Origin of the sequence: Microcoleus sp. AR_TQ3_B6, from assembly GCF_036702785.1 — a bacterium.
In the GTDB taxonomy this organism is placed as follows: Bacteria; Cyanobacteriota; Cyanobacteriia; order Cyanobacteriales; family Microcoleaceae; genus Microcoleus.
Genome location: NZ_JAUBVJ010000048.1, coordinates 10,330 through 60,681 on the forward strand (window position 1 = coordinate 10,330; position 50,352 = coordinate 60,681).

Annotated in this window: 39 protein-coding genes; 19 read left to right on the forward strand and 20 right to left on the reverse strand. The window is 46.9% G+C overall.

Features of this window, described 5'->3' with window-relative positions:
• The coding region (locus tag QUB56_RS21665) for a hypothetical protein (RefSeq protein WP_332958000.1) at window positions 1–244 on the forward strand (244 nt) is incomplete at its 5' end.
• A 103-nt stretch (window positions 245–347) separates the two neighbouring features.
• Window positions 348–893: an NADPH-dependent FMN reductase gene (locus QUB56_RS21670; RefSeq protein WP_332958002.1), complete on the forward strand. Its 546-nt coding sequence runs from the start codon at window positions 348–350 to the stop codon at window positions 891–893.
• A gap of 201 nt (window positions 894–1,094) precedes the next feature.
• Here the strand turns inward: QUB56_RS21670 and QUB56_RS21675 are convergent, their stop codons facing one another.
• Window positions 1,095–1,325, reverse strand: coding sequence for a hypothetical protein (locus QUB56_RS21675; RefSeq protein WP_332958004.1), 231 nt, complete (start codon window positions 1,323–1,325; stop codon window positions 1,095–1,097).
• 132 nt (window positions 1,326–1,457) lie between these two features.
• Here QUB56_RS21675 and psb32 point away from each other — a divergent pair, with 132 nt between their 5' ends.
• Complete coding sequence (gene psb32 / locus QUB56_RS21680) at window positions 1,458–2,180, forward strand: photosystem II repair protein Psb32 (RefSeq protein ID WP_332958005.1); 723 nt, start codon at window positions 1,458–1,460, stop codon at window positions 2,178–2,180.
• A gap of 59 nt (window positions 2,181–2,239) precedes the next feature.
• Here psb32 and QUB56_RS21685 read toward each other — a convergent pair whose 3' ends face one another.
• A complete protein-coding gene (locus tag QUB56_RS21685; protein ID WP_332958060.1) occupies window positions 2,240–2,623 on the reverse strand; it encodes a DUF4346 domain-containing protein in 384 nt (127 codons plus the stop codon).
• A gap of 334 nt (window positions 2,624–2,957) precedes the next feature.
• Here QUB56_RS21685 and QUB56_RS21690 point away from each other — a divergent pair, with 334 nt between their 5' ends.
• Window positions 2,958–3,929: a DNA (cytosine-5-)-methyltransferase gene (locus tag QUB56_RS21690; protein ID WP_332958008.1), complete on the forward strand. Its 972-nt coding sequence runs from the start codon at window positions 2,958–2,960 to the stop codon at window positions 3,927–3,929.
• Between the two features lie 148 nt (window positions 3,930–4,077).
• On the opposite strand, the gene QUB56_RS21695 is transcribed toward QUB56_RS21690, so the two are convergent.
• The 3 genes from QUB56_RS21695 to QUB56_RS21705 all read right to left on the reverse strand — a co-directional run bounded on the left by QUB56_RS21695 (window position 4,078) and on the right by QUB56_RS21705 (window position 8,614).
• A complete protein-coding gene (locus QUB56_RS21695; protein ID WP_332958009.1) occupies window positions 4,078–4,704 on the reverse strand; it encodes a hypothetical protein in 627 nt (208 codons plus the stop codon).
• Between the two features lie 873 nt (window positions 4,705–5,577).
• On the reverse strand, window positions 5,578–7,386 hold the full coding sequence (locus QUB56_RS21700; protein ID WP_332958010.1) for an aspartate kinase: 1,809 nt from the start codon (window positions 7,384–7,386) through the stop codon (window positions 5,578–5,580).
• A 442-nt stretch (window positions 7,387–7,828) separates the two neighbouring features.
• A complete protein-coding gene (locus QUB56_RS21705; RefSeq protein WP_332958011.1) occupies window positions 7,829–8,614 on the reverse strand; it encodes a Uma2 family endonuclease in 786 nt (261 codons plus the stop codon).
• Between the two features lie 111 nt (window positions 8,615–8,725).
• Between QUB56_RS21705 and QUB56_RS21710 the strand changes: the two genes are divergently transcribed.
• Together QUB56_RS21710 and QUB56_RS21715 are read left to right on the forward strand one after the other, a co-directional pair.
• The gene (locus tag QUB56_RS21710; RefSeq protein ID WP_332958013.1) at window positions 8,726–9,385 is read left to right on the forward strand and encodes an HAD family hydrolase; all 660 of its coding nucleotides are present in this window, start codon (window positions 8,726–8,728) and stop codon (window positions 9,383–9,385) included.
• A gap of 409 nt (window positions 9,386–9,794) precedes the next feature.
• Window positions 9,795–13,139 carry a PAS domain S-box protein gene (locus tag QUB56_RS21715; protein WP_332958015.1) on the forward strand — a complete coding sequence of 1,115 codons (3,345 nt, stop codon included), beginning with the start codon at window positions 9,795–9,797 and terminating at the stop codon, window positions 13,137–13,139.
• A gap of 777 nt (window positions 13,140–13,916) precedes the next feature.
• Here QUB56_RS21715 and QUB56_RS21720 read toward each other — a convergent pair.
• The gene (locus QUB56_RS21720) at window positions 13,917–16,094 is read right to left on the reverse strand and encodes an iron uptake porin (protein ID WP_445243384.1); all 2,178 of its coding nucleotides are present in this window, start codon (window positions 16,092–16,094) and stop codon (window positions 13,917–13,919) included.
• A gap of 171 nt (window positions 16,095–16,265) precedes the next feature.
• Between QUB56_RS21720 and QUB56_RS21725 the strand changes: the two genes are divergently transcribed.
• Together QUB56_RS21725 and QUB56_RS21730 are read left to right on the forward strand one after the other, a co-directional pair.
• Window positions 16,266–16,997: a sucrose-phosphate phosphatase gene (locus tag QUB56_RS21725; RefSeq protein WP_332958018.1), complete on the forward strand. Its 732-nt coding sequence runs from the start codon at window positions 16,266–16,268 to the stop codon at window positions 16,995–16,997.
• Between the two features lie 1,011 nt (window positions 16,998–18,008).
• Complete coding sequence (locus tag QUB56_RS21730; protein ID WP_332958020.1) at window positions 18,009–18,362, forward strand: DUF6464 family protein; 354 nt, start codon at window positions 18,009–18,011, stop codon at window positions 18,360–18,362.
• A gap of 86 nt (window positions 18,363–18,448) precedes the next feature.
• On the opposite strand, the gene QUB56_RS21735 is transcribed toward QUB56_RS21730, so the two are convergent.
• Window positions 18,449–18,844, reverse strand: coding sequence for a late competence development ComFB family protein (locus tag QUB56_RS21735; RefSeq protein WP_332958023.1), 396 nt, complete (start codon window positions 18,842–18,844; stop codon window positions 18,449–18,451).
• A 28-nt stretch (window positions 18,845–18,872) separates the two neighbouring features.
• Window positions 18,873–19,181, reverse strand: coding sequence for a DUF1830 domain-containing protein (locus QUB56_RS21740; RefSeq protein ID WP_332958026.1), 309 nt, complete (start codon window positions 19,179–19,181; stop codon window positions 18,873–18,875).
• A 911-nt stretch (window positions 19,182–20,092) separates the two neighbouring features.
• Between QUB56_RS21740 and QUB56_RS21745 the strand changes: the two genes are divergently transcribed.
• Complete coding sequence (locus QUB56_RS21745) at window positions 20,093–20,320, forward strand: hypothetical protein (RefSeq protein WP_332958027.1); 228 nt, start codon at window positions 20,093–20,095, stop codon at window positions 20,318–20,320.
• Here QUB56_RS21745 and QUB56_RS21750 read toward each other — a convergent pair.
• From QUB56_RS21750 to QUB56_RS21765, 4 genes are all read right to left on the reverse strand, one after another.
• Entirely contained in the window at window positions 20,317–20,703 is a 387-nt protein-coding gene (locus tag QUB56_RS21750; protein ID WP_332958029.1) for a response regulator, read from the reverse strand. The genes QUB56_RS21745 and QUB56_RS21750 overlap by 4 nt on opposite strands.
• Window positions 20,704–21,005: 302 nt before the next feature.
• Window positions 21,006–24,443, reverse strand: coding sequence for a PAS domain S-box protein (locus QUB56_RS21755; protein WP_332958031.1), 3,438 nt, complete (start codon window positions 24,441–24,443; stop codon window positions 21,006–21,008).
• 276 nt (window positions 24,444–24,719) lie between these two features.
• On the reverse strand, window positions 24,720–26,642 hold the full coding sequence (locus tag QUB56_RS21760) for a response regulator (RefSeq protein WP_332958033.1): 1,923 nt from the start codon (window positions 26,640–26,642) through the stop codon (window positions 24,720–24,722).
• A 197-nt stretch (window positions 26,643–26,839) separates the two neighbouring features.
• Window positions 26,840–28,129 carry a chemotaxis protein gene (locus tag QUB56_RS21765; protein ID WP_332958035.1) on the reverse strand — a complete coding sequence of 430 codons (1,290 nt, stop codon included), beginning with the start codon at window positions 28,127–28,129 and terminating at the stop codon, window positions 26,840–26,842.
• Window positions 28,130–28,756: 627 nt separating this feature from the next.
• Here QUB56_RS21765 and QUB56_RS21770 point away from each other — a divergent pair.
• Window positions 28,757–31,306, forward strand: coding sequence for an ATP-binding protein (locus tag QUB56_RS21770; RefSeq protein ID WP_332958036.1), 2,550 nt, complete (start codon window positions 28,757–28,759; stop codon window positions 31,304–31,306).
• Between the two features lie 131 nt (window positions 31,307–31,437).
• The gene (locus QUB56_RS21775; RefSeq protein ID WP_332958037.1) at window positions 31,438–32,115 is read left to right on the forward strand and encodes an N-acetylmannosamine-6-phosphate 2-epimerase; all 678 of its coding nucleotides are present in this window, start codon (window positions 31,438–31,440) and stop codon (window positions 32,113–32,115) included.
• Between the two features lie 253 nt (window positions 32,116–32,368).
• Here the strand turns inward: QUB56_RS21775 and QUB56_RS21780 are convergent, their stop codons facing one another.
• Window positions 32,369–32,728, reverse strand: coding sequence for a phage holin family protein (locus QUB56_RS21780; protein WP_332958039.1), 360 nt, complete (start codon window positions 32,726–32,728; stop codon window positions 32,369–32,371).
• A 214-nt stretch (window positions 32,729–32,942) separates the two neighbouring features.
• Here QUB56_RS21780 and mrdA point away from each other — a divergent pair, with 214 nt between their 5' ends.
• Window positions 32,943–34,757, forward strand: coding sequence for a penicillin-binding protein 2 (gene mrdA / locus QUB56_RS21785; RefSeq protein ID WP_332958040.1), 1,815 nt, complete (start codon window positions 32,943–32,945; stop codon window positions 34,755–34,757).
• Window positions 34,758–34,867: 110 nt separating this feature from the next.
• Here the strand turns inward: mrdA and QUB56_RS21790 are convergent, their stop codons facing one another.
• From QUB56_RS21790 to QUB56_RS21800, 3 genes are all read right to left on the reverse strand, one after another.
• Window positions 34,868–35,308: a hypothetical protein gene (locus tag QUB56_RS21790; protein WP_332958043.1), complete on the reverse strand. Its 441-nt coding sequence runs from the start codon at window positions 35,306–35,308 to the stop codon at window positions 34,868–34,870.
• A 60-nt stretch (window positions 35,309–35,368) separates the two neighbouring features.
• Window positions 35,369–35,671, reverse strand: a complete 303-nt coding sequence (locus QUB56_RS21795; protein ID WP_332958045.1) for a hypothetical protein — start codon at window positions 35,669–35,671, stop codon at window positions 35,369–35,371.
• A 304-nt stretch (window positions 35,672–35,975) separates the two neighbouring features.
• Window positions 35,976–37,004, reverse strand: coding sequence for a hypothetical protein (locus tag QUB56_RS21800; RefSeq protein WP_332958046.1), 1,029 nt, complete (start codon window positions 37,002–37,004; stop codon window positions 35,976–35,978).
• Between the two features lie 103 nt (window positions 37,005–37,107).
• Between QUB56_RS21800 and QUB56_RS21805 the strand changes: the two genes are divergently transcribed.
• Both QUB56_RS21805 and QUB56_RS21810 read left to right on the forward strand, forming a co-directional pair.
• Window positions 37,108–38,043: a metallophosphoesterase gene (locus tag QUB56_RS21805; RefSeq protein WP_332958047.1), complete on the forward strand. Its 936-nt coding sequence runs from the start codon at window positions 37,108–37,110 to the stop codon at window positions 38,041–38,043.
• Window positions 38,044–38,070: 27 nt separating this feature from the next.
• The gene (locus QUB56_RS21810) at window positions 38,071–38,553 is read left to right on the forward strand and encodes a PD-(D/E)XK nuclease superfamily protein (RefSeq protein ID WP_332958048.1); all 483 of its coding nucleotides are present in this window, start codon (window positions 38,071–38,073) and stop codon (window positions 38,551–38,553) included.
• 704 nt (window positions 38,554–39,257) lie between these two features.
• On the opposite strand, the gene QUB56_RS21815 is transcribed toward QUB56_RS21810, so the two are convergent.
• Window positions 39,258–40,145 carry a DNA adenine methylase gene (locus QUB56_RS21815; RefSeq protein WP_332958050.1) on the reverse strand — a complete coding sequence of 296 codons (888 nt, stop codon included), beginning with the start codon at window positions 40,143–40,145 and terminating at the stop codon, window positions 39,258–39,260.
• Between the two features lie 274 nt (window positions 40,146–40,419).
• Here QUB56_RS21815 and QUB56_RS21820 point away from each other — a divergent pair, with 274 nt between their 5' ends.
• On the forward strand, window positions 40,420–40,623 hold the full coding sequence (locus QUB56_RS21820) for a DUF751 family protein (protein ID WP_332958051.1): 204 nt from the start codon (window positions 40,420–40,422) through the stop codon (window positions 40,621–40,623).
• 91 nt (window positions 40,624–40,714) lie between these two features.
• Here the strand turns inward: QUB56_RS21820 and QUB56_RS21825 are convergent, their stop codons facing one another.
• Complete coding sequence (locus tag QUB56_RS21825; RefSeq protein WP_332958053.1) at window positions 40,715–40,906, reverse strand: hypothetical protein; 192 nt, start codon at window positions 40,904–40,906, stop codon at window positions 40,715–40,717.
• A gap of 125 nt (window positions 40,907–41,031) precedes the next feature.
• Here QUB56_RS21825 and QUB56_RS21830 point away from each other — a divergent pair, with 125 nt between their 5' ends.
• On the forward strand, window positions 41,032–41,424 hold the full coding sequence (locus QUB56_RS21830; RefSeq protein ID WP_190745100.1) for a PadR family transcriptional regulator: 393 nt from the start codon (window positions 41,032–41,034) through the stop codon (window positions 41,422–41,424).
• Window positions 41,425–41,741: 317 nt separating this feature from the next.
• Window positions 41,742–42,275 (forward strand): cofactor assembly of complex C subunit B, encoded by a 534-nt coding sequence (locus QUB56_RS21835; protein ID WP_332958055.1) that lies wholly within the window; start codon window positions 41,742–41,744, stop codon window positions 42,273–42,275.
• Window positions 42,276–42,602: 327 nt separating this feature from the next.
• On the opposite strand, the gene QUB56_RS21840 is transcribed toward QUB56_RS21835, so the two are convergent.
• Window positions 42,603–42,926 (reverse strand): DUF3155 domain-containing protein, encoded by a 324-nt coding sequence (locus QUB56_RS21840; RefSeq protein WP_006635576.1) that lies wholly within the window; start codon window positions 42,924–42,926, stop codon window positions 42,603–42,605.
• 407 nt (window positions 42,927–43,333) lie between these two features.
• On the opposite strand from QUB56_RS21840, the gene QUB56_RS21845 reads away from it, so the two are divergent.
• Both QUB56_RS21845 and QUB56_RS21850 read left to right on the forward strand, forming a co-directional pair.
• Window positions 43,334–44,719, forward strand: a complete 1,386-nt coding sequence (locus QUB56_RS21845) for an ATP-binding protein (RefSeq protein WP_332958056.1) — start codon at window positions 43,334–43,336, stop codon at window positions 44,717–44,719.
• A gap of 66 nt (window positions 44,720–44,785) precedes the next feature.
• Window positions 44,786–44,920: a hypothetical protein gene (locus tag QUB56_RS21850; RefSeq protein WP_332958057.1), complete on the forward strand. Its 135-nt coding sequence runs from the start codon at window positions 44,786–44,788 to the stop codon at window positions 44,918–44,920.
• A 491-nt stretch (window positions 44,921–45,411) separates the two neighbouring features.
• Here QUB56_RS21850 and QUB56_RS21855 read toward each other — a convergent pair whose 3' ends face one another.
• Window positions 45,412–50,268 carry a CHAT domain-containing protein gene (locus tag QUB56_RS21855; protein ID WP_445243385.1) on the reverse strand — a complete coding sequence of 1,619 codons (4,857 nt, stop codon included), beginning with the start codon at window positions 50,266–50,268 and terminating at the stop codon, window positions 45,412–45,414.
• Window positions 50,269–50,352 lie beyond the last annotated feature (84 nt).

Genomic DNA, 50,352 nt, shown 5'->3' on the forward strand with positions numbered 1-50,352 from the left:
CTGCAGGCTGCAACCTCTGTATTTTGCTCAAAAACCCCGGTTGCTTAACCCCATCCGTAAATCTCAAATCTCAAATCTCAAATCGATATCTGCAGGCTGCAACCTCTGTATTTTGCTCAAAAACCCCGGTTGCTTAACCCCATCCGTAAATCTCAAATCTCAAATCGATATTTGCAGGCTGCAACCTCTGTATTTTGCTCAAAAACCCCGGTTGCTTAACCCCCTCCGTAAATCTCAAATCTAAAATCTAAAATCTAAAATCGATTGACAGTTGCCGATCGAACTTGCTATCTTAGTCATAGTCGTAATGAGTACGTTTTAGTCGTCGGTTATTGTTTGTAAGTTTTATGGTAAAAATTGTCGGCATTGGTGGAAGTTTGCGGGCTGGCTCTTACAGCCAGTTAGCGTTGAAGGTGGCAGCACAGCGGGCCCAGGCCCTAGGCGCGGAAGTTGAAATATGGGATTTGCGATCGCTCAAGCTGCCCTTCTGCAACGGCGAGAATGATTATATCGATTACCCGGATGTGGACAAGCTGCTGAATGCGGTTAAGCAAGCCGATGGGTTGATTTTGGCAACGCCGGAGTATCACGGTAGCGTCAGCGGTGCTCTCAAGAATGCCCTGGATTTGATGAGTTTTGAGCATTTGGACGGGAAGGTTGCGGGTGCGATTAGTGTTTTGGGAGGGCAAGTTAACAGCAACGCACTCAACGATTTGCGCGTGATTTTGAGATGGGTACACGCTTGGGTAATTCCCGAACAAATTGCGATCGGACAAGCTTGGAAAGCTTTTAGTCCTGATGGTAAATTGTTGGATGAAAAACTGTCTGAAAGGTTCGACGAATTTGCTCGGAGTTTGGTAGAAAATACGCGGAAATTGCGCGGAATTTCGTAATTGTATCTCATGACAAATATAGTCCGGGACGCAACTGGCATAATCTTTGGGTGCGTCCCTTTCCCTAATTTCTCGATTTGAATAGGTTTTGTCTCTAGCAGAGCACCCTACAAGCTGTAATCTTAACAGTCAACAGTCAACAGCCAACAGCCAACAGTCAACAGCCAACAGCCAACAGCCAACAGCCAACAGTCAAAAGAGTTAAAATGGCATATCGATCATGTCTCCGAAAGGATGGGGTACGTCGATCGACATTCTTCCGGGTTTTGACTCATATTTCTCAATCCACTTTTTGGCTAATTCCAAAGCTTCCTCCTCTGTCTTGGCATTTTGGACTGCGACGTGGCGGTTGCCGCGGCTATCCCAAACCTCGACGTAGAAAACTTTCTGGGATTGAATAATCCAACCTTTATAAGTGTCTGCTGGTTCCATAGTTAGAATCCTAAAATAATCGGGCGGGGAGTTCCACTGACGAGCTAATTGTAAATATTGCCCTGCATAAAATGAATTTTACGGGGGTTTCTATAGTATTTTTGGAAAAAAGTCAGTTTTACGGTTAACCTCATGACTAGACTCCGAAAGCAATTATTTAGCTGGAGAAAATATCTCCAACCTTTGGCGGCGGCGATCGCGATCGCCCTAATCGCATCCCAGATCGCGGTATTGCCGGCCTTGGCGACTGGCGTGTACGAAATACCGGTGTTGTCGGCGGGCGATCGAACTTGGGTGTTCGACAAAGGCGACGTGCTCAGCCGCAGCAGCGAAAGCAATATCAGCAGCGTGCTCGACAACCTGGAAAACAAAACAGGGAAACAAGTCAGGTTTGTCACCATCCACCGCTTAGACTACGGCGAAACGACTGCTACTTTCACCGACCAACTGTTTGAACAGTGGTTTCCGACAAAAGAAGACCAGACTAACCAAATTTTACTCGTTCTCGACACTGTTACCAATAGTGCTGCAATTCGGACGGGGGAAGGGGTGAAATCCCTGCTAACCGATGAAATTGCCCAGAGTGTGGCTGGGGAAACTGTGCAAGTGCCGCTGCGGGAAGGCAATAAATACAACGAAGCATTTTCGGCTGCAAGTACGCGCATTGCAACTGTTTTGTCGGGCGAACCGGATCCGGGTGCTCCTCAAGTTGTTGACAACATTCAAGTTGAAGGCACGTTTAAAAAAGCTGAAGAAACAGACCAAGGCAATGCCACAGTTGTTGTGGTTGTGCTGTTGGTATTGGCGACAGTGATTCCGATGGTGACTTATTTCTGGTATCAAGGTTTTTCGTAATCGGTGCTGCAGGCATCCGATCGGTTGCCGTTTTGTCAAGAAAATATGGCAGGGCTGCACTAATCTTGAACGTATTCTCGATCGCTCAACAATGCAATCTCTGCCCGTACAAATTCCCGTCCCAGATAAGCCGCGTGATCTAACAGTGTCACCGGGCTGGGGCGGGTTTCTTCTAGAATTTTGACACAAAGTTCTTTGGCGGTTCGACCGGTAAAAAGTGTGGATTGGGTGCGTTCTACTTTGCCACGGGCGGGGATGGGTTTACCAGTTTCGGGATCGACGGCGAGGCCTCGATCGTCGATGATGTTGGTGAAATGTTTGGCACAGATTAAGCTGGTTTCGCGATCGAGATAGATAATGAAGTAGCCGCCCGGATCGAGGTCGAGGTGGCGTTTGGATAGCTTGTCATCGATTGCGGTGAGGTTTTCCAAGGTTTGACTCATGGTTGGTGAAAGAAAGTAGACAATAGCTGTGATTTGTTCTGCTATTTCTAGTTTAGTCGGCTGCGGCACAAGTTTGGCTGGTTGGGAAAGTTGAATGCAGGGAAAGTTTCGGGCGATCGACATTCTACGCGAGATCTGTGGTGACACGGCTGAGCCTCAGTCCGGCCCGGGCTTCTGCGACTTTTAATGATTTGTATAAGATTGAGAAGTTTAGCAAGACTTATTGAAATTAGTATAATTAACCGCAGAGAGCGCAGAGAATGCAGAGTGAAATAAGAGAGAGAAACCAAATATGTTATCCTGGGCTGGAGGAAGATTTTGCATTAAGTTATAAATGAAATTTATAGATTTGTTTTCGGGAATAGGAGGTTTCAGACAAGGTTTTGAAAAACTTGGCTTTGAGTGCAGTTTTTCCTGCGAAATTAACAGCAAGTGCCGAGAAGTTTACACAGAAAATTTCGGTGAGGTTCCTTTTGCCGACATCAGTAACATCAATCCCGCCGATTTAGCCGACTTTGATATTTTAGTCGCCGGGTTTCCTTGCCAACCTTTTAGTATCTGCGGCAAAAAGCTCGGTTTTGAAGATACTAGAGGCACGCTATTTTTTGATATTTGTAAAATTATTAAAGTCAAACAACCTCAAGTAATTGTCCTAGAAAATGTCAAGCACTTAATCCATCACGACAAGGGAAACACCTTAAAAGTAATTATTGCCAGCCTAGAAGAATTGGGCTACAGCGTGAATTACAAAATGCTGAATGCTAAAAATTTTGGAATTCCTCAACATCGTGAAAGAATATTCATTATGGCAACTAAAGGTAAACCCTTCAATTTTTCTCGGGTTAAAACCCAGTTAACTCCAAAACTCTGGGATTTTCTAGACAAGACAGGGGATTTTGAAATATTGGATAAATCCGAGTATACTTTAATAGAGTCTCCGAAAAAGCAAGATTCGGGACTTTTGTTTGTAGGTTACAGAAATAAAGGTACTTGGAAAACTGGCGTGAGGCCGAATACAGAACATTTATCGAGAGTTCACAGACAGCCTAATCGCATTTATTCGGTAGATGGAGTGCATCCGACTATTCCTTCGCAAGAAACATCGGGCAGGTTTTTTATCTACATTCCTGAGCAAGATATGGTGAGAAAGTTGACGCTGAAGGAATGTTACCGTCTTATGGGTTTTCCTGAAGATTTTAAAAGTTATCCTAGTACGGGGGAAAGTTACAAGCAAATTGGGAATTCGGTTTGTGTACCGGTGGTGGAGGCGATCGCGCAAGAAATATTAAGTCAAAATTTATTGTGAAATGAGCCAAATGAACCACAAAGAAAAACTGAAGAATATATACAGCTTGTCGTTTTAAACGGAACTTCTCCCCGCTTAGCCCTCCAACCTTTTTGAAAAAGTCGGAGAGCTAAGCCAGAAAAGCTTTAACCTAGAACGCGACCCCACCTTACAAACTACCTTCGTTCACCTCAGTGTATTGATAGTTGTAGAACTCTGTTCCAGTTGCCTCGTTGATGATTACCACCCGTCCAGCACCCCGATCGTACATGACCCGAACCCGTCCATCGGAACCACTAAATTTATTGCCCGATGTGCGCGTCAAAACACCGGAGAAGTTGAACTCTCCTTCTGTAATCCGCACCCCAATCTGGTTGGCATTGCGGGTAGTCATTTCCGTGACTGGAGTCCCCGATGGTTGGCTGGGTGAAGGTTGACTGGATCCATTAGAGGAAGCGGTATCCCAGTAGATGTAGATCGATTCCTTGGCGAGGCGATAAATTTGCCCCTTGTCGCCGAGCCCAGACTGCCGATAGGCGACACGACCAGTTTGGTCGCGATAATTGCCTGGTTCATTGGCCACAGGGGTTAGGTAATAGTGGCTACCATTTTCCAGTTCGATGGTAACGGCACCCTGCCGTTGCGAAAAGGTACAGGAAGCGGAAGACGTGGCGCGATCTTCTCCTTTTGGATACACATCGCAGCGGGCCTTCACCGTGTCTGCTTTGGCGCTAATGGTAATACCGAAAGAGGCGATGGCCACTGCCACTGCTAAAAGCGAATTTGCAAGCTTCATCTCAAGAAAATCTCCTAATTATTAAGGGGGAACCACGAATCAGGATAGGCGAATCGATCGCACTTACCTTCCATCGTTTCTTTCACAACATCAAGCATAGGTTCAGGGCCACCGATAGCCAGAGAAGCTTGACAAAATAGAAGTTTACCGACACGGAGTTGGCTTAATGCCATGAAATGCGATCGGGAGTAAGCGGATTAAATAAGAGGTATCACAATCCAAGGAATGATACCAAATCCGGGTTAGCTATATCTCTGACCCACACCTCAACAGCCTTCTGCCGCACTGATACCGCCTGCATTAAGGCTCAAACTCTGATTCACTTTGAGAATATTTATCGGTCATATCTTCTTAAACCACTCTCGCCAATAAACTAAGGTTGCTGCTAAAGTAATATCTTTCGATCCTTCCCACTCACAGGATAAATGTAAGATTTTTTACCGGCATTAATCGGGCAGACCAAGCGTACTGCCCCATCGCCATTTATATTTTGCCAAGCAAGCCGAATACTACCTTTCTTACTTGGAAGTATCTTTGAGATTTTCGGAAAACTGTTGCCCATGCTATCCTAGACCTCAACAACCAATTTCATCGCTGTCCTAAAAGCATACTCAGTTGGTCTTAAAATTCCCTACTCATCCTCTTCTTCTAAATATAAAAGTTGGATCGGATCTTCGACCCTGATTCGGAAATTCAATAAACCGCTATTGCTACTGCTATCAGTAATCTGTTCCTTTGCGACAGTCATAAGATTAAATTCCTTAAGTCGATCGCACATTTTAGGCTAACACAGCCTAATGCTCTGCAATTCGGTAAGGTGCGCAGTGCGCACCCTACATTATTAGGACTCTTCATCCTTACTAAAAACAAGTATTAGGCGGGAACTTGGATTTTTTCAGTGCCGGCAAGCTCAAAGGCTGCGTGAATAGCCTTCAAAGCAGTTACGCCTTGTTCCTCATCCACAACGCAGCTAATTTTTATCTCGGAAGTGGCAATCATTTGAATGTTGATTTGCTGCCTAGAAAGCGCTTCAAACATCCTTGCCGCTACTCCCGGATGCGCTACCATCCCGGAACCGACTACGCTAACTTTGGCAATTTCTGTATCGACTGCTACTTCGCCCCATCCGAATTCTGGGGCGGCTTGTTCGAGGGTGTTTTTAGCAGCTTGGGCGTCAATTTGTGCTACGGTAAATGCAATGTCGCGAGTTAATATGCCGTCTATATTGTGGCAGCGCTGCGACTGAATGATCGTGTCTACGCTGATATTTTCTTCGGCTAAAAGTCCGAACAGTTTTGCTGCAACTCCGGGTCGATCGGGCAATTGGCGAATTGCTAGACGCGCTTGATTGAGATCCAAGGCAACGGCGCGGACTGCGGGCGGTTTGTGGGATGATGAATGCAGCCCAATAGGGGAGTTGGCGACATCAAATGCTTTGCAGAGTTCGGCAACGGCCCGATCGCAATCTTCAGCATCGATCGCACAACTAACTTTCACCTCGGATGTAGAAATCATTTGAATGTTAATTCCCGCATCCGCTAAAGTCTTAAACATCTGCGCCGCTACCCTCGGACGACCGATCATTCCCGCACCCGCAATGCTAACTTTAGCTATGGGCCGCTCTTCTGCTTTCACTTCTGGTTCTCCCAATTCTGGGCGAGAATTTTTGCCGAGGGCGGGGATAATTGCATCTGCAACGGCGGTGGCTTGTTGGAGAGATTTTCGCGTCACGGTGAAGGCGATATCGTTAGTATTTCCTTCGTGAATTGACTGGATAATTAAGTCTACATCGAGGTTTTGTTGGGCGATCGCACCAAACAACCGCGCTGCTACTCCCGGGCGATCGGGCAAACGCAGCAGCGACACCCCCGCCTGATCTAAATCAAATTCCACCGCATCCACCGCTTTTGCGAGTTCCAAGCCCTCCAAAGGCCGAGGTTGCGGGGGTGGGGACATTACCCGCGTACCCGGGGCGTCACTCCAGCTAGACAGCACTACCAGCGGCACGCCGTAATTCTTAGCAATTTCTACCGCGCGCGGGTGCAGGACTTTTGCGCCCAAACTCGCCAATTCCAGCATTTCGTCGCAAGTGATTTCGTCCATCAATTGGGCGTCGGCAACCAAGCGCGGATCTGCAGTCAAAATTCCGGGCACGTCGGTATAAATTTCGCACCTGTCGGCCTGCAGCGCTGCGGCGAGGGCAACTGCTGTTGTGTCGGAACCGCCGCGCCCCAAGGTGGTAATTTCCAATTCTCCGGCATCGGCGATACCTTGGAAGCCCGCAACCACAACGACTTTACCGCTTTTTAACTGGGTTTCGAGGCGATTCGGGTCGATTCGCAAAATCCGGGCGCGGGTGTGGGCGGCTTCGGTGACAATGCCAACTTGGGCGCCGGTGAGGGAAATTGCGGGCTGTCCCATTTCCTGCAATGCCATGCTCAAAAGTGCGATGGAGACTTGTTCTCCGGTGGAAAGCAACATATCCATTTCCCGCTTGTTGGGATTTGGGGAAATTTCCTTGGCGAGTTTAACTAAACCGTCGGTGGTTTTGCCCATTGCCGAAAGTACGACAACGAGAGAGTTGCCGAGCTGTGCTGTTTTTACTACTCGTCGGGCTACTTCCAGAATGCGATCGACCGTGCCAACCGAGGTTCCGCCATATTTCTGAACAATTAGTGCCATAGGACTTACACAAAAAGTGATGCAATACTTAAGCTAATATACGCAAATTTTCGCTCTCGACCGATGAATGTTTATATCGTTTCTGAGGAGGCTGCTAGGCGATCGGGTTTTTACAGCACACGATCTTCCTAGGCACACTGAATTGCCGTGTCCCTACCGGAACCTGCGACTGATGGGAATTTAGATTTTTGATTGAAGAATTCAAGCATTGCCAATGACTTATGAATAACCCAATCCCGATAATCATCAGTCAATCGATTTTAGATTTTAGATTTTAGATTTTAGATTGAAGCCTTGACCCCACGGATAAATACGTTAGGCAAGTTTCTCGGATACACGTTTTTTATTTCTGGACGGATGAATCCGGGGGCTTGTATCCTGGATGCTTTCGGTCATCCCCAATCTCAAATCTCAAATCTCAAATCTCAAATCTCAAATTGAATTACTCGCCTTCTAACTCTCGCAAACGCGCTTCTAAAGCTTGAATTCGCAATTCAGCTTCTATGCGCCTTTGTCGTTCTCGTTCTGCTTCTGACTGCGCTTGTTCTGCAGCCAATTCGGCTTGTTGGGCCCGTTCCTCGGCCGCCAGCAGCAAATTCCCGGAAGCATCCCACCAGCGCAGCCAAGGCAGTTCTACGCCCTGATAAACCCCTTGCCAAATGCCTAATTCCACTCCTATTTGTGCGATCGGGTAATGTCCGCGCTGATTGGGTGGGACTAACTCGAAGCGATCCTCTACCAAATGATACACTTCAACTTGTGCCTTTTTGACTTCATAAATGCCGTAAAAAGCAGGTCTAATTATGCGCTCGTAAATCCAGAATTTGCCCTGGCGAGGAGTTCTATCTCTTTCTTCACTGCCATCGCCCGACACAAATTCAAGTACAATTAGAGGCGGCCTTAATTCCTGCCACATTACATAGGAGCGGCGAAGATTTCCGTCAAGAGTTGGCGGCACGTCGGGCACGTAAAACCAATCAGGTGCTTCGGCTCCTCTTTCTGGGGGTTCCGGGGGCCGGGCCACTCGCCAATAAATACCGGAATCTTGACCGATGCAGTATTGCCCGTCGGGATGAACTTGCTCTAAAACCGGTCGAATTGATGTTGTTAACAGGATGCTTTGAGGGTGCTCTTGAAAATTTTTCACAAAAGTACCGTCGGAGTCTGGTAATTGAGTGTGGTCTGGGAAATCTGTTGCTAGAATTTCTGGTTTTTCGGTGACACTCATGTTGACCTCTTGAATTTTGAAAAATTAGACTTATAATTGGTGGCTGAGAAATTAATAATGCTATCCCGCCATAGGAAACCTCCGGTTGCTATCTAGAAAACTTTTAGGAATATGAGTCAGTACAAGTTAATTATTTTTGACTTCGACGGCACTTTGGCAATTACTCACAAAGCTATTATATATTGCTTTACCAAAACCTTTGAAAATTTCAACATTATCCCGCCTGCTGCTGATACTATTATAGGTACGATCGGCATCAATTTACCAAATAGTTTTAAAATCCTGCATCCGGCGATCGAGGAAAGCGCAATTCCCGAATGGGTTGAAACTTACCGCTCTTATTATCGGACTGAAGGTGAAAAGCAGGTAGATTTATTTCCCGGGACAAAGCAAATATTGCAGTTGGTGAGCAAGTCGGGATTGAGCCTGGGAGTTTTCAGCAATAAACACGTGAGTTTTGTTAATTTATTACTAACAAAATTGAAAATTCACAGTTTTTTTGATTTAATTTTAGGTGATAACGGACAAATAATCCTCAAACCCAATCCGGCTGTTTTTCACTCGATGATTAAACCGCTGTTCCCGGAATTGGATAACAGTCAAGTTTTAATGGTTGGCGATACAGCGGTTGATTTGCTGTTTGCTAAAAATGCTGGGATAGATGTTTGTTGGGCGGCTTACGGATATGGCGATCGCGCTCAGTGTCTCGCCCTAAAACCGACTTTCGCGATCGACGATATTTCAGAACTTGCTGCGCTCGTTAAAAATTAATTTTTTCTCGCTTTTTTCCAGAAGAGTTTGAATCATTTAAATCACAAGTATTTAATTAAAAATATTTCAATAGAGCCGGATGCTATATAATTTTGATTGAAGTGAAAAAATAAATGCGCGAACCTGTAAGCAGCCTAAACGCGGTCAAGTAAACCATACTAAAGATAGAGTTATTGCGACAACAGCTCTTATAAATTAACAATTAGGATTCATTTGAAGGCACAAGGCGCAAGGCACAAGGCAGAAGGAAAAAAAATGATGGAGGTCAGATTTTTTTTAGGTAGAATTTACAGCAAAAATTCTGCATGATAGCCTTCTAACTTCTGCCTTGGCAAAACAGGGCAATTCTGTTAAAATCTAGGGTCTGCTGCCAGTCTGGATCGAAAATAAACTCAATCTATAGAAACTCATGCAGATCGATATAAGCATTCCTTCTGAAACGCTATCGCCGACCCGCACTGGTGGCAATGCACCGAATTTAATAGAAGAAGTATTCCGGCTGTACGATCGCGCGCTGGCAGCAATCAGCAACGGCATCGCGATCGCGGACGCTACCCAGCCGGACAAGCCCATAGTCTACTGCAACCAGGCTTTCGAGAGGATTACAGGCTACGATCGCAGCGAAATAATCGGGCAGAACTGCCGCTTCCTGCAAGGCCCGGATACCGATGGCGCTGCCGTCGCTAAAATCCGCGTCGCCATGAAAGAACAGCAGGACTGCAAAGTAGTTCTGAAAAACTACCGCAAAGACGGCACCTCCTTCTGGAACGAACTCGCCATCTCGCCGGTGCGCGACAGCAGCGGGATCGTCACCCACTTCATCGGCGTCCAATCTGATATCACGGATCGCTTCCAAGCAGAAGAAGCCCTCAAACAAGCCGAGGCAAAATACCGCAGCATCTTTGAAAACGCCACCGAAGGCATATTTCAAACCACCCCAGACGGGCGCTACCTCAGCGCCAACCAGGCACTCGCCCGAATCTACGGCTACGATTCCCCGTCAGAACTGAAGGCAAAATGTTCGGCACAAAACCTTTACGCCGATGGCGCCCGCCGCGCTTCCTTCATAGCAGAAATCAGCCAAAGTGGCTCCCTGAAAGAGTTTGAGTCCTGCGTCCGCCGCAAAGACGGCAGCACTACCTGGATCTCGGAAAACGTGCGGGAAGTCCGCGGCGAAGGCGGCGAACTCCTTTACTACGAAGGAACCGTCGCCGAAATCGCCGCCCGCAAAGAAGCTGAAGCAGCCCTGCGAAATCAAGAATACTGGCTGAAAACCGCGATTAACGCCGTGCCCGACGCGATCAACCTCACAGACAGCGAGGGGCGCTGGCTGATTGCCAACGACTACGCCCTCAAACTTTTGGGCTGGGAAACTGCAGACTACCAGGGCAAAACTACTGCCGAACTCGCAGCCGCAGCCGATCCGAGAGTCAGAAAAATCTTGCTAACTTGGCAGGAAACCGATGAAAAAACCTGGCAAGCAGGTACTCTCACCTCCAGCCGCCAAAGTGTCCCCTTGCCCACAGGCGGCAGCAATTTGTTTGAAGTGCGGAAAGTGCCGCTGTTCAACCCCGACGGTTCGCGCAAAGGTTTGGCAGTCGCGGGGCGGGACATCACCCAGGAAGTGGAAGCGGATGCAGCTTTGCGAGACAGCGAACAGCGGTTTCGGGCAATTTTTGAACGCGCTGCCATCGGCATGGTAGTCGCTACCCTCGAAGGTATGGCGCTGGCGACTAATCCGGCATTTCAAGCAATGCTGGGGCTTGAGGAAGCTCAACTGCGGGGTATGGACCTCGAGGAATGCGCGCACCCGGAAGACGTACAAGCCGATCGCGAGTTGCGCCAACAGTTGGCCGCGGGCTCGTGCGAAGCTTACCAAATCGAGAAGCGCTACCTCCGCCAAGACGGCAGCATCAGGTGGGCACGCCTCAGCGCCTCTGTCATCGACAGCAGTCAGGGAACGCCACAGTTTATTTTGGAAATGGTAGAGGATATTACCGATCGCAAACAAGCCCAGTTAGCTTTATTGCAAAATGAGGCTAAGTGGCGATCGCTGATTTTCAACAGTTCCGACATCATTACTATTCTCGACAAAAGCGCTCGCATTGTTTACGAAAGCCCTTCTGTAAAAAGAGTTTTGGGGTACGACGCCGAGGAACTCGCTAGTCAAATGGTTCTCGATTTCATCCACCCTGATGACCTTGCCTCGGTGATATCCTACCTCGAAAAACTCCTGGCAAATCCAGGCACTCCGATCGCCGTAGAAGGTCGGTTCCGGCGCGCTGACGGTTCTTGGTCTTTTCTCGAAGGCGTCGGCATTAACTTGCTAGCAGACCCCGCTGTGAACGGAATAGTGCTCAACTCCCGCGACATGACGGCGCGCAAGCAAGCAGAGTACCGCCTCAGCAAAATCAACGAGTGCTTTTTGGGATTCACCACCGAGGCCGCTGACAACATCCAGCGCCTGACATCCTTAGCCGGCGAGCTTTTGGAGGGAAGCTGCGCCATCTACAGCCGCGTCGATGACGGTCTGCTGCGGGCGATCGGGACTTGGCAAGTGCCGCCGGACTACCCGCTGGTCGATCGCGCCGAGGGCCACATCTGCACTGACGTATGCAGGAAAGGAAGCGATCGGGCTGTCGCCCTTCCTGACTTGCAGAACACGATCTACGGCCAAATCGATCCCGCTGTCATCCGCTACCAACTGCGAAGCTATCTGGGACAAGCAGTGCGCCAGGGCGACAATTACGTGGGTGCGATGTGCGTTGTCTACACCGACCCGATCGCGCCCACAGAAGCCGACTGCAAGCTGATCGGAATTATTGCTGGGGCGATCGGAGTCGAAGAAGAACGGGCCGCCGCCGCCGATCGCGACCACCAAAAATCCCAAGAACTGCAAACAGCTTTGCACGATTTGCAGCAAACTCAAATGCAGTTAGTACAAACCGAAAAAATGTCTTCCCTCGGACAGGTGCTAGCAGGAATTGCCCACGAAATTAACAACCCAGTTGGCTTTGTCGCTGGCAACCTCTGCCACGTCCGGGGCTACGTTCTCGACTTGTTAGAAATCGTGCAAGCCTATCGAGAAGAGTACCCAAATTCCCCAGCCCAAATTCAGCAACAAGCCGATGATATAGACTTAGAATTTCTAGCCGAAGACCTGCCAAAATTGCTCAATTCGATGCATACAGGATGCGAGCGAATTGTAGAAATTATTCAAACACTGCGCAATTTCTCGCGGGCTGACGAAGCGAAAATCAAGACTGCCGACATTCACGAAGGTTTAGAAAGTACCTTGTTAATGTTGAACAGCAGGCTGAAAGCCAAGGCCAACTGGCAGGGCATTAAAGTGATTAAAGAATACGGAGAACTGCCGGAAATAAACTGTCATCCCGGACTGTTAAACCAGGTATTTATGAATGTATTGGCAAATGCGATCGACGCCTTGGAAGAAAGCAGCAGCCAAGCACAAGACACCGAAAATTCTACCTGTCCTACTATTACGATTCACACAGAAACGATTGATGACAAGTCCATCTGCATTCGGATTAAAGACAACGGTTCGGGCATTTCCCAAGATCAGATCGTGCGTTTGTTTGACCCGTTTTTTACCACAAAACCCGTAGGCAAAGGCACAGGTTTAGGTTTATCAATTTCGCACCAAATTGTCGTTGAAAAACACAACGGCAAATTGCAGTGCCTCTCAGAACCCGGTCAAGGCACTGAATTTATCATCGAAATTCCAATTCGTTGACATCAGGACGACGCTAATCAGGATATCATGCTCGATCTGATGGGTATTTATCGAAATTCCCTTTAAAAACCCCTTGATAAGACTGGTTGAAACCGCTCCTACCCAATCCAAGTCAGAGCCCAGACTGACTAAGAAATAAACGGGGTATTTAAGCCGGATTTGGTATGAGACGGATCTGATAGGCAACAAGTAGTTTGATATCAAATCTGTTAGCAGGGGAATTATTCCTATCTCTCTTCTACTCATCTGCGTAAATCTGCGTTAATTCCTGGTCATCTGCGGTTAACAAATTATCTTTTTTTTAACCGCAGATGAGGGCAGATAAACACAAATTAACGCAGATGAATTAGAGCAATTTCGGTGGCACTAATTCATCTGTTAGCCTGGTAATTATTCCTATGTCTCTTCTATTCATCTGCGTGAATCTGCGTCAATCTCTTGTCATCTGCGGTTAACAAACTATCTTTTTTAAACCGCAGATACAGGCAGATTAACACAGATTAACGCAGATGAATTAGAGCAATTTCGGTGGCCCTATCCCTCGGGAATTGTTGACTGTTGGCTGGATTTGACGCCCGACGATGCCACCGGAGTTGATATGAGATCCTACCCTAACGCGGTAAGGTTTTTCAGGCGTACTTTACATATAGCAATCCTAAATCATTTGTGAATTTTTTACTTCCTCTCCGCGGGTTCGGGGAGGGTTGGGTTGGGGTAAAAAATTTATGACTCATTGAGGATTGCTATATAATTATGTTCAAGTCTGCCCTAATTTAGTTAAAAACTAAACTGCGTCCGCAAATTGCCCACAAAAATTGTCGGGTTGTTATCGAAATTATTGGCATTGCCGATCGCATAAAATGCCGGCACGATCGAAATATGGTCGGTGAGAGGCAAATAATAAGTTGCCTCAATGTCGTACTGCGTGCCGCCATTCCCTCCGCCAGAAACCAGAAACCTCCGACCGCTAGTAAAGTCAAAAGGTACTAAAAATGATACCGTAAGCAAAGCTCCTTCTTTGAACAAATCGGGAAATGCAAGTCCTAACTGATAAGATTGATTTTTGATCGTGCCGTCGGGTCGGTTAGTCTTGGGAAATATATTGGTTTCGGCGTAGCCGTAGCGGCCGAAAAGACCAAAGCGGCGAGTGACTAACCAATCGAAGTTGAAACTATAAGTATTCGCAGTCGCATTGCCCAGGCGACCGCCGAAACCGTCATCTGCCACACCGTTTAACGGCTTGCTGTTAGGAGATCCAATTAAGCCGCCGATTTGCTGGATGTTGGAACGGCTGTACAGAAAGCGCAAATTAGCCCGATCGCTCGGACTGAATGTTAATTCTGCTGTAGCCGTATTCGTGCCGCCAAACAAGCCTTGAGACGGATTGGAAGCGGAATTAAACACGGAAGTCGGTAAAAATTCTGTACTCTCGCCCAAATAGCCAAAACGCAGTTTCAATGGGCGGCCGATATCCCACAAAACCAAAGCACCGGCACCGCGTTTGGTAGCGCTTAACAAGGGGCTGTTGTTAGAATTAAAGCTGCTGGCACCGTTCACGAAAAAGTTAAAGTTATTGTTGTCAAAGTAGCGGTAGAAATTAATCCTCGGCCCGACTACTACTTGCAAGCTTTTGCTAAGCGGGAACCGATAGGAAAGTTCCCTCAGGATAACTTCATTGGGATTTACTCCCGCAGTTTGATCGAGAAAAGGAGTGCCAAAGGTATTGAACAGACCTGTGGAAGTATACTGATTTGCTGGGGAATTCCCGTTACCTACAGCTAGCTGTGTAATCAATTCGTCTTTCCCTGTAAAGGAAGTAGTGAGAGTTAACCAAACTAACTGGCTGAAAGTGATTTCTGGGTCGTCAACTTTCTGGACTATGGGTCTGTTGGTGACAGGATCGCGTCCGGCTACTCGATCGAGCCCAGCAGCTTTTCCATTTGTTGCTTCAACTCGGACTCGCTCGCCGGCAAAAGCTCCAGTCAGGTTAAACCAAGCAAATCCGTTTAGTTTAGTAGTAGTTGAAAATTGGTTGGCTTCCAATTCGGCTGTTCGAGCTTCTAAAGCATCTACTCTACCGCGCAATGTAGCTAATTCTGCCGCAAATTCTTCTTGCAGTTTTTGCAGAGATGCTAAATCTTCTCGGCTGACTAAATTACCAGTAGAACCGCTCATTTGTTTGGTAATTTGATCCAAGCAAGCATTTAATCCGGCGGCAAATTCGTAGCGAGTCATGGCCCGATTGCCTCGGAATGTGCCGTCTGGATATCCCGCAATGCAGCCGTATCTTTCTACTAGGGATTGCAAGGCGCCAAAAGCCCAATCTGTTGGCCGCACGTCGGACAGTTGGGAAACCGAGGTGACTTGTGCTGCGTCTTCTTGTATGCTCAGGTCATCAGCGGTGCCCGTCTCGCTGCTGATATCGGCAACTTTGCTGGCTTCAGCAACGTTTTGATACTGAGGGGAGTTGGCAATTTCTAACTCCTGTGGGGGCGATTCTCCCATAGCCCCCGTTATTTCTGGGGGTGTTGCTGCTTTATCCTCTGCTGCTTTATCTTGTTTGGGTAAAGTTCGATCGACTGTTACTGTATCTGTTTCGGGTTCGGGGCGATCGACTGTTACTGTATCTGTTTCGGGTTCGGGGCGATCGACTTTTGCTGTATCTGTTTCGGGTTCGGGGCGATCGACTTTTGCTGTATCTGTTTCGGGTTCGGGGCGATCGACTGCTGAGTTAGTCTCTGCGGTTATCGTCGCTAACGGAGGTATCTCAATCTTAACTGCTGCCTGCGCGGAGTCTGGGTTAGCCACAGGGACGGCACTACCTTCTAGCGCAACTTCGGGAGTTGAGGTATCCTGAATTTGAGCTGTTGCGGCGATCGGCCCTAAAGGCACCGCCACACCAGAAATCAAGAAAGACAGCCAAAAAGCTTTAACGGAGGTTGAATTCTTCACCACAACTCTCACACCACTTGTTAAAAATTAAATCTGGCCAATCTTAAACGATCAGCTTGCTTATAAATGTATATTGTTTAACAAATTCTTATAAATAGTTAAAGCTATTTTAGGAAGCGATTGATTCCCAATCATTAATGACTGATGACTACTGACTACTGACTAATTCTCAAAATGAAGTTTTTATTAGTTACAGATTTAGACAACACGCTAGTTGGAGATGACGAAGCAACTCAAGTTTTAAACCAGTTCTTGCAATCAAAGCGAGCGCAAATTTGTTTGGTTTACGCTACCGGGCGTTCTCATGCTTCAACTAGGGAATTAATTGCCCAAAAGCAACTGCTAGCACCAGACTATTTGATCGCAGGTGTAGGCAGCGGAATTTACCAAGACGGAACCCTCGATTTAGATTCGGCGGAATATCTTTCTCAAGCCAGGGATAAAATAGCGATTGCCTCTTTAGCTGAGCAGTTTTCTCAGGTTAAATCCCCATCCCCAAAAGAACAAAATCCTTGGAAAATCAGTTATAGTCTGGAACCAGCAGCAGAGAACAGCTCGACGGTCCAGGCTTTCCAGCAAAAGTCAACTGAATCGGGACTGCCAGCTCAAACCATTTTTAGCAGCAATAGCGATGTGGAGCTTTTACCGCAAACTAGCAATAAAGGCAATGCCCTTACTTATTTACAAAAGCGCCTGCAAATTCCATCTGAGGCAACATTAGTTTGCGGTGATTCTGCCAATGATATCAGTATGTTTGAACAAGATGTCCGGGGAGTAATCGTCGGTAATGCTCTGTCAGAACTCTTAGAATGGCATCGCGAATGCGGCACAGAAAATCATTATTTAGCCCGTTCTGCTTGCGCTTGGGGAATCATGGAAGGAATCGCATATTTTTGGGAATTTTGATTGCCGAAAATCCGGTTTGGTTTGTAGTGAGGACTAAAGTCCTCATAAAAATCAGAGGGCTGAAGTGCTCACTACCAACACACCCCAAGCACCCCAAGTCCCGCAAACCCTTAAAATCTGTTCAGAATTTCAACCGCGTATCCATCAAACCTGCGAGTTGCGATACCATTCGCCTGTACTGCTTTATCTGGAAATTGGGTTGAAAACCCCGTCCTTCTAGGACGGGTTTAATTTCTTAAATGCCTTCCTAAAAATTAGGGGATTGCGGGTATTTTTGGTTGACTAAAATAGTCAAGGTTAAATTCCTTTGCCCGAAGTGAAACACTTAAGACACACTTTCAGGCATAAATTGTTGGACCCTGAGCAGCGAATACTCTTAAAATAGCTAGAGAATCAACGTATTCTCATTACCAGAAAACAAATAATTTGGTTCATTTGTTAAGTAGGGTAGGGCATACCCGAACTCGCTTGTTCATATCCTAATACGCTTTTGGAGATAGACCCTAGGCGGGTTGTTGTGAGTTGAGCTCGTCAATTAGTAGTATTTTCTACGGTTGAAAGGTTTAAGAATTGCCTTCATGACATAACGCTTAAAGGTCAGTCGATGAATTAAGAATCCCCACGCCTTTAGGCTGGGGAGTGTCAAAAAACGTAATCGAACTTAACTTTAGTTACCTAAAGCGAGTTGAAGTTTATTTCCTACCCTGTGGGCTGTCGGCTATCCCAAGATAAGTCGGCTAAGTTGTTCTGCATTTAAATTGCATATTTCGATCCCATATCAAAACTCGTCAAATCCTCGGATCCTCTCGGACTCTCCCCGAATCCCCCTCTAATACCATAAACAATCTAGGTGCATAACAGCTTATCCCCCGATCGCCAAAGGTTCTATAGTTAAGCTTAGCGCCTCAACCTAAATTACTTTCTCTAGAAGAAGTTATCTTTCTAGATGAAGAAGATGTAGGTTTAGTCTACTATTTGCCCCATTAGTTCAGCTCGCCAACGCACCGCCACATGGAACAAAATACTTTACCCGTAGAGGTGATTCTCTCTCACCCCCGCCAATCCTTAGGCAACATTCGGCTGGATTGGACGCCACAACCTGGGAACTATCTAGATTTAGAGGGACAAACCTATGCTGTTTTGGAACGCCACCACCGCTATCAACTCAAATCCGGCCGCTACCGACTGCAAAAAATTGCCCTGTACGTGCAGTCGGCCACACCGCTGACGGAAAGAACTTGTGTAAGCGGCGTCTGGGTTATCGGAGATGCTAGCTGTCGCTTTAATGCTCGATCGGAAATTCTGCGCTGTGCTGTCAATCCCAATGGCCCGTGCTCGCGCTGCTGCGATTACGAAAAGTCTTGAACCATCGAGCCTGTACACAATTCCACCTTGCTCGCCCAACCGAGAGTGCCGAGGATATGGGCGTCTCCCTCATTTACGACAAACTATCAAAACCAGCTAGCAACTCTCGAAGCGGATTTAACTGGTTCCCGAAAGCGGTAATCGATCTTCTGATAGCTGTGCAGCACGTCGCGAATGCCAGCATGAATCAAATTTTCTATGTGTAGCAACTGCTCTGAAGAACAGCGAACCTGGACTTTTTGGTTTGACACAGACTCGCCGGAGTCGATCGCAGTATATCTATTAGGAACTCGGCTGAGCACGTAAGCAATTAAATCCTGTCGCAAGCCAGAAGGCGAAAAAGCTTGTTGGTACGGATGCGTCGGATAAGACTCCAAGATAATTTCTACTTCTTCTGTAACTACTGCCAAGGTAATATTGACAAGATTTTTCTGCATTTTCCCCATCCCCAAACACTCGCTAATTAATATTTTTGTGTCCATCTCGATCTCGTGTGATTTCTGCTGAATCTTAGCCGGCTAATACCGCACATCGTTCTTCGGGAATCACCCGCTCGATCTCGGAACTTACCTCTTCTATAACCCGCAGCACGTAGCAGGGAATCTTGTCCGATAAAATAGCACTTGCCACCATACCCGTGTGAATTTCTAAGACTGCTTCTGCTGGTGCTTCAAACATCAGTCGCTGTCCCGGAAATATCACTTTTTCCATGTACCAATTAGGAATGTTCGCAATCCGAACCACCTGAACTAGGTGGGTAGCATTTGCGTAATAGCACAGAATCTGGTTCTTACCTTTAGAAGATAGCTGATATGACATTTGAAAAATCTCCCCACTCTTTCAACAACTTACTGAGACTTGGCTTTGCCTGTTAGTGGCAATTGCGAGTTTGGCTCTTGACAAAACGACCGACTTATTTTTGGGGTTTTATTCGAGAGGGCGAATCACATCCTCAGTTATTAATTTTTTTACCATTGAGTTCTCATGCCAACACTTAGAGGACTGGCGCAGAAACCCCGTTCTTCCCGGTTAAAAAACCCGGTTTTTGTGGTATGCAGGGTCTCACTCCTGACTTATTCAGGCTGGTTCTGCTGTGGCACCATTTAATCGAAAGTACCGTCACTGAACCCAACTCCCCTGACAACAGGTTCGTTCTTTGGCAGCGGAATGGTGTTGAGATTACGATCGGGCTTCTGATCCAGAGCCTAGAGTAAAATTTATCTAAAAAATATGAGGAAATTATGAAGACCATTATTTTTTTTCATAAATATACTTTTGCCGAAGCAGGGATGACAGCACTTAGGCAAAAACCGGGTTTTTTACCAAAAAACTTGGCTTGATCTGCGATCCTGGGTTAAAAAAACCCAGTTTCTGAGGGAAGTCTTCGTAACTCTTGGATTAGCAGCCCCAAACGGGGTTTTTTACCAAAAAACTTCGCTGCATCTGCGATCCCGGATTAAAAAAACCGTTCTTGAGGCAAGTGTTTGTAACTTCTGGAGGAGTTATTCTGCCGGCAAATACGGTAGTAGCCGATCGGCTTTGCGCGCAGCAAAAAACCCCGACTCCCTGAGATCGTCTCTCGAACTTCTAGGGAATCAGAGTTTAAATTAACCAATCACCGATCCATCTCAAAGCTAAATCAAAAAAATGAGGAAATTCTGAAAACAGCAGGAAAAACTAGGACTTTCCTGGACGCAGAAACCCGGTTTAAAAACATAATTGCGTGATTTTTGCAAGAGATTGGGAACGAGAAAGCGGGTTTTCGATCGTCATCCGGCTTTAATGCCCGCTGGATTCTTCAGTCGGGTCCTTGCCGACTTTGTCTGTCTAGTAGCGGTTTCAACCGCCGAGTTCGAGCTGCTATTTGCCCTCGCCGACTTTGTTTGTATATTAGCGGTTTCAACCGCCGAGTTCGATCGGCTATTTGCTACGTGCGATCGCATTTTCCCCCAGTTTAAGACAACGGTTCCCAACCCAGAATTTCCGCAACTTGCTGTGCCAAACTCAAAGGATCAAAAGGCTTGGCAATCACCCCCGCTACCCCCAAATCAGCAAATTCGCTCAAATCCATCGCCTGCACCTTAGCAGTCAGGAAAATCACCGGAATCTCCCGAGTAGGCGCATTGTTTTGCAGCAAACTAAACAAAGCAACTCCGTCCATATCGGGCATCATCACATCTAGCAGAATAGCGTCAGGGAGTTGAGTTTCAGCTAAAAGCCTTCCTTCGCTGCTGCTGAGCGCGCTCAGTACCGTCCAGCCGCCTAAATGTTCCAGACAGGCCTGAATCACGCTGCAGAGGTTTTTTTCATCATCGATTACCAGAATGCGCTTTGCTGACATAATTAAAACTCAAATTTTAGATTAATCATGATAAACCCAAAAAAACTTACGCACGCTGCCTCATCAACCCGGTTTTTTCGCAGATATCGCAGAAGGAAGAAGCAAGACGGCAGAAGCAACCAGCAATAAAATTAACTGTTTCAGCAATTAAGAACGTCCTAATACTCTTGGCGGTTGCTATATTTGGGCGCTCACTTACTTAAACCGAGAACAGAAAAATCGACAGATAGCCCTCGCAAACTCATTCTTCCCGCGTGCGTTGCGAGGAAAGTTAGCTTTCGCGATGTCTTATGAAAGCAATCTCAAAAATCCAAACTTTTTCCCCCTTCGCCTTCCAACGGTGCGGGCACTGTGAAATAGAAACTGCTTCCTTCTGAGACAACACTTTCGGCCCAAATTCTGCCGCCGTGCTGCTGCACGATGCTGCGACAGATAGCCAAACCCAAACCCGTACCTCCTTTTTGGCGGGAGTCAGAAGCATCCACCTGTTGAAACCGTCCAAAGATAGTTTCTAGTTTATCCGCAGGAATCCCCCGCCCTCGATCTTTGACTGCAAATAAAACCCGATCGCCCAAATCTTCAACCCTGACAGTTACTGTACTCTCCGGAGCTGAGAATTTTATCGCATTGCTCAACAAATTTACCAGCAGTTGAACGATCCTGTCCGGGTCAGCCCAAATTTTTGCCCTTTCGGGCAAAATCGACAAATTAATGTTATTTTCAGCAGCCACAGACAGCACAGCTTCCGCAGACTTCCGGATCAAAACAGCCGCATCGCACCACTGCTTGACGAGGATAACTTGGCTCGATTCGAGCCGCTCTAAGTCTAGAATATCGTTGACCAAACGCACTAACCGTTCGGTATCGCTAGACGCGATTTTTAACATCTGTTTGGCAGTTTCCGGTCGATCTTTGAGTACCCCAGCCGCCAGCAAACCTAAAGAACCGCGAATTGAGGCAAGCGGCGTTCGCAGTTCGTGGCTGACAATGGAAATAAACTCATTTTTCATTTTTTCAATTGCCCGACTTTCTGTGATATCTGTGATTGTGCCGACGTGACCGACTAGTTGATCTCTGTCGGAAAAAATCGGAGCTGTTTTAAGCCGACAAAACCGGATTGTTCCGTCTCGCTGGATGTGGCGGAATTCGCAGGAAAATTCCCCATCTAGCGATTGCGATTCCGACCATTTAGACAGAATTAGTTTGATGTCTTCGCGGTGAACAAACCGCATCCAGCGGTTTCCTAAAGCTGCTGCCGGCGCGAAACCGCCAATTGCTTGACAGCGGGGATTTGTATAGGTACATTTCCCCTCAGTATCGATTTTGAAAATGCCGACGGGCGAACTTTCGCTCAGAGAGCGAAATAAAGCTTCGCTTTCCCGGAGTTCTGCTTGAGAGCTTTCTAGTTCTCGGGTTCGCTGCAAAACTCGCATTTCTAACTGTTCGTTGAGCTGTTGGAGGGCGGCTTCAGCAAGTTTGCGGTCACTAATATCGCGGTGTACTGATACCCAATGGGTAAACCCACCTGTTTGATCGGCGATCGGCACAATGCTCATTTCTACCCAAAATTGGGTCCCGTCTTTGCGATAATTGATCGAGTCAACCCGCACCGGCTGCCAGGTTTCCAAAGCTGTCCGAATTCGATCGATACTGGCGCGGCCTGTTTTTTCTCCTTGCAAGATGCGCGGCGTTTTGCCCAAAACTTCTTCTAGCGTATAGCCGGTCATCCGGGTGAAAGCTGGGTTGACATAAAGAATTCGCGGGCCCGGTTCGTCAATCGGTTCAGCTTCGGTAATTAACACGGCGTCGTTAGTGGTGGTGACTGCTGATTCCAACAGGCGCAACTGCAATTCTCTAGCTTTGCGATCGGTAATTTCTGTAACTGTCCCCACCATCCGCACTGCATCACCTGCTTCGTTGTAAAAAAACTTACCTTTCCCCTCAATCCAGTGAATGCTGCCGTCGGGCCAAACCACGCGGTTTTCGCTACAGAAATCCGATCGCTGGGCGATCGCCTGATTTATAGCATTCTGAATACTGTTTAAATCTTCTGGGTGAACGCAAGCTGCAAAACTTTCAAAAGTTCCGCCAAAAGTTCCCGGCGTCAACCCATACAACTCTTCGTGTTCCCTCGACCAAACAATGCGATTTTTCTGCACGTCCCAGTCCCAAAATCCGATTTTGGTAGCCGACAAAGCTAAGCTAAGCTGCTGATTGGTTTTCCGCAACTCCATGCTAGTAATAGCAACTCGAAGTTCTCGGGCTATTTCGATTTCGCACCGCTGCCAAGGCAAAGATTTTAACCTCACAGTTTCTTGCCACAACTCAAAGGAATTGCGAGGAGACATCGACCGGCTACCATCCGGTTGAAGTTCAATTTGCCCGTGTGGTTGACCGGCCCAGTTGACAGTTTGAATTGCTTCGGGACGGAACCACAAAATGTAATAATTTTGCATTTCGGACATGGCAAGTACCAGCAAACCGCTAGCAATTTCTTTAAAGTTCTCGGAGGGCGGATACAGTTTTGAGAGAGAATCTGTATGAAAAATATCATTATTTATTTGAGTTTTTACCCAAGCAATCAATTTTTCGATTTCTACCAATTCCGGGGTTTTGCCGATGGCTGTTAAATTTTCATTGGCACACACAACTCCACCGGTAGCGCCCACTAATGCCAGCAATTCATCTGGGGATTTAAGTAAACCTTCTACAAAGCAGTGTTCTTGAGAAATTTTAGTGACAAATTTATGGCAAATTTCTTTTAAATAACTTGCATATTCCCGGTCTTCGCTATCTTGTTTGTAGCTAAGTTCTAGATTCACAAACTTGGCTAGCAGTTCGCAAGCCGTTCTTATTTCGTAGTTGACATACTTTCGTGTTGGGTGGTGACAGGCGAGCAATCCCCAGAGTTTTTTATCTTTGATTAATGTCACTGTCATGCTAGCGCCAACGTTCATATTTTTGAGATATTGAACGTGGCAAGGGGAAACAGTTCTCAACAAAGAGCCGCCCAGCTCCAGGGGCCGACCGGTCAGCGGATTGCAGTCAGGAATTAGTTCTACAGGCTGACAGTTAATATCGGGAATAAACCGAATTAAATTCATGTTGAACAGGTTTCTTGCCTGGGCGGGAATATCGCCAGCGGGATAGTGCAGTCCCAATAAAGGAGCCAAACTTTCTACTTTGTCTTCGGCGACAACTTCCCCCGCACCTGTGGCATCAAATTGATAGACGATCGCTCGATCGAAACCGATCATCCTCCGCACTTCTTCAACTGCTGTCTGACACAGCATTTGCAGGTTTGGTGTTCTGTGGATTTTGTCGATCGGCTCTTGGACTAAATGATAAAAATTGATACAATCGCTAGCTTTTGGGGAAAGAACCGACTCGATTTCAACAATTAATGCTGAACTAGAGTGATGCAGCGTCCCCTCAAAAAAAGACTGGCGGTTTTGAGTTTTAAATGATAATCTGATACCCTTAGTATGCTGATTTTTTTCAAATAAAGCTTTTTCTATAGCCTCAATTTCTTCAGTCTCAACAAATTCATGTAAAAATTTGCCCAAAAGTTCTTCGGGGTAAATGCCGAGATCCTCAAAAGTATTGTTGCTAACTTGCAAAATTTTCAACACAGGGGATTCAAGCACCAAAAGGATGCCATGAGGTTGAATCGAAGCCGGGGCGTAAATTAGTTCGCAGTCGCTGTTATTGAGAGTGCCTGTGTCTGAGGGCAATATCATTGCTTTCCTATGATTAATACTTCTCTAAATTAGTCTATGTTCTTGATAAGCGGGCCAACATCTATCAACGCCACCGCGGCCGAACCACACAATCAAAAAATCCCAAGTCTTGGCTAAGGCTTCCTGATTCGTTTCGGACACGCACGGCATATTTCCTCCTAGTTATACCAGTTTAAAAAAAAATCAAACTGTAGGCAAGCTCGTGGTTTCGAGCTTCATCATTCATTCCCCATTCTTCAGTTATATAATTATTTAAATTTTTAATTTAAAATGGTATTAGTGTTGTGCCTGAGCCAGTCTGTGCCTCAGTTGAGTCCGCTCCAAACGATTCAGGAGGCGAGCAATCAATTCCGGTTGGACGATCGGCTTGTTCACGTAGTCGTCAGCACCTGCAACAAACATTTGGCGCACTGTTTCCGACTCGGAATGAGCCGTCAAAAATAGCACGGGGAGCTTGCTCCAGCGCAAATCGTTGCGCACTGCCAAACACAGCTCAATACCACTGTAACCGGGCATCTCCACATCTAAAATTAGCAAATCCGGACAAGTGGTTTCGAGTACCTCCCAGAACTTTTCGGGCTCATCCAATGTTGTTACTTGAAATCCCCAAGGTTGTAGGATCACTTGCAGTGCAGCCAATAGATGCACGTCATCGTCTACCACCATAACTTTAGCTTCAGCAGGGCCGGCCTGGTCGAGAACTTGGGCGACTGCTTTGAGTATATCTGCTGGGGGGATAGATTTGTGTAAAAAGCCGGAAGCTCCCAAACGAGCAACTTCTATTCGATCGCTCAATTGATTGTGCCCGCTAAAAATCATCACGGGAATTTCGGGTTTTTCACGGAGGAGTTCGGCTAGGAGAGAAAGTCCGTTTTCCTGAGTTCTGGAAAATGTCAAATCCAGCAAAATCGCGTCTGGAGGCTGTTGAGAAATCGCATTTCTTGCCGCTTGCGGAGAGTTGGCGACTTCTATCTGGAAGCCGTTCGCGGATGCTACTATTTTCAGTTGCTCGCTCTCAAAAGTATCATCATCAACAATCAGCATTCGGCGCTTCTGGGACACCGCAGGAACGAGCTCGCCTTCTGGTTCGGGCGACGGGCGATCGAATATCTGTGTGAGCTTCTGCAGGAATCCCTCAATCTGCTGAGCCGTCTCCGGTTTCAAGATGTTTTCCGCCTTGAACAAATGTTCTATCTTGCGCGCAACTTCCGAACCTTTTGGCAGCCCTAAAGTTCCCAAAGAACCGACTAATTTGTGAGCTTGAGCCTGGGCTTCCTGGCGCAGTTCGCTCTCTAAGTTTCCGCTTTTCAGTTGAGCGATTGCGCGCTCGAATATCGCCACCTTTTCTATAAAATTGGCTTTTAAATTTTCCCGCATTTGGGCAACCATATTTAGGACTTTGAGGCGGCGGTCGTCATTGTTTAATTCCTGGCTAGACCCGCTGGATTCAGCTGATAAAGTCTCTTGACTTTTAGCAGTTTCTGCCGTTTCCCGCGGAAGTTTTTGGCTCTCAATATCCTCTTGCAGACTTTTGAGCCGATAGCCCAGTCCGTACACGGTTTCAACTAAATCTACAGTCATCCCGGCTGCTTTCAGCTTCTGCCGCAGCCCCTTAATGTGAGCGGTAACGGCTTCTTCCTGAGGAAATTCGCCGGCCGACCAAATGCGATCGAGGATGGCGCTGCGACTGAAAATGCGCCGGGGATTTCTTAGGAAAAGTTCTAGCAAATTGTACTCTTTGGGAGTCAAGTGCAGCACTTTTTCGGCATAAGTTACTTCCGTAGTGTCCGGGTTGACTTGCAGTTTTTCCCAGGTCAAATTTTTACTCGACAAAGTAGCCTTACCCCGGCGCAGCAAAGCCCGAATTCGAGCGATTAATTCTTCGAGATTAAAGGGTTTGACCACATAATCGTCTGCACCCGCTTCTAAACCTTGGACTCGATCGTTGCTGCTATCTAGCGCTGTCAGCAGTAAAATCGGCATTTGGCAGCCGGACGATCGCAATTTCCGACACAAACTAATGCCGTCGAGTTTAGGAATCAGCACATCCAAAACAATCAGGTCGTAATCGTATGCCTGCACAAAGTGCAAGGCTGTTTCACCGTCTGCTGCCGCATTCACATTGTAATTGTGAGAGTTCAGTGCTTCGGTCAGCAAACTGACTGTAAGTGCGTCATCTTCTACCAGAAGAATTTTCATAAGCGTAACCTGTTATTTAAGATTTTTTTGTAACTTATTGTCGAATTATTGGGATATTTAAATCACCTTTATCCGAGTTTATTTTCAATATTCCCACCCTAAGTCTAACAAATACTCTTCTTAAAATAGTGAAATGGTAAATTATTATTTTTATTTTTTTCCTTCTCCCAATGTTTCAGCGGATTTTACGTGGGTTTTTAGGGCTTTTTGGCCTTCAGCGCCTGCTGAATTTTTTGAATTAGATATTGCGATGAATCTTGTTGCTGAACTCTCTGTTCCAACTCGTAAACCGCGACTTCGGCGTGTTCTATATCTTTAACTAAAGAATCAGCGGTAACACTTTTTATGACTGGCAAAGGTTCTGTGATAGCGGTCGGTGAAGGTAAATCTTTTTCCGCTATTAATTCCTCCAACTCTAACAGCGCCATTTCCGCGCGATCGATCTTAATGGTCACAGATTTAGCCACATTAGCACCCGCTCTTGCTGCCTGCGTGAGTTCGTGAACGCGAAGTTTAAATCGGCTGGCAATTTGCTCCATTTGATTCCCCAATTCAAAAGTTTTACTCGCCAGTCTGCCAATTTCCAGACTCACTTGGCTGAGACCACTGGGCTGACTTCCCATTTGATTGGTAACTACAGCCACCTGTACTGCTAAGTGCCTGACTTGCTCGATCGCCTCCCGGATGGTTCGGGAAGTGCGGTTAACCGTTTCTAAATCATTAGCTATTGCTTTGCCAACGCCCAAAATTTTATCTGTATTATTGCAAATAGAATTAGCACCTTGAAAAGTAGCTTGAAATGCTTGGCGACCTTCGGAAGAAATCAGTTTCGCAATCCTCACAAATCGCTGATTCATTTGAGCAAGTTCTTCAGCTTGTTTTACCATTGCCGCTTGCTGGTGGAAATTGGGAAGGTTTTGCGATTTTTCTGTTTGACGTTGTTGGGATTTTAAAAGCTCATTACATTCTTGAAACTTCGCCTGTTCTTCTTTAATTATCGCCCTATATTTTTGTCTTTCTACTCGGTGTTTTTGAATAACTTTGTTAGCTTGCGCTAAAAGTCTCGACTGGGCAATCACCAGAGTCTGAACGTCCAAAAGGAGGTGGCTCTCGTTTTCCATTACCACAACAATGGGTTCATAAATCAAGTCTTTGTGCCTGTTGAGAGACGCTTGCACCGCATCGTCAACTTTCCAGTTTTCCGAAAGCATCAATGGCGGAATTCTAATAAAATCTAACAAGGCTCTAATCGGGTGCTGCCCGTAAATTTCTAAGCGATCTGGAAGACTCATTTGCTCTCGAAACTTGACGCGAGAAATCATGCCCAGTACCTGTGATTCGTGAGTAATAATGACTCCCGGCAGGTCGGGTTCTTGCTCGAATCTTTCAGCCACTACCTGTCCTGGAGTTGCAGCACTCACTTGAAAGTGGTGACAAGGCAGATGTCCGATCGTCAAATCGGGGGTGAGTTGAGTTGGATTGCTCATTTACCCGGATAGTTTTAAGTAGAAGTTAACAAATTATATATTGATATTATACTAGAATAAGATTTTTTAAAGTGGTCAACAACCCACCACTAATCGGAATACCGATTTAGTGGGGCTTGAAAGAGTCCTAGTTGACCAGCCTAAATCTTAAGTGACAGGAGTTGTGGGCAAATGTTGTTCACTCGCCCGGAATGCGTAGCTAGTTAAGAGCTCTGTAACGAAAGCATTAAACAGCCATTTGGGAGGCAGTGTGTTTGGCAAAGTACCGACCTACAACAAAGGCGCGTACTAACTTGACCCGAGCAATGGGAGTGGAATTCCTGAGTTTCCATAAAAAACCCGCTACCCAAACACGACCAGAAGCTCACGATTATTCAGCCGTATCCGTGCCCCCATTTCCTCCCACCGCTTTCGCACTCGTACAGCTATGGCGGGCTCACTCGCGACGAAGAAAGATGTATGGGGAGAAATCAGCTTTCTGGCTCCTGGCCCCCTGCGAGAGCCTGCCTTCTGACTACTTTCCTCTCAAGTCTCAAGGATCGGCGGCGCCTGCTGCGCCCCGGGTTGGGTCCCCACAACAGCGGCATTCATATTTTGTTGTTTAAAATAACCGGGAAAATATCTAGATTGAAACCAAAAACCTTAAATCGGACTTTGCCACTAGCAACCTTTGAGGCTGCTTACCAGTTGTTACAGCAAATGGCTCAACTCCCCGGGGCGATTTGGCTGGCCGACGATGCTCGCGCTGATGCTCAAAATCTGGAAAACTCGTCGGAAAGGTTTGCAGCAGTGGTATCAGCTCATTTTAGCGCGCTGCTGCGGGGCAAACTATTAGATGAGTTCGCAACAAACGGATGCAAACACAGCGAAAAAAATCTCAATTCGCAATTGAATGTGCAGTTGACTTTCGATCCCGGGGCGATCGCCAATTTCCTCTCTCCCCTCGCAGACAAACTCGCAGAAATAACGCCTGGACCTTCGCGACAAATTGACATTCGCGCCCTGAAACAAGCAATTAAAAATATACAGCCAAACTCGGCAGCTTTTCAAAGCGAATTCACCCTAAATTTGCTGGATATTCTCGCTTCAGATGCCAGAAAAAACAGTCACCCGCCCCTACACTACAAAACAGAAATAGAGCCAAATTCCGCGCCCCAAGTGAGAGATCCAGAAACGCTACAGCTCCCGATTACCGAAGCCGTCAATCAACTACAACTTGCCAGTCCCTGCATTTCATTTTGTCAGCCAGTGGAAGATGCTTTGCAGCAGCAGCTCGAACAAGAGCGACTTTTGAATCAAGTAACAACTCAAATCCGACAGAGTTTGGAATTGCCTGTAATTTTGTCAAAAGCAGTCGAGCGAGTGCGAGAGTTTTTGGAGGTCGATCGCCTGTTAATCTATCAATTTGAAAAAGTGCCAGCGCCGCACAATGGTGAGTTAGCTAAAGAAATACCTGCGGCGGTTTCTGGGTCAGGCGAAATCCCAGAAAATTTCGGGCCTTACTTGTATTTAGGTCGCGTCACCTACGAAGCTTTAGCCAACGATGGTATCTCGTCTGTACTGAATTTTAGTGATGGGGCGCAGTGTTTTACCAATGGAGTCATTGACAGAGAGAAATATCGCAAAGGCTTGGCTTTGTGCGTCGCGGATGTGGAAACAACTTACTCTTCGCAACCTTGTTTTTTAGAGTTGATGCGGCGGGCGAAGGTACGCGCGAAGTTGTTAGTGCCGATCGTAGTTCAGGACGACTTGTGGGGGCTGCTAATTGCCCACCAGTGTACTTTTCGGGAGTGGGAAGAAAGCAAAAAAACATTTTTGGGGCAAATAGCAGAACATTTGGCGATCGCCATTTATCAAGCGGAACTTTATGCACAAGTCCAGCAGCAAAAGCGCACCTCTGAACAGCGCGTAATCGAGCGCACGCGAGAACTGCGCGATGCACTGGCCGCGGCCCAGTCGGCCAGCCTCGCCAAAAGCGAATTTTTGGCAGCTATGAGCCACGAATTGCGAACTCCCCTCACCTGCGTCATCGGCATTTCCGACACCCTGCTGCGGTGGTCTTACGGCAAAGTTGGCAGCAAAGAAGTGCCGGTGCAAAAGCAGCGGCAGTACCTGCAAACTATCCGGGACAGTGGCGACCACTTATTAGAATTAATTAACGATATTTTAGATTTATCGCAAGTAGAAGCGGGAAAAGCAGTATTAAAAATTAGTGAATTTTCAATTTCTAAATTAGCTTCTCAGAGCCTGCACGCCCTCAAAGAAAAAGCTATGGCTAAAGGCGTGGAACTGCTGCAAGAACAGCGGATAAAACAAGAGTGCGATCGCTTCACCGCTGACCCGCGCCGCTTGAGACAAATTCTCTTCAATCTTTTAGGAAATGCCATTAAATTTACTCCCGAAGGCGGGCAAGTCATCCTGCGAGTTTGGGTGACACAAGATAAAAATCGAACGCCGGCAGTGCGGCAGCCCGGTACTGCACCTGCTGGCAGCACCGCTGTTTTTCAAATCAAAGATACCGGCATTGGAATTCCCGAAAATCAGCGATCGCTTTTGTTTCAAAAATTCCAGCAGTTGGATTCCCCCTACCGCCGCGAATACGGCGGCACTGGTCTGGGATTGGCTTTAACTAAACAGTTAGTAGAGCTTCACGGCGGCGCGATCGAAGTTAACTCTACAGTTGATGTCGGCTCTACTTTTACCGTTTTTATACCCATCCAAACTCAAAGCAAAGATGAATCCACAAAATTCACATATGAAAAATCGAATTCATCTTTACCGCTGCATTCTTCTTCCTTGCGGGGCAGCCTCGTACTCGTCGAAGAAGATGAAGAAACTGCCATGCTCATTTGCGATATCCTGACAGTCGCAGGACTGCAAGTGGTGTGGATGATTGAAGGTTCGGCGGCGGTGGAACAAATTGAACTTTTGCAGCCGAATGCTGTGATTGTCGATATGCGTTTGCCCGGTATGAATGGCTGCGAAATAATTCACCAACTGCGTCAAAAAGTCGCTACTGAAAATATCAAAATTCTGGCTTTAAGCACTAAGGAGATTCCCGCAGATGAGATATCTTCCGTGACGGCGGGAGCTAACGATTTTTTGGCTAAACCAATTCACCCTGAGCAATTGCTTGACAAAATTATTTCTTTAATGGCCGGGATTGGTAATGGGTAAGACAATTTTAGATTTTAGATTTTAGATTTTAGATTTGGGAATGACTCATTGGATATGGGTTGGGATATAATCTACAGTTACATTATTTTTTTGAACTGGTATAATTGGTAATTCCCAATTACCAATTCGCGATGATAAATTGTAAAATCCCTACAGGATTAATTGTTTCTTGTCAAGCACCTGCTGATTCGCCGCTGCACGATCCGATCGTAATTGCGGCAATGGCTCAAACCGCCATCAATCGAGGTGCCTCGGGCGTGCGGATTGACACTCCGGCTCACATTGCGGCGGTGCGAAAACAGGTATCCGCTCCCATAATTGGGATTTGGAAGCAGCAATTGCCGGGATGCGAGATTTATATTACTCCTCGGTTTGAAGACGCGCGGGCGATCGCCTCGACAGGAGCCGATATTATCGCGATTGACGCTACTCTGAGAAACCGTCCTGCAGGGGGCGAAGATTTAAAGACATTAATCGCGCAAATTCACAGCGAATTGGGCAAATTAGTGATGGCGGATGTAGATACCATAGAAGCTGCGATCGCGGCAGCCGAAGCTGGTGCAGATACTGTAGCAACTACTCTTTTTGGCTACACTGCTCAGACGAAAAATTTCTCGCCGCCCGGATTTGATTTGCTTGCGGAAATGGTAGAAAAGCTTAAGGTTCCCGTTATCTGCGAAGGCGGGATCGCTGGGCCGTCCATGGCAAAAAAAGCATTGGACTTAGGAGCGGTGGCTGTTGTTGTCGGCACAGATATTACTGGGATTGATATTAAGGTGACAGCCTATAATTCTGTGATTAAAAAGTAAGTTCGGCAACGGATGAGTGTAAGTGATTTAACCCATTTAACAGATAGAAGGAAGTTCGGCAACGGATTTAACGGATTTTACCCCTCGAAGAAAGTTCCGCAACTGATTTTACGGATTTTACGGATTTTACCGATAGAAGGAAGAAGGGAGAATAAATATTCGGCTATAGAAATCCCTTGTAGGCAAACGAAACGCGCCAGGTAAGGGTGGGAAATATCGGGCGATTTTAATCGCCCTCGATCGAGGGAAATTGCTAAATCAGCGCGCTGTTGATAAAGCTGCTAACTGCAGCTAAGGCGATCGCCCCCAGTACCGCGCTCAAAAGACCCATCCGCAAGCTAAATCCTTCAACTAACTTGGCAGCCGAAGCAAAAACAATCACGTTCATTACAAAAGCAAACAGGCCCGAAAGCAATCCCAGCGTCAGCAGGTTCGGTAGGAAAAAAACTGCTTTCAGAATTGGCAAAATTAAAACATTCAAAATTCCCAAAACCGCAGCGGAAATTACTGCTTTCGGTGTGCTGTCAATTTGTACCCCGATCGGCAGTTGAGAAATTAGCAGCAAGCTGCTGCCCGTCACCAGCCAAGCAATCAAAAAATCGATCGGTTCCACAGCGCCCGTACCTCCTTAACAGTTGAATTGTCTGAAAAACCAGATATTTAATACAAATTAAAATCAAACAATCCGGCGGATTCATCTGCCAACCGGCATAATTTATGTCTGTCCCTAAAGAGTGAGAAGTTATAATCGCTGTCTCCTGTGCAAAATAATCCGGATGGCAACCATATCAACGTGTTAGTTGAATAAAAAGAGCAGATTAATTAATATGGCGGGCGATTTTTCTTTTAACTCTCAAGTCCGATTAGACAAAAAAGGCTTAAACAATCCTGCACGGCAAGGCAGCAGATCGTTACAAGCTATGATTTTTCTGGTGCTAGTCACTACCTTGGTGACACTGCCGACATTTCGTCTAGCCGAACTGCAACTGGTACAGGGAGCCTACAACCGACAGCGGGCGGAAAATAACCGCATTCGCCCTGTTTCAGTCCCAGCAACTCGGGGTCAAATTTTAGACCGCAGCGGCCAAATTTTTGCAGCCAACCGCGTATCTCGATCGGTGTATGTGTGGCCCAAAGAGCGATCGGCCCAGGAGTGGCAAGAGATTGCCGCTACACTGGGCCCGATCGTCAAACTTCCCCCAGCCGAAATTATCAAAAAAATCGATGGAGTTGGCTACAGATCGGCCCTACCAGTGCGAATTAGTAAGGATATTGATGTCGGTACTTTCGTCGCGTTGGGAGAGCAAGCTAATACTTTGCGGGGAGTTGAAATTCGCGTAGAATCGAGCCGAGACAATCCCCACCAGCAATTAGCAGCTCACCTTTTGGGATACGTGGGCGAAGCTAGTTTAGATCAATTAAAAGCTAATCCTGCATATCCGATGGGAATGATCGTCGGTCAAATGGGAGTTGAAAAATTAGTGAATTCAACTTTAGAAGGCGTTTGGGGAAACCGTTTAATTGAGGTAAATGCTAAGGGCGAAGAAATCCAAGATTTAGGTGTAAAAGCTCCTATTCCCGGCAAACCTGTGCAGCTAACTTTAGATTTAGATATGCAGAAAACTGCGGAAAAAGCTTTGGGCGATCGCCTGGGTGCGGTTGTGGCGATCGACGTGAAAACCGGAGCCCTTTTAACAATGGCTAGTTGGCCGACATTTGATCCCAATATTTTTACTCGCAAGGTAACTCAACAAGAATGGGATCGGCTGCAAGGGCCAGACAAACCATTTTTAAATCGGGCTGTTCAAGGCTATCCAGTCGGCAGCACTTTTAAGATTGTAACTTCTGTAGCCGGGATGGAGTCGGGCAAGTTTTCTCCTGACTCGACTTTGGTAAGTTCTGCTTCAATTAACATCGGCGGAATTTCCTTTAACGAACACGGCGCAGGTTACGGCGTTATCGGTTTCCGCGATGCTTTAGCCTACAGCAGCAATACGTTTTTCTATCAAGTAGGCATGGCTGCAGGGCCGGAAGAAATGGCGAAATGGGCTAAGAAAATGGGGATTGGCGGTACTATTAATTTAGAGCTTTTGGGGTTGGACGCCGCCAATCACGGTCAAGTTCCGATCCCAGCAGAGAAACAGAAAATGTATGGGGAAGATTGGTATGTTGGCGATACGGTAACAATGGCGATCGGTCAAGGTTTGGTACTTTGTACTCCCCTAGAATTGGCTGTGATGGTGTCAACTATTGCCAATGGCGGTTCGCGAGTGCAGCCGCATTTATTGGCTTCTCAAACCAATACTCCTATAACTCAAAAAATTCCAACAGGTATTAAGCCGGCAACTTTAAACGTCATTAAACAAGGATTGATGGAGGTGGTGAAAAAAGGTACAGGCCGCGGCATGAATGACGGTACTATTCCTTTAAGTGCTGGTAAGACTGGGACTGTGGAAATGCCCGGTCATCCTGACAATTCTATGTATGTGGGTTTTGCTCCTGCTGACAAACCTGAAGTTGCGATCGCAGTTATCGTTGAAGGGGGCGGATTTGGTGCAGTATCGGCGGCACCAATTGCTCTAGATGTATTCCGAACCTATTTTCAAAAGCAGGGTTTTAAACCTACTAATAAGCCTCTATAGTCATTCGTTAACTGTTGACTGTTGACCGTTGACTGTTGACTGTTGACTGTTCACATTTTGTCTTATACTTCGATCGCACTATCCTGGATATCTGGGAAAAGTGCGATCGCTCAAAATTTTTCCCCTACCAATCGTCTCACTTCCACGGTCGATAAATTCATCATTTGCGCTACCTGTTCCAGACTCATTCCAGAATTTAAGAGTTGAGTTACGAGCGATCGCAATGTTGACTCCGCTGCCAGTCGTGCTTGCTCAGATTGTTGAAAGGCTGACTCCGCTACCACCCGTGCTTGTTCCTCGGCCAGTCGTCCTTGGTTTTCTTCCTTGTGAGTCTTCAAAAACTCACCCGTTTCAGGAACTCTAAACCTCAATTCTCCTGAAATTATATGCAATTCCAGTCCCAGCACTTCACTGAACAACCACAGCGTATCGAAAGCGATATTGTTCGCTGCAATCGGCTCGTACTGATTGTTTATTAGACGTACTCCCTGTAAAATCGGATTCAGATAATCTCCAGACGGATCGTACTGAAAATATTCCCTAACTCCCAAAGCCCGATAAATTTCTGGTTTGGTCTCTTGGTCTTTCGTTTGAGTTGTTTCCGAAGTAATTTATAACACAAAATCGGGAGTAATTCCCCCTTCTTCCCAAACTTTATAATTATCCCTTTTGCGGTTGGCAACTCCAAACACCGCATAAACATCTGGGGCCACAACTGCCTGGTGGTTTCCTTCTTCATAGTATATGAAAGAATTGGCTGACACGTAAACATCAGAACGTTCTTGAAAATAAAGCTTGACAGCTTCAACGCTGTAAGTCATGTAATCCCGCGTGATGTCGCTTTCAGCCATCGGCTCTCCGTCGGTGCTGGGATATTCAATTTCTACTTGTTCGACTTGAGTTAAAATTGTCATTTTTCAATTTTCCTCAAAGTTAATTAATTTAATGTCCCGTAAATAAGCGTTCTAAGGTTTCTAGTTAGGACTTTTTTCCTAGTAGTTTTATGAGGACTTCAGTCCTCACTAAAAACCTATTTAATTGTGGTCGTGACCGCCGACATGATATAATGGTAGCATTCGGTCGGAGTTTTAAAAAGTTGGAGATTTCTCAAAAAAATCAGCAGCGGTAAGGTGCGCACTTCGCACCCTACATAATTAGGTTCTGCGTCCTGGACTTTAAGGCTGGTGTGATGGTTGGCAGATACAGACAATTGAAATTCTAATTAATCCCTCTATCCAAAATAATCATTTCCGAACCAACAACCGGACTTCTAGCTATTAACTTCCCTTCCCTATTCGCAATTTCTAGATGGCTGAAATCGAGTGAATTAGCTTCTTTCCACATTTTAGTTGCTAGTTGATTTTGCTCGAGTTCGCTGAGTTTGTACCAATCTTCAGCGACTTTTACCGTCAAACTGCTGCTATAAAAATTAGCTTGAACAGACTCAACTAAACCGCCGCCAAGTCGATTAGTAATTTCAGCAACTTGATTTTGAATCGCAGCAATCAGAGACTGTTCCGGCGTCAGCGGCGGCGGTGGGATAACTTCTACTGGTTGCGGTTTTTCCGGAGCCACTAAATCGGGCAAGTTGCTTTTGAATTTAGCAGATATTGGCTCAGACGGTGCGATCGCCTCTGGCGATTTCGGAGTTTCCGGCGCCACAAAATCGCCAAAGGTTGCCGGCGACTGCTGCGCTGCTGCCAAAGGCACTTTTGCTAGTTTCTGCGGCGGTTTTGCCGAGAAACTGTTGAGAGTTAAACCGACTGCAACGATCAGAATTGCTGCTATGGCGGCGTTTAAAATTGGATCGGACAGCTTCTGGTTCGCAGAGGGCGGTAGCAGATCCCGCACTAGCCTCACAATACTTTGCCAAAGTACACCGGCTTTCTTTAAAAAACTCCCGTCCGTGCCTTTTGATACAGGCTTTTTATCAAATTTTACAGCCACTTTTGGCTGCACGCTGTTAACTTCCGCAGCAACAGCCCCAGGAGTTGTTGTTGCTGAGTCAGAAGCGGTGGGCGCGGGCTTTTGGGCCTGCAACGGGGGTTCTGCTGCTAATTTTTTCCCTTTTTTTCCCAAATTCCCAATCGAGGCTATCAAAGCATTGATTCTCTGATTTTTGGGAACAGCGCTGCTGGCATTTTGAGTTTTGCTACCAGTGGGGGCAGACTTTGCAGGCGAGTCAACCTCCGGTGTCGGAGATTGAGAGGGTTCTGGAATTGACTGGTTTAGTTGTTCTTCTGACATTTTCTCTGCCTTGGGGCGTTGCAAATATATCTAAAAGCGATAAATTTTTAGTTGAGCCATCTCAACCTTAATTTATCATTTCATTAGTTGTAACTGAATCAAAATGAGCATCAAACGCCGTCACTTTCTAATTTTAGGCAGTCTCAGCAGCTTAGGTTTTGCCGGAATCTGGAAAATGTTTCAGCTTCGGACTTCCTGGGGTACGGACACTGATGCTGCTGTGGCTTCTAACGTTGAGGCAGAAAGGACGATCGTCCCATTGCCGGCCTCACCGCCTATTTTACGCTTTATTTCGGTGGCCGACACCGGTACCGGCGCTGAAGGTCAGTATGCTGTGGCTGAGGCGATGGCGCAATATCACCGGGAAAACCCTTTTAATGTTGCTGTTCTCGCCGGCGACAATATCTACAATAACGGCGAATTTGAAAAAATTAATGCTGTTTTCGAGCAACCTTATGGGCCGTTATTGCAGCAAGACGTAAAATTTTATGCTTGTCTGGGAAATCACGACATCCGCACTGCTAACGGCGATCTGCAAGTTAAATATCCGGGTTTTAATATGCAAGGTCGCTACTATACTTTTCGGCGCGATCCGGTCCAGTTTTTTGCTTTAGATACCAATCACAATGCTGACTGGGAAAATCAGCTTGTTTGGCTGGAAAAAGAGTTGAGTCAGAGCACCGCACCTTGGAAAGTTGTGTTCGGTCACCACCCGGTTTATTCCTCTGGGGTGTACGGATCGAATCAATCTTTTATTAAGACTTTGGCGCCTTTGTTTCAAAAGTACGGCGTGCAGCTTTATCTCAACGGACACGAACACAGTTACGAACGCACTCGCTCGATTAACGGTACTACTTATTTAATTTGCGGTGCCGGCGCGGGCACTCGTCCGGTGGGGCGTTCTGAGTGGACCGAGTATTCTGCCAGCCGCCTGAGTTTTGCGACGTTTGATGTCTATGAAGACCGGATGTTTGTCAGTTCTATCGGTACTGACAAACGGGTTTTTGATAGGGGAGCGATTGAAGTGCGATCGGCTTAATTCAGATTATATTTAGGAGCAAACAAAATGAATAGGGGTTTTAGAGCCAATAAAACTGGTTTTGTTTTAGAAACAACTGTAGAAGGTACGTTGAGAGGCCACGGATATCTCGAAATATGTCCCCAGTTGCCGAAAAAACGCAAGCGAGATTGGCTCTTAATCTCTACTGAAAATCCCAAGCGATATGCTAAACAGGTTTATATTGGGTCTAGCATCTATGACACTGAAATAAATGTCGATTTTTATATTGTTGGTTGCGCTTTGTTTCCTCTGGGTCTAATTGTTGAGTGCAAGTGGCAAGAAGACAAAGGTTCCGTAGATGAGAAGTATCCTTACCTCAATTTAAATATTAAAAATTGTTATCGGGTGCCAACTATTGTTATAGTGGGCGGTGATGGTATGAGGCAAGGTTCGATCGACTGGTTTAAAAAACAAATTCCCGACAATCAAAATCTGTTGGGAGTTCACAAGCTCGAAGGTTTCATTACCTGGGCTAACAAACATCTGTAATCCGGAATTACCCATAAATATTTGTCCATGACTGAGACCGATCGCGATCGGGCTTTGGAGCTTCCCTACAGTTGCATTTTTTTGGGAAACTGCTATTATTCACGGTAACGGACTCTTAGTCATCGAATATTTTTTTTGAAATTTCAAAAAAAAATCGCCGTTTTTTTCGGGTTAACACCTTGACTCAGACTATTTTGGGAAGTATAATTAAATAATGGGAATATTGGCAAAAATAAAATTTTATTCACCACTCCCATTATCTAAATAATACCCAGAAATTCCAGAAAAATCAATAGGTAATAGTTCCTTTTTTTCCGGTCGATTTTTTAACAACATTGCCAGAAACTCGGCTTCTTCCACAATACCTTTCGACAATACCTTGAGGAGAGCATCAATCGATTTTAGATTTTAGATTTTAGAATTGAAGCATTGACCCCACGGATAAATACGTTAGGCAAGTTTTATCGGATACAGGTTTTTTATTTCTGGACGGATGAATCCGGGGGCTTGTATCCTGGATGCTTTCGGTGAGAGCTTTCACACCGCAGCGCGAGCCAGCGCTTTCCTCAAAGCCAGATCGAGGCAATGCTAATTGCACCCTCCCACTCCTCCTCAAAAACGCTTTTTACTCTCATTGATATGCTCCCTTGACGCAAGGAGGTCGCCTGCGGGGCAACCCCCCTGGTTGCCCATACAAAATCTGCTTAAGTGTTGATTGAAAATGAACATATTAATAATTCTTTGATTTTTCCGCGCTTGCCACTATTAGAATTAATTCCCCTAGATGCTGATATTTCTATGAGTTTTGGGAGAGAATTTATGGGAAAAGCGTAACTATCGCTGTAGATTTTCTGGATGAAATCGCAGTTAGAATTAGACAGCATAACTTTCACGCCTCGTTCGGGAAGTTCGGCAAAAATATCTCTCAGTTTAAGCTGTTCTGATTCTGGGAAATTATCCCGGTTGTAAGCCGTAAAGTTACTCGTGGCACTGATAGGATAATAAGGCGGGTCAAAATAAACAAAGTCTTCGCGGCTAGTAGCAAAATCCAAAATTTCATCGAACTTTCTCACTTCAATTTGAGCGCGCGCGAGTAAAGATGAGACCGCTCGCAATAACTCGGGTTGACAAATGTTAGGATTTTTGTATCGACCTATCGGAACATTAAATTCACCTTTTGAGTTTTCTCTGTAGAGGCCGTTGTAACAAGTTTTATTTAGGTAAATTAGGCGTGCTGCTTTTTCTATATCTTTTTTGTAGGCTCGCGATCGCACCCAGTAATAATACTCTTTATTGTCCTTCCTGTGTTCTGACTGGTGCTCGAACAAAAGCTCAATTAGCTCCTCAACTTTATCCCTAACACAGCAATAGGCATTAATCAACTCAGGATTAATATCTGTTAAAATAGCTTGCAAAGAAGGGTGCTGTTGTGCTAAGTAAAAAAAGACGGCTCCGCCGCCCAAAAAAGGCTCGTAGTAAGTCGTGAACTTTTCAGGGAAATAAGGTTGATATTGTCCAATCAACCTAGTTTTACCTCCAGCCCATTTCAGAAAGGGACGTGGCAAGACGAAAGAAGGTGCGGAAGCAGACATTTATCTAGAAATAACGGCCCTATAATATCTATCACAACTAGAACTCAATAGAAATACTTCTGAAGTTGTTAGCGGAGGTCGGGTGGCATTAAACAGACACTGCCGGAACGATCGGCGAAAAGTTTTCGTTAGAATTATATAGGTCAGCCGAACAGGCAAAAATGCCCGATCGCCCGATCGGCAGATTTAGCTCCGGCTGTGCCAAAATTGTCTAACTCGCTCACAAGTGTTACCAGTCAAAGATCGAGCTGTGACACTTTACCCAACCAAGCTCATGCAAGATTTTATTAATAACGTCTCTCGCTACCCCCGCTTTTTCATTACGATATGCCTGGGAATTTTCTTTTTCCTGTTCGAGCGACTCAGACCCCTGCTCGATCGACCAGCAACTGCGATCGCCCTGATTAGTTCGATCGTAGCGACTTTTGTCTTTCTAACTTTTACACTGCGCGCCATGTTAGGCCTGAGTTCGGTTTAAAGCCAAGAAGCAGCGCAAACATCAACAGTAAATCAGACAAGCTAAAGCGCAAAGACGAGGTCGACCAAGGCGGACGGGAAGTTGCGAATTTTTAATTGTCAGTTAAAACACCAACTCCCAAAGTAACTACCAACTCAATCCGGCGATCGCACACTTGGCAATAGTCGCTGCGATACATTGGAAGAGGAAAAAAATTGCGCAAGTTTGGCCAGTGTTCCTCAACCTTGAGGCAGGCAAACATTACCGAAGTGCAGGACAAGCGTTTGGGGCTATCAACATTCACTGGGGAAATACTGCACCTCTGTTTCCTCGGTGTCCCACTTAATCCTTAGGAAGCGGCATCTCCCGCCCCGCTTTCCTCTCCCGTTAACCTGACGGTATCACGAGAGTTTCCAGCGGACAAGACAGATGAAGTTTGAACATATCTATCAATTTTTTCAAGACCCCCCTCCTGTTTATCTAAACAAGGAACTAGCAGTGTGCTACATTCTCTCGGTGTTATTGCGCGGAGATTCCTACGGTACAGAACTGATCGGACAACTAGAGAGGGAATTCCCCATCTACCGACTTTCTGATACCGTACTCTACAGCGCTCTGAAATTCCTCGAGGATGAAGCCGTAATCACCGGTTACTGGAAAAAAGTAGAAGGACGCGGCCGCCCCCGCCGGATGTATCAAATCCTCCCGGAGTGGCGGCACCAAGCTCAAGACCTCGCTCGTCTCTGGCACGAGTACATCGGTCAGGGAAACGGCGCGTCAGGGCGTCGGCCCCGCGCCTTAGAAACTGGTCAGACGGGTTAACCGAGTTGGAATCGGATGCCTAAACCCAAGAGAAGCTGGCGCTACTTGCAAAGCGATTTGCCCGATTGCCTTCGCTTTGCTCGCACGCCGCACAGCGATTCAAGCATCTACACGGCTCGTCAGGACTTACGCATTGTCACTTGAGAATTAGCGACGAGGGAGATCTCTGGGAATTTGGTGATGGGGAGAAAAACGCCTTGCTACAAAGCTTTTTGCGAATTTTGGTAAAAAAGTGTCTGCGTAAGTCCTCGATCGCTTTCGTATGTAAAGTTCTGTAAAGTAATAGTAGATAATTTCAATTAGACAAACTGCTACCGATGGATACTGCTGTTCTTCCTTCAACATTTGTGCTGACGCTGCTGCTGGCTGTTGGCTTGTTTTTCTTCATCAAGGCCTCGGTCAAAGATAGAATCGAACAAGTCAAGCTTGCTTCCTCAAGCCCCCAAGAGTCACTGTTAGCCCAGCTACAAGAGTATTTTGCTTCTAGGGCTTACCGAGTTGCAGCCGTCGATGCCCCCAACTATAAAGTCACGTTTGAGGGTTTTGTCAGGCCTAGTTGGTTTTTGGCTATTTTTTTAACTCTGCTGAGTGCAGGTGGCACTCTGTGCTTGGGACTGGTTTTGGGAATGCTGGTTCCCCAGCAGGGTCAAATTTTCCTAGCTTTGGTACTGCTGTCGCCGCTGGCGGGGGTATTTTACTGGAAAAAAGCTGGACGATCCGAGCAAGTCTCGCTCAAACTCGAATCAATTGCTGAGTCGGGAAGCCAAACCAAGAGCTTTGTTACTGTTAGAGCTCACCGCGATGAACTAGCAGCCATGCAAAAAGCTTTAGATTTGAAACCGCTCGATTAAAAGTTTGGCGCGGAACGTTTTTTGATATGCTAGATGCCGTACTTAGACTTCGAGCTGACAAACCGATGACCTAAAGAGCCGCTCTCTCGTTGGCTGTTTGTTTGAGTGACCAAACACTCAAAAAAAAACCATTATCGTGAAAGTGCCAATTGTGGCGATCACCCGCGGCAGCGATCGAGCCTGTTGCGATGGCTCCTTATACCCTAATTCCTAAGGACTTTTCGCAGAAATTTCAGTTGGCACTCTCCAGACAATGAGAACTCTAGCGCTTTTGTTAAAAGAATTAGAAAAACATTGCTGTCAATGTTTTGAGCTCAACATTTTGAGCTATGCGCGACTGGCTGACACCACAGGAATTTTTTCTGTGGTAGCTTCCAACATCACCTTTAAGCTGGGAAACAAGAAATGGTTCTCTTCTACGTATTGGGCTCCAAATAAACCTTTTTCAGCCCAGAAGTATCTGTCAGTGGTATGCTCGTTACGCTTGACTAACAGCAAAGCTGGGGGAGCAATGCCTTCGGCATGGATGAACTTGCGAGCCGCTGTTACGGGTTTATCTTCGCCGCTCTCGATGCTATATTGAGGCACACACTCTAAAATTCTTCGTCCTTCTTGTCGGCGGCGACTCTTGCGTTTGCGTCTCCTGGCCAATTTCTTTACCTCCTCTGTGAGAGACATGTGAGCAGACAGTATGAGCAGACAGGTTGTAATGATAGCTACCAAATCCGAGGTCAGTATATCCCTTCTCGCTCAAAAGTTCAACAGTTTTTAATATATCGACATAATCTTAACATGGGTGCCGATCGACAAAAGTGTAGCAGTTGTGGTATCGTGGGCCGCAAGTTCCGGCAAGAGCCAAGAATCCGGGCTCTGTGGAAGCGGAGCGCAACCGGAATCCTGGTAAATTTGGTTGATTAAAGCCCCAGGACTTCAACATAGCTGCTTTCTATCAAAGCGAAGACACCTGAAATCTAGAAGTCTCTCATCTGTAATGGGCTGCCGATCGGTTGTAATTTACTTAGAATTCCTTTAGATATCTTAATGTGGCGCTCATGTTAATGGCAGCAAGTTCAGAATTTGTCAAGCTTTGCCGATCGCAGGTGGCGATCGCCGTCAGTTTGGGCGCGACATTCAGCGCGGTATACCTGACACAAGAGCTGGTAGAAGGCAGCGAAGCAAAGTTGGTGCCGATCGCGGTTTACCCAGAAATCTCAGTCGAATCGGAAGAAAATCAGGGGTTGAGGTTGCAATCTTGCGAAAGCTCGACAGTCAAACCGGTGCCGCGACTGCTGGCGCCGCCGGTTCTGCCTGTGGAAGAATCAAGGGTGGGGGCGATCGCACCCGAGGCGCTTGGCGGTAATGAGCGCAGTTCCCATCAGTGCCAAGGCCCGGAGAATGTGTGGCAGCAGCGCCGGCAAATTGTGACGCCTCTGATACACGAGGGAGCTGTCATGGGACTCCTGGTGTGCGGTCGGCAAGACAGGGCTTGGAACGAGCGAGAGGAGGCTCAGATGCAACAAATTGCTCGCACCTTAGCCCTAGCTTGCGTTTTAGACCAGCGATCGCAGTGGATGCAGCAAGAATTGCGTTCGGCTAGGCAAATCCAGGCTCAGGTTTACGACACGATGCACAATTTGCTGCACCAGTTCAAAAGTCCGCTGACAGCGTTGCGAACTTTTGGCAAGCTGTTAGCACGGCGGCTGGTACCGGAAGACAAAAACCGCAATGTGGCTTTTAGTATTGTCCGAGAAAGCGATCGGCTAGAAGAGTTGCTCGGCCAGTTCGATCGAACTGTTGACACCGGCGAAGCACATCTCAAACTGCCATCGCGCACTTCAGAAAAAGCCATGTCCAATGTCGAATCAATCCGGCATTCTCCTCTGTCGCTGTCACCTGCCGCCCATTTGCAGGAATCCTGTTTTGTGACAGAAGTCTTAAAACCGCTGTTAATTTCCGCCGAGGCGATCGCATCTGAAAGGCATCTGAAATTGCTAGCGGACCTGGAGGCAGATTTGCCAGCAGTCTCAGCGAACGATCGAGCTTTGCGCGAAGTTTTGAGCAATTTAATTGACAATGCTTTGAAATATACCCCTGCCGGCTGCCAAATTTATATTAAAGTCAGGTACAAAGCAGCCCAGGGCGATCGGGCAGGATACAGCCAATTGCCTGCGATAGCAGTTGCAGTCAGCGACACAGGTCCTGGCATTCCTCCCCAGGATTTAGAGCATTTATTTGAGCGGCACTACCGGGGAGAAAAAGCGCAGACAGAAATTCCGGGCACAGGATTGGGTTTGGCGATCGCCCGCGATTTAGTCCGCCAAATGCAAGGAGAAATAGAAGTATTTTCCCCAGTCAATCCTGAATGGCTGCCATCGGCAGAAACTGATTTATATCCAACCGATCGCGGCACTACATTTGTGGTTTGGCTGCCGCTGAGTAAGTAACGAACTCTATTGTTTAGAGACATTTTTTATGAAGCATCTGCCTTGATTCGATAAAATTCCCAACTTTTGAAATTCTTTAGAATTCCCAAAAAAACTTTTTTTACTGTACGGTTTTTAGCTGCTTTCAACACTCTGATTGTGCTGATTTTGGGCGGCTTGAGCCTATACGCCAAACTCAACAACCAGGGAAAAGCAGTGTAACGCCTGTGCCGGCGATCGTTTTAATTGCTGGTTCCCTTACGAAAGCATTTTAACCGGATTTTCCGAAGTCCTCGGGTGCATCCCAGTCACAATTTGTGCATTTACCTTGGGAGTGTGTGGCGCCAAAAAGAGCCGCGCAGTCGATCGGGGATATTCTTATTTTTTAGTGTTTTACTACTTGGAGTTTTTTTCCTGTTCATATCTCTTCTCTTTATCTGCGTGAATCTGCGTCAATCCCTTCTCATCTGCGGTGAATAAATTATCTTTTTTAACCGCAGATACAGGCAGATAAACACAGATTAACGCAGATAAATTATCTCAAATTTGGTTGCACCATCCATCGGGAATTGTTGACTGTTGACTGGATTTGACTATGCCGATGGAACCGGAATTGATATGACAAACCCGGATTTACTATAACCGATGAATGTTGAGGTTTGAGGGAAGAATAAAAAAGTCCGAATTAGCAATTAGCAATTAGCAATTACTAATTACCAAGGATTGCCAATCATTGTGAAGGCGGCCCAATAATAAGGATGCAAAAGCACTCGATCGCCCCGCGCCGCAATTTCCGGAGGCAAAGTTAGAATCACAGAGGCCCCTTCAACTCGCAACTTCCCGTCTTGAATCCGCACGCGCCCCCGCAGCATCTGCAATTGTGCCCGCCGCAAAGCCTCGGCTTTAATCATCAAATTGCCCTCACGTCTCGGCATCCGCAACTGTCGGTAAAACTCGGTCATCAGCCCCAAAGTCCCCTCATCGCTGACTTCCCACAAACTCGCTAAAGCCGATTTAGTACCGCTAGCTACCGCCAAACCCGCAAACCCCAACTCCGCCTCTTCGTCGCCCAAAGCGGTACTGCACGCGCTTAAGACTAACAGGTTCACTGGCGGTTCATTCCACCGCAACTGCCGCATTTGATCGAGGCGCAATTTAGTATCCCACAACTGAATGTAAGAATTTTTCGGTTCCCCTGGCTGGAATTCGCTGTGAGTTGCTAAGTGAATGATTCCAAAGTGCCGATTTCTCCGCTGATCTTGCAAATTCCCGAGAGTAAAATCTTGATTCAAAAATGATTTTCCTTCTGAGGGCGGCGCGATTGACTCTAACTCCACCGGTACCGCTGGTAATGGCGCTTTATCTTCAAATACCGATGCCCCCATTGCCAAAATTTCATCATCCGCAATATTGTCGTAGCGAATATCAGTTAAACTCAGACTCGGCATCACGCTAAGGCTGTATTTTTCAACTAAAAATTGTTTACCATCGTGAAGGGCCGCAAAGGGCACACTCCGCAAACCGGCTGCCGGAATTACAATTAAATTGTCAATATTTAAAGCTGCCAATTCTGCGGCCATTGGCGCAATTAACCAGCGATAAAGTTTTTGAGCAGAATCCAAATAACTAATGCTGTTTCTTCTTCTGGGATTAGTTATTTCGGTTTGCAAGGCGTCAGCCAATTGCAACACTTGCCACCGCGTTGTCGCCGGAACTAAAACGCGCATCGGTTGAGCGTTAGCTGTGACTAACACTAATTCTAAATGCTCCCCCTTAGGAACATCGGAAATTTCTTTTCCCTGCGGCGACAACCTCTCCCCCAACTTATCTTCTAAGGGGCGAGGCTGCCCGGAGGTGAGGTTTTTTCTCACAGGCAATAGATTAGATAAATCCCGACTTGCCACTACCACCGAACCATTTTCTTTGGGGGCGGCTGCATCCGAGCTGCTGACCCAGTTCATATAAATAATTGCAGATTTTACCCCGGTAATTTGTTCGTTTTTGCGGAGATTTTCGTAAATTACCGATATATTAGTAATCGGCGTTCTTGCGGGCAAGTCGAGATATTTTTCATACTCGCGACTAAAGGCTTTCTCAAATTCTACAACTCCCGAACCTGCCGGATCTAATCTGCCAGAATTAGGGAAAATATCCGGGGTAATGGGGTAATTTTGGTCTCGATTTTGCGATCGCAATTCTACGTCCAAAGATGCAGGAAGTGACAGCGCAGGCTCGGGATCTACGGAAACTAGAGGCGGTTCGGGAATTGGTTCGGGAATTGGTTCGGGAATTGGTTCGGGAATTGGTTCGGGAATTGGTTCGGGAACTCTTGGGGGACTCGGTGTAATTAGGGAAATCTGATTTGGTAAACTTCCCTGGGTGTAAGTTTGCCCAAAGGAAAAACTGGGCAAAATGGCGTTTCCCGCGCCAGCATTAATGCTTCCCCTGGTTCCATTGTCGATCGCGCCGCCAACTACAAACGGTCGATCGATACCGCCTCCGTGGCGAATTGCGATCGCCCCCGCCCCCGCACCCCCGTTCGTAGAAATACTGGAAATATTGCCCGATATATCATCGTTGAAAACATTGTTCGATAGAAACAAACCGAGGGTTGTCACATCAACGCTGCCGCCAGTGCCGCCAGTGCCGCCTCTAGCGTTGATAAAACCCAACTGAATGTTACCCGTCGCGCTCAGGGAGACTGCCCCGCCGTTTCCGTTGGCAGTGCTGCTGGAGTTGAGATCGAGAGCCGAAATCCCCGCTTTCGAAGTAAGGGCAATATTTCCGCCGATCGCTCCCGAAGCGTTCAAAGCTCCCGCAGTTAAAGGGCCGGCATTGCTTTTGAGAGCGATCGCGCCCCCCGTTCCCGCCGCCGACGAGTCGATCGCACCTGCTGCAACAGTATTCCCTTCAACCCGAATGTTCCCACCCTTCGAGGTAATATTGCCCGTCCGAACCTCGCGGCTGGCTTGCAGGTTGACGCTGCCGCCATCCGTCCTTAAATTACCCTCTAAGAGGACATTTCCAGCCTTGATATCGGCTCCCAAAGCGGCTGTGCTGTCCCCCCCGAAGCGAGCGGAATCTCGGGCGTTAACGCTCAAACTGCGCGCTGCAATTGTGGAAGCAGCCGTCACGTTAGCAGCGTCAGCCGAGAGCTGGCCCAACCTCTGATTTTGACCGACTCTGCCGCCAAAAGTAATGTTGCCGCCAGCGCCCAGCGTCAAATTATTTGCTCGGCCCGGGGTGCTGTCGAGGGTATTGGCAAAAGTGATATTGCCGGTAGTGGTGGCTAGGGCGGCCCTGCGATTGACTGTGACGGCGGTGTTGAAAGTCATGTCGCCCGATGTCGCAATATTGCCCGAAACCTCGCTACTGCGGGCGTTGACAGTCAAACTCGCCAGCGGTGCAGCTTGACCGACTGTACCGCCGAACACCACTCGCCCAGCGTCTAGTCTCAGGGCGCGAGATCCGTCTAGGCTACCGGAGAACAGAATGTTGCCCCTAGCTTTTGTGCTCAAAGCCGCGTCAGCATTGAGGGATGCGTTTCCTGTAAAAGTGAGATCGGCGCCGGATGTCGCAATGTTGGCGCCGAGAGCAGTTTGGGGCGCGTCGAGAGTCAAGCTAGCGCTGCCGGTTGTGTTCAGGGGATTGTCGATCGCGATCGATTTGCCTTGCAGTGTCAGCGGGCTGTTGAAGGTAATGGGTGCGACGATCGCGATCGATGAGGTGCTACCGTTTTCGCGCCCGATCGCGATCGAACCAAAATCCCCCGCCAAAGCGCCGAGATCCGTTGCCGTCAAGTCCAAAATGCCCAAAATATCGCCGGTGCCACCGATCCGAATTCGCCGGCTGTCCTTGGGCTGCAAGCGAATTGTTCCCCCCGCACTGGTTGCGGAATTGCTGCCGCCTCTCAAGTCAATGCCGTTACCAGTCAGAGCGATATTGCCGCCGTTGGCATTAAGTCCGCCCGCAGAGATGCTGCTGGCGAAAATGTTGATGTTGCCACCTTGAGTCTCGATTGAGTCCTTGGGGTCATTGACATAAAACACTCGGCCCGATCTAAATGTTACGGTGTCTCCGGTTCTCGCTTGCAGGGAAAGTTTGTTATCGGGCAAGTTTTGGAGGGTGATGTTGCCGGGGGTATCTAGAACCACGTTGCTGCCGGCCGTCATCTGTTCCAACTGCACTTCTGAGATCGATGTTTCTTGGGCTTCTGGTGCCGATTGCAGTTCCCCGCCCTGCGATCGCGCGCTGTTGTCGCCGTTACCGCTGACGATGGTAATATTTGCCGGATCGAGCCACAAATTGCCGATCGCCCCGTTAGTCGCGCGGGTATCGACCTCTCCTTGAAAAGTTAAAGCATTTTTGCCGGAAACTTCTACTCTTCCGCCGTTACCTGCTGCTGTGCCCCCGCGAGCAGCAATATTGCCGAAGAAGCGAGTGATATTGTCTGACCAAATTACCGCAGTGCCGCCATTGCCGCGGTCGATCGCGTTTGCTGCGATCGTAGAATCAGGACTAACGTATGTTACCAGTGCGTTTGGCACGGTTTCCATCCCCCGCCAACCGCCTCCAACACGCACATTACCTCCGCCGTCGGTTCCGGAAGCATTGATATTTGCGCCGAAGAGTCCTACTTTTTCACCTAAAATATTAACTGTGCCGCCCGCAATGCCAGAAGCAGCAAATACATTGACAGAACCCGAGACGATCGCACTTCCGGCAACTGCGGGCACTGTTTGGCCGCCAGTCAGTACCAATTGACCTTGTTCGTTAGTCGTTAAACCTGTGGCTGACGCTAGGCCGGAGCCCGTAAGCAACTGAGGCAAAGAAACCGGGGCGATCGCCGATTTTTCGGACTGCCAAGGCGGAGTTATTTCTAAACTCAATAAGTTACCCGTAAGACCTATCCGGACTGCCTTTTCTCCCGGAACAGCAGCCACTGTAATTTGACCGTTTGGAGCGGATAATTTTCCTGTATTAATAACGGTGCCACCGAGCAAAGTTAAACTTTGACCGCTGCCCACTGCCAAGTTTCCCGCATTGACAATTGCACCGACTTGTGAGTTATTAAAATTAAATTGATTGGGGTTTCCTACTAAAGCTTTGTAATCATTAATTCCTGCCGAATTAAACCAGCGATCGCCGAAACCAATACCTGTAGCAGTTGTCGCGAAAAAAGACCCGGACACGTTTAATCTAGCATTTTGACCGAAGACAATTCCCGCCGGATTCATTAAGAATAAATTCGAGTTGCCGCCGCTTACGGAAATCAGACCGTTAATGACGGAAACATCGCCTCCGGAAATCCGCCCTAAAATATTTTGAATATTGGGATTCGTTAGAAAATTAGCAATTTGACCTTCGCTGAGATTAAATTGGCTGAAGCTGTGAAACAGATTTGCCCCGTTTCCTGACAGTTGTCCCCCACTAATGTCTGTGCGGTTTTGCTCGGACTTAACAACAGTATTAGTGCTGTCATTTGCAGGAACGACAGGTTGCGACCGAACTGCTAGCGGTAGCAGCCAAAAACCTAATGTCAAAATTAGAGCAGAACGAAAATAGATCATTGGAGGAAGTCATTAGTCATTAGTCATTAGTCATTAGTCATTAGTCATTAGTCATTAGTCATTAGTCATTAGTCATTAGTCATT

Bases quoted from the DNA above. Each gene is read 5' to 3' on its own strand.
- QUB56_RS21670 (WP_332958002.1), top strand. From the start codon at position 348: ATGGTAAAAATTGTCGGCATTGGTGGAAGTTTGCGGGCTGGCTCTTAC.
- QUB56_RS21675 (WP_332958004.1), bottom strand. From the start codon at position 1,325: ATGGAACCAGCAGACACTTATAAAGGTTGGATTATTCAATCCCAGAAA.
- psb32 (WP_332958005.1), top strand. From the start codon at position 1,458: ATGACTAGACTCCGAAAGCAATTATTTAGCTGGAGAAAATATCTCCAA.
- QUB56_RS21685 (WP_332958060.1), bottom strand. From the start codon at position 2,623: ATGAGTCAAACCTTGGAAAACCTCACCGCAATCGATGACAAGCTATCC.
- QUB56_RS21690 (WP_332958008.1), top strand. From the start codon at position 2,958: ATGAAATTTATAGATTTGTTTTCGGGAATAGGAGGTTTCAGACAAGGT.
- QUB56_RS21695 (WP_332958009.1), bottom strand. From the start codon at position 4,704: ATGAAGCTTGCAAATTCGCTTTTAGCAGTGGCAGTGGCCATCGCCTCT.
- QUB56_RS21700 (WP_332958010.1), bottom strand. From the start codon at position 7,386: ATGGCACTAATTGTTCAGAAATATGGCGGAACCTCGGTTGGCACGGTC.
- QUB56_RS21705 (WP_332958011.1), bottom strand. From the start codon at position 8,614: ATGAGTGTCACCGAAAAACCAGAAATTCTAGCAACAGATTTCCCAGAC.
- QUB56_RS21710 (WP_332958013.1), top strand. From the start codon at position 8,726: ATGAGTCAGTACAAGTTAATTATTTTTGACTTCGACGGCACTTTGGCA.
- QUB56_RS21715 (WP_332958015.1), top strand. From the start codon at position 9,795: ATGCAGATCGATATAAGCATTCCTTCTGAAACGCTATCGCCGACCCGC.
- QUB56_RS21725 (WP_332958018.1), top strand. From the start codon at position 16,266: ATGAAGTTTTTATTAGTTACAGATTTAGACAACACGCTAGTTGGAGAT.
- QUB56_RS21730 (WP_332958020.1), top strand. From the start codon at position 18,009: ATGGAACAAAATACTTTACCCGTAGAGGTGATTCTCTCTCACCCCCGC.
- QUB56_RS21735 (WP_332958023.1), bottom strand. From the start codon at position 18,844: ATGGACACAAAAATATTAATTAGCGAGTGTTTGGGGATGGGGAAAATG.
- QUB56_RS21740 (WP_332958026.1), bottom strand. From the start codon at position 19,181: ATGTCATATCAGCTATCTTCTAAAGGTAAGAACCAGATTCTGTGCTAT.
- QUB56_RS21750 (WP_332958029.1), bottom strand. From the start codon at position 20,703: ATGTCAGCAAAGCGCATTCTGGTAATCGATGATGAAAAAAACCTCTGC.
- QUB56_RS21755 (WP_332958031.1), bottom strand. From the start codon at position 24,443: ATGATATTGCCCTCAGACACAGGCACTCTCAATAACAGCGACTGCGAA.
- QUB56_RS21760 (WP_332958033.1), bottom strand. From the start codon at position 26,642: ATGAAAATTCTTCTGGTAGAAGATGACGCACTTACAGTCAGTTTGCTG.
- QUB56_RS21765 (WP_332958035.1), bottom strand. From the start codon at position 28,129: ATGAGCAATCCAACTCAACTCACCCCCGATTTGACGATCGGACATCTG.
- QUB56_RS21775 (WP_332958037.1), top strand. From the start codon at position 31,438: ATGATAAATTGTAAAATCCCTACAGGATTAATTGTTTCTTGTCAAGCA.
- mrdA (WP_332958040.1), top strand. From the start codon at position 32,943: ATGGCGGGCGATTTTTCTTTTAACTCTCAAGTCCGATTAGACAAAAAA.
- QUB56_RS21795 (WP_332958045.1), bottom strand. From the start codon at position 35,671: ATGACAATTTTAACTCAAGTCGAACAAGTAGAAATTGAATATCCCAGC.
- QUB56_RS21800 (WP_332958046.1), bottom strand. From the start codon at position 37,004: ATGTCAGAAGAACAACTAAACCAGTCAATTCCAGAACCCTCTCAATCT.
- QUB56_RS21805 (WP_332958047.1), top strand. From the start codon at position 37,108: ATGAGCATCAAACGCCGTCACTTTCTAATTTTAGGCAGTCTCAGCAGC.
- QUB56_RS21810 (WP_332958048.1), top strand. From the start codon at position 38,071: ATGAATAGGGGTTTTAGAGCCAATAAAACTGGTTTTGTTTTAGAAACA.
- QUB56_RS21815 (WP_332958050.1), bottom strand. From the start codon at position 40,145: ATGTCTGCTTCCGCACCTTCTTTCGTCTTGCCACGTCCCTTTCTGAAA.
- QUB56_RS21820 (WP_332958051.1), top strand. From the start codon at position 40,420: ATGCAAGATTTTATTAATAACGTCTCTCGCTACCCCCGCTTTTTCATT.
- QUB56_RS21830 (WP_190745100.1), top strand. From the start codon at position 41,032: ATGAAGTTTGAACATATCTATCAATTTTTTCAAGACCCCCCTCCTGTT.
- QUB56_RS21835 (WP_332958055.1), top strand. From the start codon at position 41,742: ATGGATACTGCTGTTCTTCCTTCAACATTTGTGCTGACGCTGCTGCTG.
- QUB56_RS21845 (WP_332958056.1), top strand. From the start codon at position 43,334: ATGGCAGCAAGTTCAGAATTTGTCAAGCTTTGCCGATCGCAGGTGGCG.
- QUB56_RS21855 (WP_445243385.1), bottom strand. From the start codon at position 50,268: ATGATCTATTTTCGTTCTGCTCTAATTTTGACATTAGGTTTTTGGCTG.